This is a genomic window from Streptomyces sp. CB01635, assembly GCF_002803065.1.
Taxonomy (GTDB): domain Bacteria; phylum Actinomycetota; class Actinomycetes; order Streptomycetales; family Streptomycetaceae; genus Streptomyces.
Window position 1 is genome coordinate 1 of record NZ_NNBL01000037.1, and the last position, 55692, is coordinate 55692.

The 55692-nt window shown below is 71.7% G+C and carries 55 protein-coding genes and 1 pseudogene (1 of these 56 only partly in view); 25 read left to right on the top strand and 31 right to left on the bottom strand.

The genetic code is table 11. The annotated features are described in order from the left end of the window. Window positions 1–215: 215 nt before the first annotated feature. Both CG723_RS41775 and CG723_RS41780 read right to left on the bottom strand, forming a co-directional pair. The gene (locus CG723_RS41775) at window positions 216–722 is read right to left on the bottom strand and encodes a flavin reductase family protein (RefSeq protein ID WP_100598780.1); all 507 of its coding nucleotides are present in this window, start codon (window positions 720–722) and stop codon (window positions 216–218) included. Between the two features lie 210 nt (window positions 723–932). Continuing rightward, a complete protein-coding gene (locus CG723_RS41780) occupies window positions 933–1340 on the bottom strand; it encodes a TlpA family protein disulfide reductase (protein ID WP_100598781.1) in 408 nt (135 codons plus the stop codon). A gap of 76 nt (window positions 1341–1416) precedes the next feature. On the opposite strand from CG723_RS41780, the gene CG723_RS41785 reads away from it, so the two are divergent. Both CG723_RS41785 and CG723_RS41790 read left to right on the top strand, forming a co-directional pair. Beyond that, window positions 1417–1833 (top strand): DUF4395 domain-containing protein, encoded by a 417-nt coding sequence (locus CG723_RS41785; protein ID WP_100598782.1) that lies wholly within the window; start codon window positions 1417–1419, stop codon window positions 1831–1833. A gap of 175 nt (window positions 1834–2008) precedes the next feature. Continuing rightward, entirely contained in the window at window positions 2009–2737 is a 729-nt protein-coding gene (locus CG723_RS41790; RefSeq protein WP_100598783.1) for a lysophospholipid acyltransferase family protein, read from the top strand. A 40-nt stretch (window positions 2738–2777) separates the two neighbouring features. On the opposite strand, the gene CG723_RS41795 is transcribed toward CG723_RS41790, so the two are convergent. From CG723_RS41795 to CG723_RS41825, 7 genes are all read right to left on the bottom strand, one after another. Further along, on the bottom strand, window positions 2778–3464 hold the full coding sequence (locus CG723_RS41795) for a B3/B4 domain-containing protein (RefSeq protein ID WP_100598784.1): 687 nt from the start codon (window positions 3462–3464) through the stop codon (window positions 2778–2780). Between the two features lie 34 nt (window positions 3465–3498). Continuing rightward, window positions 3499–4092, bottom strand: a complete 594-nt coding sequence (locus CG723_RS41800; RefSeq protein ID WP_100598785.1) for a transglutaminase-like domain-containing protein — start codon at window positions 4090–4092, stop codon at window positions 3499–3501. 87 nt (window positions 4093–4179) lie between these two features. Then, window positions 4180–5250: a threonine aldolase family protein gene (locus CG723_RS41805; protein ID WP_100598786.1), complete on the bottom strand. Its 1071-nt coding sequence runs from the start codon at window positions 5248–5250 to the stop codon at window positions 4180–4182. Further along, a complete protein-coding gene (locus CG723_RS41810; protein ID WP_100598787.1) occupies window positions 5247–6005 on the bottom strand; it encodes an SDR family NAD(P)-dependent oxidoreductase in 759 nt (252 codons plus the stop codon). The genes CG723_RS41805 and CG723_RS41810 overlap by 4 nt, the downstream gene beginning before the upstream one ends. Window positions 6006–6031: 26 nt before the next feature. Further along, window positions 6032–7450, bottom strand: coding sequence for a DUF6421 family protein (locus tag CG723_RS41815; RefSeq protein WP_100598788.1), 1419 nt, complete (start codon window positions 7448–7450; stop codon window positions 6032–6034). A gap of 82 nt (window positions 7451–7532) precedes the next feature. Further along, on the bottom strand, window positions 7533–8477 hold the full coding sequence (locus tag CG723_RS41820) for an alpha/beta hydrolase (RefSeq protein ID WP_442802643.1): 945 nt from the start codon (window positions 8475–8477) through the stop codon (window positions 7533–7535). Window positions 8478–8566: 89 nt separating this feature from the next. Then, window positions 8567–9706: an LLM class flavin-dependent oxidoreductase gene (locus CG723_RS41825; protein WP_100598790.1), complete on the bottom strand. Its 1140-nt coding sequence runs from the start codon at window positions 9704–9706 to the stop codon at window positions 8567–8569. 153 nt (window positions 9707–9859) lie between these two features. Between CG723_RS41825 and CG723_RS41830 the strand changes: the two genes are divergently transcribed. From CG723_RS41830 to CG723_RS41835, 3 genes are all read left to right on the top strand, one after another. Continuing rightward, on the top strand, window positions 9860–10444 hold the full coding sequence (locus tag CG723_RS41830; RefSeq protein ID WP_100598791.1) for a PadR family transcriptional regulator: 585 nt from the start codon (window positions 9860–9862) through the stop codon (window positions 10442–10444). 85 nt (window positions 10445–10529) lie between these two features. Next, window positions 10530–10655, top strand: coding sequence for a hypothetical protein (locus CG723_RS48815; protein WP_267893774.1), 126 nt, complete (start codon window positions 10530–10532; stop codon window positions 10653–10655). 80 nt (window positions 10656–10735) lie between these two features. Further along, window positions 10736–11419: a glycerophosphodiester phosphodiesterase gene (locus CG723_RS41835; RefSeq protein WP_100598792.1), complete on the top strand. Its 684-nt coding sequence runs from the start codon at window positions 10736–10738 to the stop codon at window positions 11417–11419. A gap of 57 nt (window positions 11420–11476) precedes the next feature. On the opposite strand, the gene CG723_RS41840 is transcribed toward CG723_RS41835, so the two are convergent. Next, a complete protein-coding gene (locus CG723_RS41840) occupies window positions 11477–12028 on the bottom strand; it encodes a GNAT family N-acetyltransferase (RefSeq protein ID WP_100598793.1) in 552 nt (183 codons plus the stop codon). Window positions 12029–12107: 79 nt separating this feature from the next. On the opposite strand from CG723_RS41840, the gene CG723_RS41845 reads away from it, so the two are divergent. Together CG723_RS41845 and CG723_RS41850 are read left to right on the top strand one after the other, a co-directional pair. Then, window positions 12108–12494 carry a VOC family protein gene (locus tag CG723_RS41845; protein WP_100598794.1) on the top strand — a complete coding sequence of 129 codons (387 nt, stop codon included), beginning with the start codon at window positions 12108–12110 and terminating at the stop codon, window positions 12492–12494. 135 nt (window positions 12495–12629) lie between these two features. Then, a complete protein-coding gene (locus CG723_RS41850) occupies window positions 12630–13988 on the top strand; it encodes an NAD(P)/FAD-dependent oxidoreductase (RefSeq protein WP_100598795.1) in 1359 nt (452 codons plus the stop codon). A 29-nt stretch (window positions 13989–14017) separates the two neighbouring features. Here CG723_RS41850 and CG723_RS41855 read toward each other — a convergent pair whose 3' ends face one another. The 7 genes from CG723_RS41855 to CG723_RS41885 are packed head-to-tail and all read right to left on the bottom strand — an operon-like array spanning window position 14018 to window position 21996. After that, complete coding sequence (locus CG723_RS41855) at window positions 14018–16354, bottom strand: penicillin acylase family protein (protein WP_100598796.1); 2337 nt, start codon at window positions 16352–16354, stop codon at window positions 14018–14020. Next, a complete protein-coding gene (locus CG723_RS41860; RefSeq protein WP_100598797.1) occupies window positions 16351–16593 on the bottom strand; it encodes a hypothetical protein in 243 nt (80 codons plus the stop codon). Before CG723_RS41860 ends, CG723_RS41855 begins: the two co-directional genes overlap by 4 nt. Then, window positions 16593–18113 (bottom strand): sodium:solute symporter family protein, encoded by a 1521-nt coding sequence (locus tag CG723_RS41865; protein WP_100598798.1) that lies wholly within the window; start codon window positions 18111–18113, stop codon window positions 16593–16595. Before CG723_RS41865 ends, CG723_RS41860 begins: the two co-directional genes overlap by 1 nt. Beyond that, complete coding sequence (locus tag CG723_RS48385; protein WP_100598799.1) at window positions 18110–18457, bottom strand: DUF3311 domain-containing protein; 348 nt, start codon at window positions 18455–18457, stop codon at window positions 18110–18112. Before CG723_RS48385 ends, CG723_RS41865 begins: the two co-directional genes overlap by 4 nt. A 32-nt stretch (window positions 18458–18489) precedes the next feature. Then, window positions 18490–19278, bottom strand: a complete 789-nt coding sequence (locus tag CG723_RS41875; protein WP_100598800.1) for an SDR family NAD(P)-dependent oxidoreductase — start codon at window positions 19276–19278, stop codon at window positions 18490–18492. 37 nt (window positions 19279–19315) lie between these two features. Continuing rightward, complete coding sequence (locus tag CG723_RS41880; RefSeq protein WP_100598801.1) at window positions 19316–20764, bottom strand: aldehyde dehydrogenase family protein; 1449 nt, start codon at window positions 20762–20764, stop codon at window positions 19316–19318. After that, window positions 20761–21996 carry a M20 family metallopeptidase gene (locus CG723_RS41885; protein ID WP_100598802.1) on the bottom strand — a complete coding sequence of 412 codons (1236 nt, stop codon included), beginning with the start codon at window positions 21994–21996 and terminating at the stop codon, window positions 20761–20763. The genes CG723_RS41880 and CG723_RS41885 overlap by 4 nt, the downstream gene beginning before the upstream one ends. Before the next feature lie 143 nt (window positions 21997–22139). Between CG723_RS41885 and CG723_RS41890 the strand changes: the two genes are divergently transcribed. Then, on the top strand, window positions 22140–22919 hold the full coding sequence (locus CG723_RS41890; protein WP_100598803.1) for a FadR/GntR family transcriptional regulator: 780 nt from the start codon (window positions 22140–22142) through the stop codon (window positions 22917–22919). An 89-nt stretch (window positions 22920–23008) separates the two neighbouring features. Here CG723_RS41890 and CG723_RS41895 read toward each other — a convergent pair whose 3' ends face one another. The 3 genes from CG723_RS41895 to CG723_RS41905 form a co-directional block, all read right to left on the bottom strand. Beyond that, on the bottom strand, window positions 23009–23299 hold the full coding sequence (locus tag CG723_RS41895; protein ID WP_100598804.1) for a DUF305 domain-containing protein: 291 nt from the start codon (window positions 23297–23299) through the stop codon (window positions 23009–23011). Window positions 23300–23410: 111 nt separating this feature from the next. After that, window positions 23411–23938 carry a MarR family winged helix-turn-helix transcriptional regulator gene (locus tag CG723_RS41900; RefSeq protein WP_100598805.1) on the bottom strand — a complete coding sequence of 176 codons (528 nt, stop codon included), beginning with the start codon at window positions 23936–23938 and terminating at the stop codon, window positions 23411–23413. Next, window positions 23935–25674: an FUSC family protein gene (locus CG723_RS41905; RefSeq protein ID WP_100598806.1), complete on the bottom strand. Its 1740-nt coding sequence runs from the start codon at window positions 25672–25674 to the stop codon at window positions 23935–23937. The genes CG723_RS41900 and CG723_RS41905 overlap by 4 nt, the downstream gene beginning before the upstream one ends. Window positions 25675–25879: 205 nt before the next feature. On the opposite strand from CG723_RS41905, the gene CG723_RS41910 reads away from it, so the two are divergent. The 3 genes from CG723_RS41910 (at window position 25880) to CG723_RS41920 (ending at window position 28314) form a co-directional block, all read left to right on the top strand. Then, window positions 25880–26431 (top strand): DUF5134 domain-containing protein, encoded by a 552-nt coding sequence (locus CG723_RS41910; protein ID WP_100598807.1) that lies wholly within the window; start codon window positions 25880–25882, stop codon window positions 26429–26431. Window positions 26432–26630: 199 nt separating this feature from the next. Then, a complete protein-coding gene (locus tag CG723_RS41915; RefSeq protein ID WP_100598808.1) occupies window positions 26631–27566 on the top strand; it encodes a M56 family metallopeptidase in 936 nt (311 codons plus the stop codon). A gap of 73 nt (window positions 27567–27639) precedes the next feature. Continuing rightward, a complete protein-coding gene (locus tag CG723_RS41920; RefSeq protein ID WP_100598809.1) occupies window positions 27640–28314 on the top strand; it encodes a phosphatase PAP2 family protein in 675 nt (224 codons plus the stop codon). 46 nt (window positions 28315–28360) lie between these two features. Here the strand turns inward: CG723_RS41920 and CG723_RS41925 are convergent, their stop codons facing one another. Together CG723_RS41925 and CG723_RS41930 are read right to left on the bottom strand one after the other, a co-directional pair. After that, window positions 28361–28606 carry a DUF2630 family protein gene (locus CG723_RS41925; RefSeq protein WP_100598810.1) on the bottom strand — a complete coding sequence of 82 codons (246 nt, stop codon included), beginning with the start codon at window positions 28604–28606 and terminating at the stop codon, window positions 28361–28363. Window positions 28607–28635: 29 nt separating this feature from the next. Then, on the bottom strand, window positions 28636–29220 hold the full coding sequence (locus CG723_RS41930) for a GNAT family N-acetyltransferase (protein WP_100598811.1): 585 nt from the start codon (window positions 29218–29220) through the stop codon (window positions 28636–28638). Window positions 29221–29511: 291 nt separating this feature from the next. Between CG723_RS41930 and CG723_RS41935 the strand changes: the two genes are divergently transcribed. Further along, window positions 29512–30192 (top strand): TetR/AcrR family transcriptional regulator, encoded by a 681-nt coding sequence (locus tag CG723_RS41935; protein ID WP_100598812.1) that lies wholly within the window; start codon window positions 29512–29514, stop codon window positions 30190–30192. On the opposite strand, the gene CG723_RS41940 is transcribed toward CG723_RS41935, so the two are convergent. After that, entirely contained in the window at window positions 30180–31682 is a 1503-nt protein-coding gene (locus CG723_RS41940; RefSeq protein ID WP_100598813.1) for an LVIVD repeat-containing protein, read from the bottom strand. The genes CG723_RS41935 and CG723_RS41940 overlap by 13 nt on opposite strands. Before the next feature lie 116 nt (window positions 31683–31798). On the opposite strand from CG723_RS41940, the gene CG723_RS41945 reads away from it, so the two are divergent. From CG723_RS41945 to CG723_RS41955, 3 genes are all read left to right on the top strand, one after another. Then, window positions 31799–32443, top strand: a complete 645-nt coding sequence (locus tag CG723_RS41945; protein WP_234374816.1) for a DUF305 domain-containing protein — start codon at window positions 31799–31801, stop codon at window positions 32441–32443. Window positions 32444–32538: 95 nt separating this feature from the next. Next, window positions 32539–33888, top strand: coding sequence for an FAD-dependent oxidoreductase (locus CG723_RS41950; protein ID WP_100598815.1), 1350 nt, complete (start codon window positions 32539–32541; stop codon window positions 33886–33888). Between the two features lie 180 nt (window positions 33889–34068). Beyond that, window positions 34069–35463, top strand: coding sequence for a nucleobase:cation symporter-2 family protein (locus tag CG723_RS41955; RefSeq protein WP_100598816.1), 1395 nt, complete (start codon window positions 34069–34071; stop codon window positions 35461–35463). Here CG723_RS41955 and CG723_RS41960 read toward each other — a convergent pair. Next, complete coding sequence (locus CG723_RS41960) at window positions 35386–35745, bottom strand: ArsR/SmtB family transcription factor (RefSeq protein WP_100598817.1); 360 nt, start codon at window positions 35743–35745, stop codon at window positions 35386–35388. The two genes, CG723_RS41955 and CG723_RS41960, sit on opposite strands and share 78 nt — an antisense overlap. Before the next feature lie 164 nt (window positions 35746–35909). On the opposite strand from CG723_RS41960, the gene CG723_RS41965 reads away from it, so the two are divergent. Beyond that, complete coding sequence (locus CG723_RS41965) at window positions 35910–36989, top strand: NADH:flavin oxidoreductase/NADH oxidase (protein ID WP_100598818.1); 1080 nt, start codon at window positions 35910–35912, stop codon at window positions 36987–36989. A 59-nt stretch (window positions 36990–37048) separates the two neighbouring features. Here CG723_RS41965 and CG723_RS41970 read toward each other — a convergent pair whose 3' ends face one another. The 3 genes from CG723_RS41970 to CG723_RS41980 form a co-directional block, all read right to left on the bottom strand. Next, window positions 37049–37303, bottom strand: coding sequence for a type B 50S ribosomal protein L31 (locus tag CG723_RS41970; protein WP_100598819.1), 255 nt, complete (start codon window positions 37301–37303; stop codon window positions 37049–37051). A gap of 127 nt (window positions 37304–37430) precedes the next feature. After that, window positions 37431–38978 (bottom strand): M81 family metallopeptidase, encoded by a 1548-nt coding sequence (locus CG723_RS41975; RefSeq protein WP_100598820.1) that lies wholly within the window; start codon window positions 38976–38978, stop codon window positions 37431–37433. After that, on the bottom strand, window positions 38975–40156 hold the full coding sequence (locus CG723_RS41980) for an ROK family transcriptional regulator (RefSeq protein WP_100598821.1): 1182 nt from the start codon (window positions 40154–40156) through the stop codon (window positions 38975–38977). Before CG723_RS41980 ends, CG723_RS41975 begins: the two co-directional genes overlap by 4 nt. A 263-nt stretch (window positions 40157–40419) precedes the next feature. Between CG723_RS41980 and CG723_RS41985 the strand changes: the two genes are divergently transcribed. The 8 genes from CG723_RS41985 to CG723_RS42020 all read left to right on the top strand — a co-directional run bounded on the left by CG723_RS41985 (window position 40420) and on the right by CG723_RS42020 (window position 50244). Further along, window positions 40420–42297, top strand: a complete 1878-nt coding sequence (locus tag CG723_RS41985; protein ID WP_100598822.1) for a peptide ABC transporter substrate-binding protein — start codon at window positions 40420–40422, stop codon at window positions 42295–42297. Then, window positions 42294–43244, top strand: a complete 951-nt coding sequence (locus CG723_RS41990) for an ABC transporter permease (protein ID WP_100598823.1) — start codon at window positions 42294–42296, stop codon at window positions 43242–43244. Before CG723_RS41985 ends, CG723_RS41990 begins: the two co-directional genes overlap by 4 nt. Continuing rightward, complete coding sequence (locus CG723_RS41995) at window positions 43241–44146, top strand: ABC transporter permease (RefSeq protein WP_100598824.1); 906 nt, start codon at window positions 43241–43243, stop codon at window positions 44144–44146. The genes CG723_RS41990 and CG723_RS41995 overlap by 4 nt, the downstream gene beginning before the upstream one ends. 27 nt (window positions 44147–44173) lie before the next feature. Then, complete coding sequence (locus tag CG723_RS42000; RefSeq protein WP_100598825.1) at window positions 44174–46225, top strand: ABC transporter ATP-binding protein; 2052 nt, start codon at window positions 44174–44176, stop codon at window positions 46223–46225. 92 nt (window positions 46226–46317) lie between these two features. Beyond that, window positions 46318–47406: a WD40/YVTN/BNR-like repeat-containing protein gene (locus tag CG723_RS42005; RefSeq protein ID WP_100598826.1), complete on the top strand. Its 1089-nt coding sequence runs from the start codon at window positions 46318–46320 to the stop codon at window positions 47404–47406. A 34-nt stretch (window positions 47407–47440) separates the two neighbouring features. After that, a complete protein-coding gene (locus CG723_RS42010; protein WP_100598827.1) occupies window positions 47441–48118 on the top strand; it encodes a uracil-DNA glycosylase in 678 nt (225 codons plus the stop codon). Then, window positions 48115–49161 carry an N-acetylglucosamine kinase gene (locus CG723_RS42015; RefSeq protein WP_100598828.1) on the top strand — a complete coding sequence of 349 codons (1047 nt, stop codon included), beginning with the start codon at window positions 48115–48117 and terminating at the stop codon, window positions 49159–49161. The genes CG723_RS42010 and CG723_RS42015 overlap by 4 nt, the downstream gene beginning before the upstream one ends. 132 nt (window positions 49162–49293) lie before the next feature. Further along, complete coding sequence (locus tag CG723_RS42020) at window positions 49294–50244, top strand: sirohydrochlorin chelatase (protein ID WP_100598829.1); 951 nt, start codon at window positions 49294–49296, stop codon at window positions 50242–50244. 85 nt (window positions 50245–50329) lie between these two features. Here CG723_RS42020 and CG723_RS42025 read toward each other — a convergent pair whose 3' ends face one another. From CG723_RS42025 to CG723_RS48390, 4 genes and pseudogenes are all read right to left on the bottom strand, one after another. Next, window positions 50330–51370 (bottom strand): lactonase family protein, encoded by a 1041-nt coding sequence (locus tag CG723_RS42025; protein WP_442802641.1) that lies wholly within the window; start codon window positions 51368–51370, stop codon window positions 50330–50332. A gap of 195 nt (window positions 51371–51565) precedes the next feature. After that, window positions 51566–52834, bottom strand: a complete 1269-nt coding sequence (locus tag CG723_RS42030; protein ID WP_442802642.1) for a nitric oxide synthase oxygenase — start codon at window positions 52832–52834, stop codon at window positions 51566–51568. A gap of 462 nt (window positions 52835–53296) precedes the next feature. Further along, complete coding sequence (locus CG723_RS42035) at window positions 53297–54808, bottom strand: FUSC family protein (RefSeq protein WP_100598847.1); 1512 nt, start codon at window positions 54806–54808, stop codon at window positions 53297–53299. Window positions 54809–55047: 239 nt separating this feature from the next. Continuing rightward, window positions 55048–55257: pseudogene (locus tag CG723_RS48390) on the bottom strand (hypothetical protein); the annotation flags it as partial. Window positions 55258–55579: 322 nt separating this feature from the next. On the opposite strand from CG723_RS48390, the gene CG723_RS42045 reads away from it, so the two are divergent. Continuing rightward, on the top strand, window positions 55580–55692 hold the start of the coding sequence (locus CG723_RS42045; protein WP_100598832.1) for an aldehyde dehydrogenase family protein. It continues 1357 nt past the right edge of the window; 113 of the gene's 1470 nt are visible here — the first part of the coding sequence; the start codon lies at window positions 55580–55582; its stop codon lies beyond the right edge, outside the window.

Genomic DNA, 55692 nt, shown 5'->3' on the forward strand with positions numbered 1-55692 from the left:
GTCGCATCCGGCACATACTTCACGGTGACAACGATCCTCAAGCTCACGCCGGCTCTCCTACTGCAATCGTCTTTACTGGGCGGCCTTGCTCCCTGCAGGCAGCATAGGCGTCCGAAGCGGACTCTCCCGGTCGGGGCGGCCCGCGCCCCGAACGAAATATTACTCGTCAGTACACCCAGGATTCGCCCGCTAAGCAAGCGCTTTGAACTGTGATCCTAGTCGCGCAGACCGTTGAAGCGGCCCTGGTGGTAGACGAGCGGCCGGCCGGTCCCCGCGGGGTCTCCGGCGACGGCCTCGGCGAGCACGATGCGGTGGTCACCGGCGGGCACGCGTGCGATCACCCGGCACACCAGCCAGGCCAGAACGCCTTCGAGTACGGGCACGCCCTCCGGGCCCTCGTGCCAGCGCGTGGGGCCCCCGAAGCGGTCGGCTCCGCTCTTCGCGAACGTGGCGGCCAGATCCTGCTGGTGCTCGCCGAGTATGTGCACGCCGATGTGTCCGGCCTCGGAGACGACGGGCCAACTGGAGGCGCCCAGGCCGATACCGAACGAGATGACGGGGGGTTCGGCCGACACGGACGTCAGGGAGGTGGCGGTGAAGCCGACGGGGGCGGCGCCACGGGCGGTGATCACGGCGACTCCGGCCGCGTGCCTGCGGAAGACCGAGCGCAGCAGGTCGGGCGATGCGGTCGTGGCGATGCGGAGATCGGGCGTGGCCGTCATGGAGTTGTCCTTCTGCCGGAGGGGTGCGAGCGGGGTCCGTGGCTGCTCAGGAGCCGGGACAGCGCGCACTCGCGCAGCGGGCGAGGTCCACATGGACACGCTCGAAGAGAAGGGGTTCCGTGGGCATACAGTCAGGCTGACGATAGGTGGTGCGTGCAGTCAAGTGCGTCCCGCCATCTGGGAGAAGCGTCACGACGAGGTCACCACCCGTCAGACCGCCTCCCCGAGCGCGGCGATGACGTCGGCCTTGCGCGGCTGACCCGAGGCGCGGCGCACGATGTGTCCGGCCGCGTCGAGGACGAGCACGGTGGGCGTCTTGAGGACGCCGAATTCCCGTACGAGGTCGAGCCGCTCCTCGGCGTCGATCTCCACATGGGCCACGCCGGGAACCATTTCGGCCACTTCGCCGAGCACGCGCCGGGTGGCCCGGCACGGGGCGCAGAAGGCGCTGGAGAACTGCACGAGCGTGGCCCGCTCCCCCAGCGCCTCCCCCAACTGCGCCGCTCCGAGCGCCGCTTCACCCTGCCGCACCTTCATCCTCCCGCTCCGCCGCCGTTGCATCAGCCCGAAGGCGCTCGCCACGGCGAGCACGGCCACACACACCACAAGTCCGGTCATCGTTCCAGTGCAGCATTCACGAGACCGCAAAGATTCCCCGGGTCCGCGCAGCGCACCGTTGCGGAATGCTGGGTTCATGGACATCGATGTGAGAGGGCCGCGGTTCGGTGCCGCGGTCACGACGGTCGTACTGGCCCTGGTGCTCGTCACGGGCAGCGCCTGGCTCCTGGCGTGGCAGACGCTGTGTTTCGCGCTCGGCGCGGCGGGCGGAGTGGGACGTTCTCCCTATGCGTGGCTGTTCCGTACGGCGGTGCGGCCGCGGATAGGGCCGCCCACGGAGTTCGAGGCTCCGCAGCCGCCGCGGTTCGCGCAGTTCGTCGGGCTCGTCTTTGCGGCGGTGGGTCTGGTGGGTCTGGTGTGGGGGCCGGGCTGGCTCGGGCTCGCGGCGACGGCCTGCGCGCTGGCGGCGGCGTTCCTCAACTCGGCGTTCGGTTACTGCCTGGGGTGCGAGATGTACCTGCTCCTGCGGCGTGGCGCGGCACGATTTGGCTGATCAACGGGTTGCACGGACCGCGTGGGAGTGACGAGGATCTCGCGCCCGGCCGGAACCAGGACTGGCTACTCAGCCGTTGATGGGGCACGATCTGCGCAAGCCACAAAACCTACGGCTGCGTAACTTCCCGCCGGGAGCCCCCTCCCCAGGCAGAGATGAAGGGTCCTCCCCCTCCATGGCAGAGCTCGTCTACCGTCCGGTCATCGGCGCGGCCCGCACGATGTTCAAGGCGCTCGATCTGAAGATCGACGTCAAGGGCGCGGAGAACATTCCGCGCTCCGGCGGCGCGGTCCTGGTCAGCAATCACATCAGCTACCTGGACTTCATTTTCGACGGTCTCGCAGCGCTGCCGCAGAAGCGCCTGGTGCGCTTCATGGCGAAGGAGTCGGTGTTCCGGCACAAGATCTCCGGTCCGCTGATGCGCAGCATGAAGCACATCCCCGTGGACCGGAAGCAGGGCGAGGACGCGTATGCGCACGCCCTCGACTCGCTGCGCTCCGGTCAGGTCATCGGGGTGTTCCCCGAGGCGACGATCTCGCAGTCGTTCACGCTGAAGAGCTTCAAGTCGGGCGCCGCGCGCCTGGCCCAGGAGGCCGGTGTGCCGCTCATCCCGATGGCACTGTGGGGCACCCAGCGCCTGTGGACGAAGGGCCACCCGAAGAACTTCAAGCGCCACCACATCCCGATCACGATCCGGGTGGGCGAGCCGATGGAGGCCCCGCGTGACCAGTACGCCGGTGCGATCACCCGGCGGCTGCGCGAACGTGTGCAGGAGCTCCTCGAAGCGGCACAGCGCGCGTACCCCGTACGCCCGAAGGGTCCGGACGACACCTGGTGGATGCCCGCGCACCTCGGCGGCACCGCGCCCACCGCGGCAGAGGTGAAGGCCGCCGAGGCGAGCTGAATCGGTACTGCAGACGTGCCGCGGGCCCACCGCGGTGCGTCTACTCCGGCGCGTGGACGGTGATCCGCGCGCCGGGGCTGAACTTCTCCAGGAGTTCGGCGAGTTCGGTGCCGGCCGCCACCACGTCGCAGTGCGGCCCCATCGCCTCCAGCAGGAAGAGCGCGTTCACCGACTCCTCGGTCAGGCGCGTACGGATGCCCTGGCGCCAGTTCCAGCGGCGGCAGGTCACGCCGTCGTCGTCACACCAGACGACCTCGCCTGCGTCGGGGTGTTCCACGACGTCCTCTCCCCCTGCCACGGTGGCGAAACCCTCTTCGCCGGTGGCCCTGACGAGGCGCATGCCGCCCTTGATGTGGTCCAGGTCCTCGCCGCCGACCGGGATCAGATGGGCCACGCTGATCGCGTTGTAGACGTCGACGAGGGTGTTGATCCGCGGCAGTCCGCCGTCCGCGAGGGCCCTCTTGGCCAGCGCCTCGGCCGAGTTACGGGTGCGGGAGGGCTTGGAGCCGAAGGCCGTGTAGGCGGCGCGCCAGGCCGCCATGTGCGGGTCCTCGTGCGGGGCGCGTCCGTCGAGACGCGCGGCGAGGCGGCGTGCGGCATCGTCGAGAAGGGCCGAAGTCCCTTCACTGCTGGGGCTGTTGACCAGCCCGTACGCCTCGATGGCGACGTGTCGGAACTCGGGCGCGAGGGTCCGTACCGCGTCGGACACAGTGAGGTGGAGGGTCATCGTCCGCCTTGCTCTTCGGGGTGCGCTTGCTGTTTCAGAGTGCGTCGGGGAGGTGTTCCCACAAGTAGGGCCGGTCGGGGGCGTCGCGCAAGGCGCGCAGAACGGCCGGCTCCGGTACATCGAAGAGTACCGGATAGTCCACCTCATTGGACTCCGTATCCACAATGAAGGCCAGCCGCTCACCGTCGAGGGAGAACTGGGCGTCGACCCCGGGCTTGTTACCGCGGCAGTCCTGCCGGTGCCAGGCCCCATGGAAGCGCACGGCGACCATGCCGTGCAGTACATACCCGGTCCCGGCGTCATGCGTGAGCCGCTGGTAGCAGAGCGCCGCGGGGATGTCCTCGGCGCGCAGGAGCGCGGCCAGCGCGTGGGATTTGGCGTGACAGATGCCCGTGCCCTGCTCCAGGACGTCCGAGGCGCGCCAGGTGACGCGGAGGTCCCCGCTGTCGGCGGAGTGCGGGATGGTGTCCCGCACGAACTCGTAGGCCACCTGGGCGTATGAATATGAGTCGGAGGCCTGCGCGGCGAGGCGCTCGGCCGTCTTCCGTACGAGCGGGTGGTGATGGTCGATGACCTCGTCGGCCGCCAAGTAGGCAGACAGGTCAGGGTTCTTCTGGATCAGCTGCATGGACGGGGAGCATAGAAATGCGACCGACCGCCCGTCAATAGCTTTACGGTCGATCGCATATCTATACAGCCAGGTGCGGGGAGAACGCTAGCGGGCCATTTCCTCCTTGAGGGCGGCGACGAAGCCGTCGACGTCCTCCTCACGGGTGTCGAACGCGCACATCCAGCGGACGTCGCCGGCCGCCTCGTCCCAGAAGTAGAACCGGAAGCGCTTCTGGAGGCGCTCGCTGACGTCGTGCGGCAGCCGCGCGAAGACCGCGTTGGCCTGCACCGGGTAGAGGATCTCGACGCCGTGCACGGCGCGGACGCCCTCGGCGAGGCGCTGGGCCATCTCGTTGGCGTGCCGCGCGTTGCGCAGCCACAGGTCCTTGGCGAGCAGGGCCTCCAACTGCACCGACACGAAACGCATCTTGGAGGCGAGCTGCATCGAGAGCTTGCGCAGATGCTTCATGTGGCTGACGGCGTCCTGGTTGAGGACGACGACCGCCTCGCCGAACAGAGCGCCGTTCTTCGTGCCGCCGAGCGACAGGATGTCGACGCCGACCGCGTTCGTGAACGTGCGCATCGGCACGTCGAGCGACGCGGCCGCGTTGGCTATCCGGGAGCCGTCGAGGTGCACCTTCATGCCGCGCTCGTGCGCGTGGTCGCAGATCGCGCGGATCTCGTCGGGCGTGTAGAGCGTGCCCAGCTCCGTGTTCTGCGTGATCGAGACGACCTGCGGCATCGCGCGGTGCTCGTCGTCCCAGCCGAAGGCCTGCCGGTCGATGAGCTCGGGCGTGAGCTTGCCGTCCGGGGTCGGCACGGTGAGCAGCTTGAGCCCGCCCATGCGCTCCGGGGCCCCGCCCTCGTCCACGTTGATGTGCGCGGACTCGGCGCAGATCACCGCGCCCCAGCGGTCGGTGACCGCCTGGAGCGCGACGACGTTGGCACCGGTGCCGTTGAAGACCGGGAACGCCTCGGCCGTGGGGCCGAAGTGGGCGCGGATGATCTGCTGGAGGTTCGCCGTGTAGTCGTCCTCGCCGTACGCGATCTGGTGACCGCCGTTGGCGAGGGCGAGGGCCGCGAGGATCTCCGGGTGCGCGCCCGCGTAGTTGTCGCTCGCGAAGCCGCGGACGTCCGGGTCGTGATGCCGGCGGGCGTCGGTCTTCGGCGGATTCACGGCTTCTCGGTCAGCCACAGACGGGTCCCGTTCAACTCATGGGCGGGCCGCTCCCAGACGCCGGCGATGGCATCGGCCAGGTCCGTGACGTCCGTGAAACCCGCGAACTTCGCGTTGGGTCGCTCGGCGCGCATCGCGTCGTGCACCAGCGCCTTCACCACCAGGATCGCAGCCGCCTGCTGCGGGCCCGCGTCACCCCCCGCCTTGCGGAAGGCGTCGCCGAGGGCCAGCGTCCAGGCCTCGGCGGCGGCCTTGGAGGCCGCGTACGCCGCGTTGCCCGCGGTCGGCTTGCTGGCGCCCGCGGCGCTGATCAGCAGGAAGCGTCCGCGGTCGCTGCGCTGGAGGGCGTCCTGGAACGCGAGGGAGGTGTGCTGGACCGTGCGGATCAGGAGCTTTTCTAGGAGGTCCCAGTCGGCGAGGTCGGTCTCGGCGAAGGTGGCGCTGCCGCGCCAGCCGCCGACGAGGTGGACAAGGCCGTCGACCCGGCCGAAGTCCTTCTCGATGTGATTCGCCCAGTCCCGGGTCGCGTCCAGGTCGAGGAGGTCGACGGTGTCGCCGATGACGGTGGCGCCCCCGTGCGCGTAGCGTGCCGCGTCCACGGCCTCCGCCAGGCGCGTGGCGTCCGCGTCCGCTCCGACGACCGTCGCGCCCGCCTCGGCGAGGCGCAGCAGGGTGGCGCGGCCCGCGGGTCCCGCCGCGCCCGCGACCGCGATGACCGCTCCGTCCAGCGTGCCGTTCCCGTTGCCTTCGGCCATGGCCGTCGCCTCCTCCTCGCGAGCGCTCACGCCGCGGCCTGCTCGGCGCCCGCACCGGTGATCCCCTTGGTGGAGGCGATCACGTTCTTCAGCTTCTTGGACAGTGCCTCATAGAACATGCTGAGCGGAAACTCGTCCGGAAGCACGTCGTCGACGAGCTTGCGCGGCGGCAGGCTCAGGTCGAGGGCGTCGGGGCCCTTGGCCCAGCGCGAACCGGGGTGCGGGGCGAGGTACTGGGACACCAGGTCGTACGCGGCGAACCAGTGCACCAGCTTCGGACGGTCGATGCCGTCGCGGTACAGCTTCTCGATCTCGGCGCACAGCTGGTTGGTGACCTGCGGGGCGCGCTCCCAGTCGATCTGGAGCTTGTTGTCGGTCCAGCGCAGCACGTCGTGCTTGTGCAGGTACGCGAAGAGGAGCTGGCCGCCGAGACCGTCGTAGTTGCGCACGCGCTCGCCGGTGACCGGGAAGCGGAACATGCGGTCGAAGAGGACGGCGTACTGCACGTCGCGGCCCTGCGGGAAGCCGTCGGCCTCCAGCTTCACGGCCTCCTTGAAGGCGGTGAGGTCGCAGCGGAGCTCTTCGAGGCCGTACATCCAGAACGGCTGGCGCTGCTTGATCATGAACGGGTCGAAGGGCAGGTCGCCGTGGCTGTGGGTGCGGTCGTGCACCATGTCCCACAGGACGAACGCCTGCTGGCAGCGGTCCTGGTCCGAGATCATCTCGCGGATGTCGTCGGGCAGTTCGAGCCCGAGGATGCCGACGGACGCCTCGGTGACGGCACGGAAGCGGGCCGCCTCGCGGTCGCAGAAGATGCCACCCCAGGAGAAGCGCTCGGGAGCCTCCCGTACGGCGATGGTCTCCGGGAAGAGCACGGCCGAGTTGGTGTCGTAGCCGGCGGTGAAGTCCTCGAACGTGATCCCGCAGAACAGCGGGTTGTCGTAGCGCGTCGCCTCCAGCTCGGCGAGCCACTCGGGCCACACCATGCGCAGGACGACGGCCTCCAGATTGCGGTCCGGGTTGCCGTTCTGCGTGTACATCGGGAAGACGACCAGGTGCTGCAGTCCGTCCTCGCGGCGCGCGGCGGGGTGGAAGGCCAGCAGCGAGTCGAGGAAGTCGGGCACCTGGAAGCCGTCTTCCGCCCAGCGCCGCAGGTCGGCGGCGAGCGCCGAGTGGTACGCGGCGTCGTGCGGGAGCAGCGGGGAGAGCTGCTCGACGGCGGATATCGCGCGGTCGAGCGTCAGCTCCGCCAAGGCCTTGGACGGGGCGCCGTCGGCGGCGAAGTCGATGGAGCCGTCCTTCTGCTGCCAGGGACGGATCTCCTCCACGGCGGCCTTGAGCACGGGCCACGCCGGGTGTTCGACCACCCTGCTTTCGGGGCTTCCCCCGACCTTCTCCGGAGGAACCTTCCCCTCCACGCCCGACTGCACAAGAATTTCCGTCATTACCCATCCTCCACGGGAGAACCTCGCGTACAGACACCGTAAACGGGCGAGGTTCTCCACCACAAGTGGAGCCGGGAGGAAGTTATCCTGCGCGACCCCCTGGTTCACCGTCGTTTTTCCTGCCTGACACGGTTGAAACGATGGCCTTCGCCACATCCGCCACGGCAGTACGGGCATCGTCGAGCAGCTCGGGGAAACCGAAGAAGCCGTGGAACATCCCCGGGAAGTGGCTCTCGGTGACCTCGACGCCCACCGCGCGCAGGGCCTTCGCGTAGGCGAGGCCCTCGTCGCACAGCGGGTCGCAGCCCGCGGTCACGATATGGGCGGGCGGCAGCGAGGCGAGGTCGGCGAGGAGCGGCGAGACGTGCGGGTGGGACCGGTCGCCGTCCGGGCCGAGGTACTGCTCGGCGAACCAGCGGCAGTGCGCGGCCGTCAGGAAGTAGCGGTCGGCGTTCCGCGCGAACGACTCCGTCGACTGATGCGCGTCGGTGGCCGGATAGACGAGGGCCTGGAGCGCGATGCCCGGGCCGCCCCGGTCCCGGGCCAGGAGGCAGACGACAGCCGCGAGGTTCCCGCCCGCGCTGTCCCCCGCCACGACAAGGGCGCCCGTGCCGCCGCCGAGCGCGGTGTGGTGGTCGGCCGCCCAGCACAGCGCCGCGTACGCGTCGTCGACGGCGGCCGGGAACGGCGACTCGGGGGCAAGCCGGTAGTCGACGGAGACGACCACGGCCCCCGCCTCGCGGCACAGCCCGCGGGCGGTGGAGTCATGGCTGTCCAGACCGCAGATCGCCCACCCTCCCCCGTGGAGGAAGACGACGGTGGGGCGCGGGCCCGGGGCCTCGTCGGGGTCCGGGCGGTAGATCCGTACGGGGATCCGGGGCGCTCCGGCGGGGCCGGGGATGTCGCGGTCCTCGACCGAGCCGACGACCGGTGGCGGGAGCGGTGACGCGGGAGCCGCGGCCAGGATGCGGCGGGCCTCGGCCGCGTCGGTGACGGCGCCGCCGAGGTCGGGGAAGAACGCGGTCATCGCGTCGACCAGGGCGCGGGCGTCGGGTGCGAGGCGGTCCTCGGGGGCAGGGCGTTCCTCGGATGCGAGGCGGTCCTCGGATGCGGGGCTCATGCGGACGCCGCCTGCTCCTGGGCGCGGAAGTGCGGGATGACCTTCTCGCCCCACTGCCGCAGCGTCTCCAGGCAGGCCTCCTGGGGGACGGTGCCCATCTGGACGAGGCACATGATCTCGTCGGCGCCCGCGTCGCGCAGGCGCTCGACGTAGGCGATGGCGTCGTCGGCGGTGCCGTAGGCGTGGTCGGCGTTGAAGGTGGCCGTCGCGGTGGGACGTACCGGGATCTGGTGTTCGTGGAGGCGGGCCACGACCTGTTCGGCGGCCCTGCGCATGTCGGCCGCCTCGTCGGCGCCCTCCACCACGGCCTCGTCGGGGACGCCCGCGCCGCCGTACCAGTGCCCGATGGACTGCGCGAAGAACCGCTGGCCGCGGATGCCGATGTTCCGGGCCGTCTGCTGGTCGTCCAGGACGATGGTCGGGCACAGGACGGAGAAGTGGTCGTTGACGACGCCGGACACGAAGCGGTCGGGGGTACGGGCGGCGATCGCGTCGTCGTAGGCGCGCCGCATGCCGGCGATCGACTCGGGGCCCGCGAAGCCCATCACCAGGGCGCCGATGCCGAGTTCGGCCGCCTGGGTGAGCGTCTCAGTGCGGCTGCACGCGAGGAAGAGGGGCGGGTGGGGCTCCTGTTTCGGGCGCGGCAGGACGGGGTGCGGGTCGATGTCGAGGAGCTCCCCGTGGTGCTCCAGCTCGTCCTTCTCCCAGGCTTTCCCGATGATCCGCAGCGCCTCCTCGACCTCCTGCGTCGTGCGGTCCCTGTCGACACCGCACAGGGAGGTCTCCTGCTTGGTGCCGCCCCGGCCGGCCCCGAGGTCGAGGCGGCCACCGGAGAGCAGGTCGAGCATGGCGGCCCGCTCGGCGACCCGCACCGGATGGTTGAAGTTGAAGGGCATGCAGACGACACCGTGCCCGATCCGGATGGTGCTGGTGCGGGCGGCGACCCAGGTCAGGAAGATCTCGGGGGCCGACATGTGCGCGTACCACTTGAGGGAGTGGTGCTCGACGGCCCAGATGCGGTCGAAGCCCATCTCCTCGGCGAGGACCGCCTGCTCCACGCAGTCGTGGATGACCTGGTGTTCGTGTTCGACGGTGGGATCGGCGAGCTGCGCCTCGAAGATGACGGAGAACTTCACGTTGCCTCCAGGGAGTTGAGCCACACGCACTGTTCCGGTTAGGTATATGACTAACCGTCAGGTCTTCCAGGGGCAAGACCGGCGACGGTATTCGGCAGCGACAAAGGCTCCGGGGTCTTGCGGTGACCGGTTCCGGTCACTTCAATGCGGCGCATGGCTGACGACCTGCCACCGACCGCCTGGGCCGTCCTCGGGCTGCTGTCCTTCCCCGGGGAACGGACCGGATACGAGCTGAAGAAGTGGGCCGACGCGTCCCTGCGGTTCTTCTACTGGTCGCCCGCCATCAGCCAGATCTACGCCGAACTGCGCCGCCTCGAATCACTGGGCTACGTCACCTCGCTGCGCTCCGGGGCCGAGGACCCGCGGGCCAAACGGACGTACGCGATCACCGAGGAGGGGCGCGGGGCACTCGCGGTGTGGGCCGGGAGCGGGCAGGGCCTCGGCGCGCCCGTGCTCAAGCACCCCGTGCTGCTGCGCGTGTGGCTCGGGCACCTCGCCGCGCCGGAGCACCTGCGTGACCTGGTGACGGAACACGTGGCCCGCACGAAGGGCGAGCTGAAGGAGGCCAGGGACGCGCTCGAGCGGGCCGACGGAGTGGAGGCGTGGGCCCATCCGCAGATCGCGCTGCGCTGGAGCGAGCGGCGGCTCGCGGCAGAAGTCGAGCTGGCCGAGGCCATGCTGGACGACCTGGACGCGGTGCCCGGTCAACCGCCGGGGAACTCGCCCACCCACGGGTGACACTTCCCGCGGCAGGCTGCCGAGGCGGTAGGACGGACCGGTCCCCGCCCCTTCCCTGTCCCTCCGCCCGTCTGGAGCCCTGAGCGTGAGCATCCGCGCCGTCCTGGTCGCAGCCGTCATCACCGGACTGGTCCTCGGAATCACCGCAACCAGAGCGGACCACTCCACTCCCTCGCGTCGGACCGGTCCCATCGTGGAGACGGGCCGTTAGGCTTCGGCCGTGCCGCGCGGGCGACCCCGTCCACGACCTCGCGCGGATGCCGAGCCGCCGTCGACGGAAGCGAGACGATCTTGAACTTCCTCACCATCGGGCATCGCGGAGTGATGGGTGTCGAACCCGAGAACACCCTCCGGTCCTTCGTCGCCGCGCAGAACGCGGGCCTCGACCTCATCGAACTCGATCTGCATCTGAGCAAGGACGGCGCCCTCGTCGTCATGCACGACGCCGACGTCGACCGCACGACGGACGGCCGGGGCCCCATCGCCGACAAGACCCTCGCCGAGCTGCGCGCCCTGGACGCGGGGCGCGGCGAACGGGTGCCGGTCTTCGAGGAGGTGCTCGACGCCGTCTCCAAACCGCTCCAGGCCGAGATCAAGGACGTCGCCGCGGCGCGCGCCCTGGCCGAGGTCATGCTGCGCCGTGATCTGGTGAGCCGCGTCGAGGTGATCTCGTTCCACGACGAGGCCGTCGCCGAGATCGCCCGGCTGGTGCCGGGCGTCCGTACGGCGCTGGTGGCAAGCCGGTACGGCACCGATGTGGTGGACCGGGCCACCGCAGTCGGCGCCACGTCCCTGGTCCTCAACATCCGGCGTCTGACACAGGAGATCGTCGAGCGGGCCCGCAAGGCGGACCTGCGGATCATCGGCTGGGTCGTCAACACGCAGGACGATCTGCGCCTGGTGCGGGCGCTCGGCCTGGACGCCGCGACGACGGACTACCCGGAGATCAAACGGACCGGCCGCTTCACGGCCTGAGCCGGGCGAGCGGCCCGAGTCAGCCGCGGGACCCGGGTGCCGGCCGTGAGGCCCACGTCAGCCGAGGGGCTTGACCAGGAGCTCGAACTGGAGGTCGTCCCGCTGCGGGATGCCGAAGCGCTCGTCGCCGTACGGGAAGGGGGTCATCTCTCCCGTACGGCGGTAGCCCCGGCGCTCGTACCAGGCGATGAGGTCCTCGCGTACGGAGATCACCGTCATGTGCATCTCGCGCACGCCCCAGGCCTCGCGGGCGGTGCGCTCCGCCTCCGCGATGATCACCTTGCCGAGCCCCGCGCCCTGGAGGGCCGGGCTCACGGCGAACATGCCGAAGTAGGCGTGCTCCCCGCGGTGCTCCAGCTGGCAGCAGGCGACGACCGCGCCGTCGCGCTCGACGGTCAGCAGCCGGCTGTCCGGCGACTTGATGACGTCGACGACGCCCTGCGGGTCGGTGCGCTGCCCCTCCAGGATGTCCGCCTCGGTCGTCCAGCCGGTGCGGCTGGAGTCCCCGCGGTACGCCGACTCGATCAGCGCGACGAGCACGTCGACATCGGCGTCGGTGGCGTCCCGGAAGGTGAGGTCGCCGGTCGTGGGGCGGGGAGCGATGGACATGGGACGGTCTCCGATCTCGTGCACGGCTGTCGGCGCGGGCGCCGTCGAGCCTAACGCCGAGCCTCTACGCTGCGTTCGCATGGTTCACGTACTGAGCAGCAGGACGCTTCTTCGCCCCACCGATCCCGAGCGGTCGCGGGCTTTCTACGGTGGGGCGCTCGGTCTCGCCGTGTACCGGGAGTTCGGGACGGGGCCCGAGCGCGGGACCGTCTACTTCCTCGGGGGCGGCTTCCTGGAGGTGTCCGGCCGGTCGGAGGCGCCGCCGTCGCCCGGGCTCCAGCTGTGGCTCCAGGTCTCGGACGCGGCGGCCGCGCACGAGGAGCTGGCGGCGCGCGGCGTCGAGGTGCTCCGGCCGCCGGTCAAGGAGCCGTGGGGGCTCATCGAGATGTGGATCTCGGACCCGGACGGCGTGCGCATCGTGATCACCGAGGTACCCGAGGACCATCCGTTGCGCTACCGGCCTTGAGGAGCGGGTTCCGGGGTACGGGAGCGGAAGGACCCGTTCAGCGTGCGCGGCACCCGCGCGCGGAAGAGTATGGGCGGGATGGCCGCAGACCGGCCCCTTCGCGTCCGGATGAGCCCGACCCTGGAGAGACATCACATGGCAGCTCCTCGGATCCTGATCGTCGGCGGCGGATTCGCCGGCATGGAGTGCGCGCACAAGCTGGAGAAGATCCTCAAGCCGGGCGAGGCGCAGCTGAGGCTGGTCAGTCCGTTCGACCATCAGCTGTACCTGCCGCTGCTCCCCCAAGTCGCCTCGGGCGTGCTCACTCCGCAGTCGGTCGCGGTGCCGCTGCGCCGCATGCTGCGGCACACCGGCATCGTGCCGGGCGGCGCGGTGGGCGTGGACCCGGAGGCGAAGGCCGTCGTCGTACGGAAGATCAACGGCGAGACGGTGGTGGAGCGCTACGACTACCTGGTCCTGACGCCGGGCAGCGTCACGCGGCAGTTCGACATCCCCGGTGTGGACCAGTACGCGGTCGGTGTGAAGACGCTGGCGGAGGCGGCCTGGATCCGCGACCACGTCATCTCGCAGCTCGACCTGGCCGCGGCCAGCACCGACCCCGCCGAGCGGGAGGCGCGGCTGCAGTTCGTGGTGGTGGGCGGCGGGTACGCCGGTACGGAGACGGCCGCCTATCTGCAGCGCCTGACCACCGCCGCCGCCAAGCGCCTCCGGGGGCTCGACCCGGCGCAGATCAAGTGGCATCTCGTCGACATCGCCCCCAAGTTGATGCCCGAGCTCGGCGACCGGCTCGGCGAGAAGGCCCTGTCGATCGTGGAGCGGCGCGGGCTGCATGTGTCGCTCGGAGTGTCCGTGGCGAAGGCGACCGAGGACACGGTGACGCTCACGGACGGCCGTGTACTGCCGTGCCGCACGCTGATCTGGACGGCGGGTGTCGCCCCGAGCCCGCTGATCGCGACGCTCAGCGCGGAGACGAACCGGGGCCGGCTCGTCGTGGAGCCGGATCTGACGGTTCCGGGGCTCGACGGTGTGTTTGCGCTCGGTGACGCGGCCGCCGTGCCGGACCTGGAGAAGGGCGCCGACGCGACCTGCCCGCCGACCGCCCAGCACGCCATGCGGCAGGGCTGGGCGGCCGCGAAGAACGTGGCGGCCGCGCTGCACGGACAGCCGCTGAAGCCGTACCGGCACAAGGACCTGGGGCTCGTGGTGGACCTGGGCGGCGTTCAGGCCGTGTCCAAGCCGTTGGGTGTGCAGCTGACCGGGCTGCCCGCCCAGGTCGTCGCCCGGGCCTACCACCTGGGCGCGCTGCGCACCGGGACGGCCCGCTTCCGCACGGCGGCGAACTGGGGGCTCAACGCCGTCGCCGGCGACGACTTCGTGCGGACGGGGTTCCAGGCGGAGCGGCCCGCGACGCTGAAGGACTTCGAGAAGACGGACGCGTATCTGACGCCGGAGGAAGTGCACGCGATGGTGACGGCGCATGTCGAGCGCCAGTGACAGGGCTGGGCCAGGGCCAGTGACGTGGACTACCTCCCGTTCGGGTCCTGAGTGGTGGCCGGCGCGGGCGGTCGCAGGGTGATCGTCCGCGTCGTGTGCTTCTCCACCTGCCCGCGGGTGTAGAGGAGCGGGAAGGAGCTGTCGGCGGCCCAGGTGGCGAAGAGGTCGCTGTAGTGCTCGCTGTCCGGATTCCCGGACTGGCCCGGTGAGTTCATGGCCACCGAGTCGTCCCAGGAGCCGACGTCGACGACCAGGCGGAACGTGGCGCCCGTCGTCTGGCGGAAGTCGGGTCCGTACGGCGCGACGCCCACCGTGTCACCGCTGCCGCCGCGCGGGGCGGGACCGACCGACGCCCACGGCGGCTGCGGTCCCTCGTGGAGGGCGGTCACCGGGTGGAACACGCGGGCGTGGTGGAGCGCGCCCCAGGTCCATGCGGCCGGGTCGGGTCCGAGGAGGGCGGAGAGGTCGGCGACGGCGGCGGTCAGAGTGGCGAGCAGGGTGCCCGGGTCGAGGGTGGTCTCCGCGCCGGTGAGCAGGTCCAGATCGACGCGGGGGTCGGAGGTCGGGTCGTCGGGCGGCAGGATCCGGGCGAGGGCCGCAGCGCGTTCGGCGTCGGGGGCGACTTGTTGCAGTGCCTTGCCGAAGACGGCGGGGCGCAGATGGCGGCGGTACCAGATCTCGAAGAGCGCGGCGGCCGCCGAATCCGCCGTGACGTCGGCGTCCCAGTGCCGCAGCAGGCCGATGGCCCACGCCGTCAGTTCGTCGTCGCCGGCCAGGTCGGCGAGCAGCGGCAGGATGCGGCGCGCGGGCAGGCTGACCGCGTCTGTCTGGAGCCGTACACAGTCCTCGACGGTCCAGTCCGTGCGCGCGTCGAGCTCTTCGGCGATGCGGTGGTGGCGGGTGGGGGCGTACCAGTCGTACGTGACCGTGTCGCGGTCGTTCGGGTAGCCGGGCGGCAGGTTCATCTGGTTGGCGGTGGCGAACCAGCCCTGGTCCGGGTCGCGTTCGGCGGGCAGCGCGTCGGCGTCGAGGAAGCCGTCCCATTCGTAGCGGCCGTCGCCGGGCACGGGCAGGGTGCCGTCCCAGTTCGGGCGGACCGGGACGCGGCCCGCGGGGCGCCAGCCGACGGTGCCGTCGGGCGCGGCGTACACCTGGTTCTCGCCGGGCGCGCCCCAGCGGCGCAGGGCGGCGAGGAACGCGTCGGGGCCTTCGGCCCGCATGTAGCCGGTGCTGCCGAGGTAGGGCGCCATGCCGGGGCCGAGCCAGGCGGCTCGCACGGCGAACGCGGCGTCGCGCGTGGGGTGTTCGTGGATGACGGGGCCGTGCCGGGTGAACCACAGCTCGGCCTCGACCGGCTCCCCGTCCTTGACCGGGATGGTCTCGGTGACGCGGGTCATGGTTTCCCAGCGGCCTTTATAGCGGTAGGCGCGGGGGTTGTCGGGGTCGGTCTCGTAGACGTACAGGTCCTCCTGGTCGATCGGGAAGATCGTGAAGCCGAAGGCAATGTTCCCGTTGTGGCCGATGGAGAGGCCGGGCAGGGCGGGTTCGCCCGCGCCGATGACGTCGATGCCGGGTGCGGCCAGGTGCGCGATGTAGCGCAGGGCGGGCAGGGTGACCGCGCGGTGCGGGTCGTTGGCGAGGATGGGGCGGCCGGTGACGGTCCGGGACGGCGCGAGCACCCAGTTGTTGGAGCCGTCGATGCCCTGGAGGGCGGCGGCGTCGGGCCAGGGCGGGACCGTCGCGAGGTCGTACACGCGCAGCACGTCGTCCGGGATGGCGCTCAGATCGAGGCCCTCGGGGACGGTGAGGTGGTGCGGGGCGGGTTCGCGGCGGCGGCGCAAGTCTTCGACGCCGGTGCCGTGGTCGCGCAGGGTGAAGGCGCGGTCGACCTCGTCGCGGAGGTTGTACTGGAGGCCGTGACTGCGGATCCGGGCGACGTCCGAGGGCTCCCAGAATGCCGGCTCGTAGCCCAACGTTGCGAATTCCGGCGGGAGTTGGGCGGGGTCGCGGCGGCACAGGGACACGTAGGCGTTGATGCCGTTCACGAACGCCGTGGTGATCTGTTCAGTGTCCTCGCCGTACGCGCTCCACTCCTCGGCCATGTCGCCGCGATACAGGAACAGGCGGGCGGCGCGGTCGTGTTCGACGTACCGCAGGCCGAACACCTCGGACAGGAGGCCGAGTCCGCGGCGGCGCCACAGGTCCAGCTGGAAGAGGCGGTCGCGGGCCGCGTTGAAGCCCTGCGCCAGGAACAGGTCGTCCTGGGAGCCGGCGTAGAGATGGGGGACGCCCCACTGGTCGACGAGGATCTCCACGGGTCCGGCGAGGCCGGGTATCTCGAAGTCGTTCACTGCTCGCGAGTTCACCGGTACGTCTCCCCCGTCGCCGCGGACACCTGGGCGCCGCTCTCCGCTTCCGCCGTGCCCGGCGTGAGGATCCGCAGCGCCTCGGGCGCGCCGGGGAATCGGTCCTGCAGGGCGGCGACGGTGCCGGTGGCGCGGATCCGGTCATCGGCTGTGGCGATCGTCTCGGGCTCGGGGCCGGCGCCGTTCCGGCTGCCGGTGTGGGCGGCGCGGTGGAGGACGGGTGCGGTCTCGTCGATCATCAGGACTCCTTCGCCGCGGCCGCCGAGGCGGCCGGGACAGTGGGCCGTCGCGGGGCGGGGGCGCTCGGGGCCGGTGTCACGCGGGTGACCGCGAACGTCACCACCAGGTTCGCGGCCAGCGCGATGATGCCGCCGTTGACCCCGTGCCACGGGTCGTTGTCAGTGGCCCACAGCCCCGTCATCACGGCGAGCCCGACGAGCATGCCGGAGATCCCGGCGCGGGCGGTCATTCGCCGCCAGAACAGGGAGAGCAGTACGACGGGCACGAGCTGGGCCAGGCCCTCGTAGGACAGGACGGACAGCTGGACGAGCGTGTTGGGGTAGAAGAGGCTGCCGCCGAGCGCGACCAGGCCCGCGAGGACGCAGACCGCCTGCGAGCGGCGCTTGGTGCGCAGGTCGTGGTCGTCGGTGACGGCCGGCCGCGGGCGGCGCGGGTCGGCGCCGTTGCCGCCGCCGAGGACGGTCTTTCCCCACAGGGTGCCGATGGACAGCATGAAGACGCTCATCGGCACGATCGCCGACAGGGCGCCCGCGACGCCGATGACCGCCACGACGGGCGACGGCAGCGAGTCGGTGACCAGCTTGAACAGGGCGAGGTCGGGGTTGCCCAGGCCCGGCAGCACGAACAGCGCGGTGGCGCCGACCATCATCGGTACGAACAGGAGCAGCTGGTACCACGGCAGCAGCAGGGCGTTGCGCCGCAGCGTGTTGGGGCTCTTCGCGCTGAGGTAGCCGGCCACGGTGGTCGGGAAGATGGTGATGGTGACGGCGTTGAGGACGACGGTGCTCAGGAACCAGGCGGCGTTGCGCCCGCCGGACACGTGTCCGGGGAAGGTGAGCCACTCGGGCTTCTCGGTGACCATGCGCTGCATGAAGTCGGAGACTCCGCCGAGGTAGTGCATGGGGATGTAGACCGCGAGGAAGACGACCGCGAGGATCACGAGTACGTCCTTGAGGGCGCTCACCCAGGCGGAGCCGCGCAGCCCCGACACGAGGATGAACACCTCGGCGACGACGAACGAGATGACGGCGGCGACGTGCAGGTCGACGCTCCCGTACGTCATCGCGTTGACGACGACGCCCATGCCCTGGATCTGCACCTGGATGTACGGCACGAGGAACACGGTCCCGACGACGGCGACGAGAATCCCCAACGGCCGTGAGCGGAAGCGGAATTCGGCGATATCGGCGATCGAGATGAGACTGTGCCGGGAGGCGTACGTCCACAGGGCGGGGCCCACTATGTAGGCGACGGCGAAGCCTACTGTGAGATAGGCGACGAGGTAGAGGATCGGGGCGCCGAAGGAGTACGACCAGCCGGCGGTCCCCAGGAACGAGAAGCTGGTGTACGTCTCGCCGGCCATCAGGAGCCAGATGAACATCACGCCGAGGCCGCGGCTGGACACCGACCACTCGGCGAGGCCCTTGGACCGGCCGCGCGCGCTGAGCAGGCCGATCAGGATGGTGGCGACCATGGCCAGGCCGAACACGGTCGTCGCGACGGCTGCGGAGCCGCTCATCGGGTGCCTCCCTCGTCGACGGGGACGGGTTCGACGGCGCCGGTGCGGTACGCCGGGTCGAAGCGGGCGACCAGCCAGATGGCGACGGGGCTGACGACCGTGGCGGCGATGACCCAGGCCAGCAGGAACGGGACACCCAGGATGCGGGGTTCGATGCGGTTGGCGACGAAGGGCGCGGCGCCGTAGAGGACGACGGGCACGAGCAGCATCCAGAGGGAGCGGCGGGACTGGCCGCCGAGGGTGGGGAGTCCTTCGAGGGGGTCGGGCTCCGGGGAGTCGAGGAGGTCGGCCTCGCGCGGGTCCGGCTCCGGGGAGCGGCTGGCGGCCTCGTCTGTGGGGGACATGAACTTCCTTGAGGGGGAAGGGTGGCGGATGTTCAGAGCGCGGGGTCGTAGCGGCCGTCGACCGCGGTCCAGCCGCCGTCGACGGTCAGGACGCTGCCGGTGACGTACGTCGACGCGTCGGAGACCAAGTACGCGACGGCACCGGCGAGTTCGTCGGCGCGAGCCCAGCGCCTGAGCGCGGAGGCCTGGGCGTAGGCGTCGTACCAGGCGGGGTCCGCGGCGATCTGGTCGGTGAGCGGGGTGCGGACGACGCCGGGGGCGACGGCGTTGAACCGCACGCCCCGTGGGCCCCATTCGGCGGCGGCGGTGCGCAGGAACTGGATGAGGCCGGCCTTCGACGCGGCGTACACGCTCTGGCCCGCCTCCACCTGGAATGCCCGCATGGAGGCGAAGCCGACGACGCTGCCGCGGCCGCGCTCCGCCATGCCGGGGGCGAAGGTCTGGACGAGGCTGACATAGGCCCGCAGGTTCAGGGCGATGACGCGGTCGAACTCGTCGAGCGTGTAGTCGGCGATACGTTTGCGGACGTTGGCGCCGACGGTGACGACGAGCGCGTCGAGGGGGCCCCACACGTCGGCGGCGGCGCGGATCGCCTCGGGGTCGAGGACATCGAGGGCGTAGGCGGACGCGGTGCCGGACCGGACCGCGTCCGCGCCGGCCAGGGCGACGGTCTGCTCGGCGCCCTTCTCGTCCCGGTCGGCGACCAGGACGTCGGCGCCCTGGGCGACGAGCGCGCGGACGGCCTCACGGCCGATGCCGCCCGCACCGCCGACGACCGCGACGCGCCTGCCGTCGAGCCGGAACAGATTCGCGTAGTCCATGAAGTTCTGCTGCCTTTCTGTCTGCTGAGGTGATCCGTCAGGGGCGGATGACGGCCATCCGCGTGACCGTCAGCTCCTCGATGGCGAACCGTGGCCCCTCGCGTCCGGTGCCGGAGTCCTTGACGCCTCCGTACGGGGCGATGTCGCTGCGGTAGCCGGGGACTTCGTTGATGACGACGCCGCCGACGTCGAGCGCGTCGACCGCGCGGAAGGCGGCGCCGAGGTCGCGGGTGTAGACCGCGGCGTGCAGCCCGTACCGGCTCGCGTTGACCAGGTCGTACGCGGCATCGAGGTCGGGGACGGCGCGCAGGCACACGACGGGGCCGAACACCTCCTCGTCCCAGGCGGGTTCGCCGTCGGGGACGTCCGCGAGCAGGGTCGGGGCGAGGCACCTCGTGCCGGTGCGCACCCCGCCCGCGACGACCCGGGCACCGGCCGCCCTGGCCCGGCCGATCCAGTCCAGGACGCGCTCGGTGGCCGCTTCGTCGATGAGCGCGGAGACCCGGGTGCCGGCGTCGCGCGGGTCGCCGACCACGACGTCGGGCAGCCGTTCGGCGATCTTCTTCTCCAGGGCGCCGGCGATCTCCTCGACGGCGATGACCCGCTGGACCGAGATGCACGCCTGCCCGGACGCGTAGTAGCCGCCGCGGGCCACGGCGTCGGCGGCCGCGTCGAGGTCGGCGTCCGCCGCGACGACGAGCGCCGCGTTGGAGCCGAGTTCGAGGACGACCTTGCGGGGCGCCGCGTCGCGCGCGATGCGGTGCCCGACCGTGGCGGAGCCGGTGAAAGAGACCGCCGCGACGTCGGGATGCGTGGTGAGGGTGCGGCCCACCTCGGTGTCGCCGGTCACGAGCTGGACCGCTCCGGGCGGCGCGCCGGCCGCGGCGAGGCGCTCGCGGACGAGGTGGGTGAGCCAGAGGGTGGCGAGCGGGGTCGCCGGTGCGGGCTTCACGATCACTGGACAGCCTGCGGCGAGTGCCGGTGCGATCTTGTGGGAGGCGAGGAGTACGGGGTAGTTGAAGCCGGCGATGCCGACGACGACCCCGATGGGCCTGCGCATCCAGAACCCGAACATGCCGTCGCCGGAGGCCTGGAGGTCCAGCGGAACGGTCTCGCCGTGCAGGTGGGCCACCTCGTCGGCGGCGGCCCGCCAGGTCGCGGCGGCGCGCTGCATCTCGATGTCGCAGTCGACTCGCGGCTTCCCGGTCTCCAGGACGAGCAGCTCCGCCATCCGGGACGCGACGCCTTCCAGGTCGGCCGCGACACCGGCGAGCACGTCCCGCCGCACCCGCGCAGAGAGGGCCGCGACCTCCTTGCGGCGCCCGGCGGCGTGCTCGACGGCGCGCCGCGCGACGTCCACGTCGCCGACGGGCGCCGAAGCGAACTCGCTCCCGTCGTAAGGGAAGACGACGGGCTGTTGCGAAGGCGCGGGAACCCAGGTGTCCCCGACCGGCAGGCCCGTGGGCGCTTCTCGCTGATACGTCATCGCTCCGCACCCCCGTCCGTACGGGCGGTGAGGAAGGCTTGCGCGGCGGCCGCGTACACGCGCGTGTACTCGGCGATCTCGCGCACCTCGACGTACTCGTCGGCCTGGTGCGCGATCCATTTGCCGCCGGGGCCGTAGACGACGGTGGCGAGACCGGCGTCGCGGGTCAGGATCGTGCCGTCGGTGGTGCCGGGCACGGCTCCGAACGGTGGTGCCTCGCCGTGCACCTGGCGGTGTGCGTCCACGAGCGCGGTGACCACGGGGTGGTCCTCGGGGATCTCGATGGCGGGCCGGTCGTCGACGACGGTGACCTCGACGGACACCCCCACTCCGGAGGCCGCCCGCTGCGCGAACTCCTTGACACGCTCGATGAGTTCGGCATGGTCGGTGCCCGGGACGGTCCGTACGTCGATGCCGACGACGCCGTGCGCGGGGATCACGTTGAGCTGGTCGGGGTCGCCGCCGAGCAGCACGGTCGGGGTGACGGTGACGCGGCCCGCGTGCGGATGCTCGCCGTAGCGCTCCTCGGCCCACTCCTGCACGGCGGCGAGCGCCTCGACGATGCGGGCGCCGGCGACGATCGGGCTTCTGCCCTCCTGCGGCATGGCACCGTGGGCCATCACGCCGTGCAGGTCGAGACGGAGGCGGATCCCGCCGCGCGCCGAGGTGCACACCTCGTAGCCCTCGGGCTCGCAGACGATGACGCCGTCCACCTCGCGGGCGAGCGGTGACGCGGCGAACGCCTTCGCGCCGAGCATCAGCCCCTCCTCGTCGCAGAGCACGCCGACGACGATCCGGCCGGGGAAGGGCCCGGCCAGCTGAAGGGCTCGGACCCCGTAGATCATGGCGGCGACACCGGACTTCATGTCGGCCGAGCCGCGGCCCCAGAGCTTTCCGTCGCGGATCTCGGCGCCGTACGGATCGACGGTCCAGTCGGCCGTGTCGCCCTCGGTGACGACATCGATGTGCCCCTCGAACATCAGCGTGGGGCCGTCCCCGCCGCCGCCCTCGACCACCGCGACGGTGTTGGGCCGCCCGGGGACGACCTCCACCACCTCGTACTTCCACCCGAACTCCGTGAAGAGCCGCTGGAGGAGGTCGGCCGCGGGGCGCTCCACCTCGGTGGCTCCCGCGGCGTTGACGGTGCGCAGCCGGACGAGTTCCTGGGTGAGGGCGACCGCGGCCGCGGCGTCGGTCACGGGCACGGGCAGGGCTGTTGGGCGGGAACGCATCGCACCTCCAAGTCGGGGCGGCCACGAGGCCAGTCGACTGGTCAGACCAGTTGATTTCCCGTACTCTGCCCCCACGTTCACGCCCGGGTCAATGGCCGGATCATGGATTCACTCCGGCGCAACGGCCCGACACGGAGAGGCACATGGCGCCCGACGACGATCTCTTCCAGCCGGTGAAGCCGGTCCGCGCCTATCAGCGGGTGGCCCAGCAGATCGAGGAGCGCATCCTCAGCGGCGACCTGCCGCCCGGCTCCCGGCTCCCGGCGGAGCGCGAACTCGTCGTGCGCTTCGACGTCGGCCGCTCGACGGTTCGCGAGGCGCTGCGCGTGCTCCAGTCGGCGGGCCTGATCCGCTCACGCCCGGGCGACCCGCTGGGCGCCGAGGTCCTCGGTGTCTCCCCGGACAACCTCAGCCAGGCCCTGAGCCGCCTGACCCGTTCCCGTATCGCCTCGCTCGGCGAACTGGTGCAGTTCCGCATGGTGCTCGACGCGGAGAGCAACCGCCTCGCCGCGCGCCTGCACACCCCCGACGACCTGGCCCGCATGCGGGAGCAGATCGACCGGATGGAGCGCCTCGGCGAGTCGTCGACGGGAAACCTGCACGCCTTCAGCGAGGCGGACGCCCTCTTCCACCGGGCCATCGCCGAGGCGAGCGGCAACTCGCTGCTCGGCCTGTGCGCCCGCGCGGTGCACGAGGCGGTGGTCGGGGTCATCGAGGAGAAGATCGCGGGCGCCACGGACGCCGCCGCCTGGATGGAGCGCTCGATCACCCACCACCGGCAGGTGCTCGACGCGATCAGCTCGGGCGACGCGCCGCGCGCGGCCCGGCTCGGCCGCGAGGCGCTGTACGAGTACTACGCCGACCATGTGGAGCCGGAGACGCGGCGGTTGCTCGCGGCGGCCGTGGAGGATCCTTCGGAGTAGCGACTGACGCGGGCCGCCGCTGGAGACCTTCAGCCCGGAGCAATGACTACCACGGGCCACCGCTCGAGACCTTCAGCCCGGAGCAACGACTACCACGGGCCACCGCCGGAGGCCTTCAGGAGGGACTCCATCAGCGCGATCTCGGCCTGCTGGCCCGCGACCATGGTGCGGGCCAGGCGTTCGACGGCTACCGGGGCCCCGTGTCCCGCGACGGCCCTCGCCATGTGCACTCCCCCGCGGTGATGCGCGATCATCAGCCACAGGAAGACCTCGTCGGCCCGCTTCCCGCGCGCGCCGCGCAGGGTGTCCAGCTCAGCGCGGCTCGCCGTGCCGGGCATCAGGACGCCCTCCCTGCGGTTCTCCGCGCTGGGTGGTGGCATGCCTGTCTCGTCGCCGCACGTGAGGAGGAGCGGAGCCGGCTCAACGCGAGTCAGGGAGGTCGTATCAAGACGTTCGAGTGAAATCCCAAGCCATTGTGAAAAGGGCCGGGATCAGGCGCGCGGACCACCCGGACGGCCTTCGAGCTGACCGAGCAACTCGCCCAGCAGCACACTGAGTTGACCCTGCCCGGCGCCGCCGAGGCCGGAAAGGACCGTTTTCTCGTACGCGAGCTGGTCGGGCAGCAGCGCGTCGACGAGGTCGCGGCCGGCGTCGGTCAGGCTGAGGTGGGAGACGCGCCGGTCGCGGGTGTCGCCGCGCCGGCCGACCAGACCGCGCTCCTGGAGCTGTTTGAGCCGCTTGGTGACGGCGGCGCCCGAGGAGAACGTCTCCCGGGAGAGGTCACCCGGGGTGAGTTCGTGGCCGGTACGGCGCAGCGCGCCGAGCAGGTCGAACTCGGCGCGGGTCAGCCCGGCGCGGCGCAGCGGGGCGTCCTCGGCCTGCTGGAGGAGGGCGGCGCAGCGGTTGATCCGCCCGATGACCTCCATGGGCCCGGTGTCGATGTCGGGGTGGACGGTCTGCCACTGCTGCACCACTGCTGCGACGGTGTCGTCCGCCGCCCTGCCGTTCCGTGTCGTCATGCTCGCGTGTTCTCCCGGGCGTCGGTGCCGCCCCTGTGCTCGTCTGCGTTCTCGGGGTTCCGGACGGTCCACGGCGTCGCGCGTCGGACCGTCGCCGCGAGCGTACGGTGTCCGGCCTGCTCAGCGGTGACCACACGCTCCTCGGGCAGGGCGCGCTGCCACCATTCGCCCGCCGCGGTGTCGTCGGCGGCGCGCAGCTCGACGAGGGCTGCGGCGAGCCTGCGGCGCGCGGTCTCCAGGGCACCGGGCTCAGGACGCGGGGAGGCGAGGGTGCGCTCCGCGGCCTCCCGGGCACGGCCGGTCGCTTCGAGGGCCAGCTCGATGTGGTCGGCGGCGCGCCGGTTGGTGACGATCACGGCGGCGACGATGCCGAGCAGCGCCCCGACAAGGGTGTCCACGACCCGGTCCGTGATGAGCTCGCCGGCCTCCTGCGTCCTGGCGAACTCGGTGATCAGCAGCGCCATGGGGGTCACGCAGACGCTGCCGAGCCAGTAGTTGCGGGAGATGAACGCCTCGGCGCCGAAGCTGAAGAGGAGGCAGAACAGGACGACGAAGATCTGGCCGGCGTGGGCGAGGGGCACCACGGCGGCGAAGACGAGCACTCCGGCGAGATTACCGGCCACGCGCTGCACGGTGCGGTTCCAGGTGAGGGTGACGTTGGCCTGGTAGAGCGAGGCCGCGGTGACCAGGGCCCAGTACGGGCGGCCGATACCGAGTGCGAGGGACCCGTATCCGGCGAGGGCGCAGCCGACGGCGGTGCGCAGGGCGACCGGCAGGAGAGGCGAGCCGGGGGCGAGCCTGCGCCACAACGACGGCTTGCCGAAGGCGAGTTCGGCCTCGACGCCGAGGACTTCGTCGTCGACTTCATGGGCGTGCGCGTGGCTGATGCGCGGGACGGGGCCCGTGCCGCTCAGGCCTGCGGCCCAGTCGCGCAGGAGTGCGGGGTCGGTGTCGGCGGGGGCGGCGAGAGCGACCTCGGCGCGCACGACCAGGCGCTCCAGAGCGCGGCGGGCGGCGCCGCGGTCGCCGGTGGCGAGGAGGGACTGCCAGGCGGCGTGGACGGCCGCGGCAGCACCGGCCCTGGCCCGCTCGCGCGCACCGCCCTCGGCGCTCACGTACGCGGCGGCGGCGTTCAGGGCGCGAGCGGTGGCGCGCCGCTCCGGGCCGTGCGGCCGCACGAGGGCGGGGGCCATGCCGACGAGCCAGGCCACGGCGCCCGCACCGGCGGTCAGGGCGAGGTGGCCGGGTATCTGCCCCAGGTACTGCGGTGCGAAGAGGCTGGCGGAGCTGATGAACGTAAGGATCAGATGGCCGGGCGGGCCGATGCGGGTCGCGTCGCACAGGGTCTTCTGGGCGGCTGCGAGAAGAGCGCCGACCGCCACGAGCACGGCCGCCGAAGAGGTGAGCGAGGCGGTGAACAGGGCCACGGCGAGGCTCGCGAGCATGCCGAGGACGACCCAGGCGAGGGCCCGGGCACGCGCCGCGTACGGCAGGTTGTGCGCGTAGAGCGCGCACAGCGACCCGGCCATCGTGTACATCGCGAGGTCGAGGCGGCCGAGGGCGAGCAGCGTCAGATTCGGCACCGCCGCGGACACGACGACGCTCGTCGCGGGCTTGAACCAGATGTCGGACGGCTTGTTGAGGCGCAGCACCCCCGCGAGCGGGAGCCGACGGATCTGCCGGGGCCTGGACGGGGGTGGTGTGGGGGTCGGTGTGGGGGTTTCTGCGCTGCTCATACAGAGAAGTTTAGCAAGTGTTTTACCTGAAAACTTTTCCATGAGCCCGCGCCCGGGCACCGACAGGCCCAGGAGGCCGACCGCGCAACCCGCGCACGGTGGCATCGCCGAACGCGCCCAGTGCTCCCCTGCGCTCGATTGCGCCCCGCCGTGCACGGGCATCTCGTCCCCGACGCGGTACGGCGTCCGACTGGGGGAGGTTCGCGTGCACGGACCGGGCTCGGCCGCCTGGCTGCTCGTCGCGGTGTGCGCGGCGACGGGGGCGTACTGCCTGCTGCGGATGCGCAGCAGGGTCGAGGAGCAGCGCCGCACGGCGGGCGGCGAGGCCCTCATGGGGTTCGGCATGGCGCTCATGGCGATACCCGCCGCGGTGGTCACGCCGCTGCCCGCCGCCTGGACGGTGTACGCGGCCGTGTTCGGGGCCGCGGCACTGCGCGCGCTGTGGGCGGCGCGTTCGAGCGCGCACCATCTGCACCACCTGGTGGGCGCGTTCGCCATGGCGTACATGGCGGTGGCGATGGACGCGGCACCGGGCGGGCACGCAGGTCACGCAGCGGCGGGCGCACCGCTGGTGACCGGTCTCCTCCTGCTCTATTTCGCGGGGTACGTGCTGTGGTCGGGGGCTCGGCTGGTGCCGGTGGCGACGGCCACGGGGGGCGGCCCGCCGGTGTCCGGGTGGGGCGACCGCCCGGAGCTGGCACGGGCCTGCCGGCTATCGATGGGCATCGGAATGGTCGCGATGCTGCTGACCATGTAGACGCGCACGACATGTCGACCCTGCAGATGACCCTGCAGACGCGCAGGCCGGGGCCGTTGAGGTGCCGCAGCGAGCCCGTACGGACAGGGATCCCGGGAAACTGCTCCATTGCGGACAACTGCCCGCTCAAAACCGTGGCGTACGTCACTTGACGCGACAGCCCGTACCCTCCGGTAGCCCCGGCTCATAGGCTGAGGCCATGACGGTCCCCGTAGCACTGCTGCTGCTCGGCACCCTCGCCGCTGTCCTCGCCCCACGCCTTCTCGCGCGGGCCGAGTGGCCGGAGCGCGAGCCGGTGGTTGCCCTGTGGGTGTGGCAGTGCGTGGTGGCCGGCGTCCTCCTGTGCTGCGCGCTCTCGATGACGCTGAGCGCGGCCGCCGCCTGGCAGGCCGTCCGCGGCCATGTGTTCGCGTCCGCCCCGCATGCCGTCGTCGACGCGTACGCGCTCCGGGCGGCCGGCGGATGGGCGGCGACGCTGGCCGTGACGCTCGCACTCGGCGGGCTGTGGACCGCGGCGATGCTCGCCCGGGAGATCTTCCGCTCGGGGGCCGGGCGCAGGCAGCGGCGCGCCGAACTCCTGGTGCGTTCCCCGCTGTTGCCGGGCGAGGAGCCGGGCAGCGACCGACTCGTGGTCCTCGAAGGTGAGCGCCCCGACGCCTGGTGGCTGCCGGGCGCCGCGCCCCAACTGGTCGTCACGACGGCCGCCTTGCGCCGCCTCAAGGGCCGTCAGCTGGACGCGGTCCTCGCGCACGAGATGGGCCACGCGCAGTGGCGGCACGACTGGCTGCTGCACTGCTCGGGTGCGCTGGCCACGGGCTTCCCGCAGGTTCCGGTCTTCGCCGCGTTCCGCGACGAGATGCACCGGCTCGTCGAACTGGCTGCCGACGACATGGCGTCGCGCCGCTTCGGACGGCTGACCATCGCCCTCGCCCTGGTCGAACTCAACGAGGACCGCGGGGTGTTCGGCCCCTGCCCCACACCGCAGGCCCATGTGCCGCAGCGCGTGCACCGGTTGCTGACCCCGCCGCGGCGGCTCACCCCGGCCCGGCGTCTGCGCCTGACCGCCGCGGCAGCCCTCGTACCGGTGGTGCCGCTCCTGGTGACGTTCGTGCCGGGCCTGCGCGCGCTGGGCTGACCGACGACCCGAGCCGGACGCGCCCGCTCCGCATGATGGCCACCGGCCCCGTCCATGGGTGAGGATCTTCCCCATGCACCCGGCATCGGTCGACTCCCCGTCCCGCCCCCGGCATCCGCGGCCCGCACGCGCGACGGCGGTGCTCGCCGCCCTCAGCGCGCTGCTGCTGATCGCGGTGGCGATGCGCTGGGAACCGCTGATGACGCTGGACGGCGATCTGGCGCGCACCGTCCACCCCTGGGCCGTCGACAATCCGGGACTGACGCAGGTGAACCGGGTTCTGACGGACTGGTTCTGGGACCCGTGGACGATGCGCGCCCTGTGCGCCGTGGTCGTCGTCTGGCTTGTATGGCGCCGTAACGCCTGGTGGCTCGCGCTATGGGTGGTGGCTACATGTGCGGTGGGCACACTGATCCAGCAGGGTCTGAAGGCGGCCGTCGGCCGTGACCGCCCGGTGTGGACCGACCCCGTGGACTCCGCGCACTACGCGGCCTTCCCCTCCGGGCACGCGATGACGGCGACGGTGGTGTGGGGGCTGGTCCTCTGGCTCCTGCGCCGCTACGGCGCGGGCCGCGTCCTGTGGCGCACGGCCTGCGCGCTCGCGGTGGTGTCAGTTGTCGGCGTGGGCCTCACGCGGGTGTGGCTCGGCGTGCACTGGCCCTCGGACGTACTCGGCGGCTGGCTGCTCGGGGCACTGACGGTGACCGTGTCGGTGACGGCGTACGAGCGGCTCGCAGCGAGCAGGTGACCCGCCAGGGCAAGACCGTCACGACTGAGCCGTCACGACTGAGCCGTCACGACTGATAGCCCTCGACCTGCGACTCGGGCCTGGCCCTCGCCTCGTCGGGGTTCTCGCCGAACTCCGTCTTGGCCCGGCGCTGGCGCAGCAGGTCCCAGCACTGGTCGAGTTCGCGTTCCACGGCGGCAAGGCGCTCGTGCTCGGTCGCCCCGTCGATCTCACCGGAGGCGAGCGACGCGCGGAGCCGCTTCTCGTCGTCGACCATCGCCGTGATCCGGGCCAGGATCTGCTCTTGATCCATGTCGGTACGCCTCCTAGGTGGCCTGTCCGTCACCCCTGGCCCACTGTAGGGAGGGTTCGCGCGGTGTGCGATCCGGCTCCGGTGGGCGCCCAGTACCGCAGCACCCCGTCGTCGTCGCCCGAGTCGTCCCGTACGCCACCGCAGGCCTCGATGACGCGGCGGGAGGCGGCGTTGTCCGTGTCGCACGTGATCAGCGCCGGATCGACGCCCAGGCGCGCGGCGAGCGGGAGGGCGGCGCGGAGCATCGCCGTGGCGTGTCCGCGGCCGCGGGCGCCGGGCCGTACGTCGTAGCCGATGTGCCCGTCGCGCAGCCAGGCCTCGGTGAGGCGGTGGCGGATCGCGAGGCGGCCGAGGTAGGCGTTCCCGTCGACGTACCAGAGGGTCGTGCACTCGACGTCGTACTGCAGGATGCTGCGCGGTCCGTGGGTGAGCCGCATGCGGGCGACGTATTGCGCGAAGACCGCCGGGTCCTGCCAGGTGTCTCCGTACGCGCGCAGGCTGAGCCCCGCGGTGGAGTCGTCGTCGGGCCCGCCAGCGCCATCGGCGCGGGCCTCGTCCATGGCGGCGAGGAAGGAGGCGTGGACGCGGACGTCGGGAGCGATCAGCTGCGGCATCGGGCCAGTGTGCCCGGGAGGCGTCCGCCGCGGTGGGGATTTCCGGCGCCGGCGGCCGTACCGGAAACCCCTGCCGGAATCCCGTATCCCGCACCGGAAACCCGTACCGGGCCGGTGTCCGGACGGCGCCGACGCCGTCCGGACACCGGCCCGGCAGGTCCAGGTGTATCCGACGATCCCCCGCGTCGCCGGATACACCCGGGAGCCCTGGCCAAAGGTTCCGGAAAGGGCCCTCTGGCAGGGACGTGCTGAGTATACTGGCTGTGAGCCAGTCAACGCAGGAGTTACAGGATGTCCCCGCGCAGCGCATCGGTCAACGAGGAGTTGCGACGGCGATCCCGCGAGCGGCTTTTGCAGGCGACGGTCGAGCTCGTCGGGGAGCGCGGGTACGACGCGACGACCCTCGGCGACATCGCGGACCGCGCCGGTTCGGCGCGAGGCCTGGTGTCGTACTACTTCCCCGGCAAGCGGCAGCTGCTCCAGTCCGCGGTGCACCGCCTCATGCACCGGACGCTGGAGGCGGCCCTGGAGCGCGAGCCGCACACCGAGGACGGGCCGGAGCGCCTCGCGCGGGCCGTCGACGCGATCCTCGGCCTGGCCGTCGACCACCCCGTCCTGATGCGGACGCACATGGCGGGGATCCTCCAGGCCGAGGGCTTCGTGCAGTGCCCCGAGCAGCAACGGCTCGCCGAGCTGCTGCGCGACACGGTCCTGCGGACCGGCTCGCTCAGCGTCGACCGCGACTATCCGCTGCTGCGCTCCCAGCTGATGGGTGCCGTGTTCGCGGCGCTGGTCCCGGGGGCGCCGATGCCGCTGCCGACCCTGCGGGCGGAGCTGTTCGCCCGGTACGGGCTCGCGTGGGAGCTCGGAACCCCGCCGGACGACGCGGCGCCCGGCGGGAGAAGCCCGGAGAGCGCTCCGAACTTCTCCCAGTACTTCGAGCCGGGGCGTCCCGGGTCTCAGTCGAAGTAGTCCGGCTGCGTCTGGACGTTCAGCTCGCCCATTCGGACCCGCTCGGCCGGGTCCGTGCGCCGGTCACTGAGCTTCAGGACGTCGAAGCCCTTGGCGATGTCGTTCGAGTAGATGTAGCCGTTGTAGTAGTACGCGGACCAGGCACCGCCCACCTGAAGGGTGTCCGTGGTGAGCGGACCGCGCTCGAAGTACCCGATCTCCTTCGGCTTCGAGGAGTCGGTGAAGTCCCAGACCGAGACGCCGCCCTGGTACCAGGCCTGGACCATGATGTCCTTGCCCTTGACGGGGATCAGCGAGCCGTTGTGGGCCACGCAGTTCTCGGTGTCCGCCTGGTGGCGGGGGATCTTGAAGTAGCTCTTGAAGACCAGCTTGCGGTGGTCGCCCTTGCCGACGACGGCGTAGATGCCGTCAGCACCGCGGTCCGGCCCGACGGCCTCGTTGCAGGTGGCCGCCCCGCCGCCGCCGAGCTCGTCCGTGAAGATGACCTTGTCGGCCTTCTGGTTGAACGTCGCCGAGTGCCAGAACGCGAAGTTGGTGTTGTCCTCTACCTGGTCGATGACCTTCGGGTTCTCGGGGTCCTTGATGGAGAACAGGATGCCGTCACCCATGCAGGCGCCGGCGGCCAGGTCCTTCGAGGGCAGGACCGTGATGTCGTGGCAGCCGGTGGTCTTGGAGACGCCCGGGTTGGTGGGTCCGCCCGGGTTGCCGCCGCCGTCCGGCCCCTCACCGGGGAACAGCACGGGGAAGTTCACCGTCGCGGCCTTCTCGGGTGCCTTGCGGGGCACCTTGATGACGGAGATCCCGTCGTGCGGCGGCTGGCAGTCCGGGAACGTCGCGCTCGGTGAGTACGAGGAGACGTACACGTAGACGTTCTTCTTCTCCGGGACCAGCGTGTGCGTGTGCGAGCCGCAGGCGGTCTCGACGGCGGCGACGTACTTCGGGTTCCTCTTGTCGCTGATGTCGAAGACCTTCATGCCCTCCCAGGAGGACTTCTCCGTGGCGGGCTGGGTGGTGCTGGCACAGGAGTTGTCGCTGCGCGAGGAGTCCGTCGACAGGAAGAGCAGGTCGCCGGAGACGGAGACGTCGTTCTGCGATCCGGGGCACAGGACCTGCGCGACGGTCTTCGGGGCCTTCGGGTTGCTGATGTCGAAGATGCGGAAGCCGTCGTAGTTGCCCGCGAAGGCGTACCTGCCCTGGAACGCGAGGTCCGAGTTGAAGCCGGGCAGCACGTCCTTGGGGATGTTGGTGAGATGTTCGATGTTGTCGGAGTGGACGACCTCGTCCTGGGCGGGTATGTCGCCGTTCGCGATCGCCGCCCGGGTGTCGGCCGCCGCGCTCTTCGAGAGCCGCTCGGACCTGGCCGGGGTGTCGCCCGGATCCGGGGTCGCTGCCGCCGGGCTCCCCATGAGCAGCGCGGCCAGCAGCCCGGCCGCGGTCGTGGCAACTCCCAGGCGTCTGCGTCGCGTTCGGGACGTGTCCAACAGGGTCACTGCTGTCTCCCTCGTCGAGGACTTCCCCGCATCCCCCGTTCACGCGGGAGCGGAGCACGGACCCCACGAGTATCGTCTTCATCATGCACAGATCAACAGATGGCAACGTACTCGTCATGAAAGTTGTTCTGCCGTTGACGGTCGCGGTGGCCGCGCTCGTGCTCGGCGGCTGTGACACCGCGCCGGACGACGGGGGCGCTGACACCAACTCCCGTGCGCGGCCCGGGCCTTCGGTGATAGCGCCGGGCAAGCCGGGCGAGGGCGCCGAGACGCTGTCGGCCGAGGACGCGCAGAAGCGCAGGCCGGACGACAGCCCCAACTCGGCCGACTTCAGTTACGCGCAGATGATGATCGCGCATCACACGCAGGCCCTGCAGATGACCGAACTTGCCCCGAAGCGGGCCGAGTCGGGCCAGGTCAAGCGCCTCGCGGAGCGCATCGCCGCGGCGCAGGGGCCCGAGGTCGGGGCCATGGAGGGCTGGCTCAACTCCCACGGCAGAGAGCGCGAGAGCGGCGGGCACCACGAGCACGGGGCGATGCCTGGGATGGCGACCGAGGCGCAGCTGAAGACCTTGCGCGCGGCGCACGGCGCGGCCTTCGACGAGCTCTTCCTGAAGCTGATGATCACGCACCATACCGGGGCGGTCACCATGGCGACGGACGTGCTGTCCGAGGGGAACAACGTCCAGGTCGAGGAGATGGCGAACGACGTGATCGCGCAGCAGACGGCCGAGATCGGGCGCATGCGGAAGATGTCCTGACGCCCGGCCGGTGAGCTCCGCGCGTTCCACACCCTCCCGGCCCGGCCCCCGTGGTGTCATGCTGGAAGTCCGTCGGCCTGCGGAAGGAGTCCGCCGTGCTGCGCGTCGCCGTTGTGGGGTCGGGGCCGAGCGGGGTGTACACCGCGCAGAGCCTGGTCCAGCAGGAGCGGGTACCGGACGTCCATGTGGACGTCCTCGACCGGCTCCCCTGCCCGTACGGCCTGGTGCGCTACGGCGTGGCACCGGACCACGAGAAGATCAAGTCGCTGCAGAACAATCTGCGCACGGTTCTGGAGCACGAGCGCGTCCGCTTCGTCGGCGGGGTCGAGATCGGCCCCGGCCTGCCGCCCGGCCGGCTCCTGGAGATGTACCACGCGGTCGTGTACTGCGTGGGCGCCGCCACCGACCGCCATCTGGGCGTACCGGGCGAGGACCTGCCGGGCAGCTGGTCGGCGACCGATTTCGTCTCCTGGTACAGCGCGCATCCGGACGCGGTGGCCGAGGGGTTCGTACGGGGTGTGGAGTCGGCCGTCGTCATCGGCGTGGGCAACGTCGCCGTGGACGTCACGCGGATCCTGGCCCGCGGCGCGGCCGAGCTGGCGCCCACCGACATGCCGCAGGCGGCGCTCGGCGCACTGGCCGACAGCCGCGTGCGGGACGTGTACATGGTGGGACGGCGCGGCCCTTCGCAGGCCCGGTTCACCACCAAGGAGCTGCGTGAGCTCGGCACGCTGCCCGGGGTCGAAGTGGTCGTGGATCCGGCCGAGTTGGCGCTCGATCCCGCCTACCTCGACCCGTCGGGGCTCCCGGCGGCGAACCGGCGGAACGTCGAGGTCCTGCGCGGCTGGGCCGAGCGCCCGTCGCCGGGTCTGCCCCGCCGCATCCATCTGCGCTTCTTCCAGCGGCCGTCGGCACTCCTGGAAGGGGCGGCGGGCCGGGTGTCGGGCGTACGGTTCGAGCACACCGCGCCGGACGGCTCGGGCGGCGTGAGCGGCACCGGCCGGTTCGACGACATCGACGCGCAGCTCGTCCTGCGCTCGGTCGGATACCGCGGAGTGCCCTTGGACGGGCTGCCGTTCGACGCGGCCACCGGGACCGTGCCGCATCGCGAGGGGCGCATCCTGCGGGCCGGTGAGGTCTCGCCCGGCGAGTATGTCGCGGGCTGGATCAAGCGCGGCCCGACGGGCGTGATCGGCACCAACCGCCCGTGCGCCAAGGAGACCGCGCAGTCACTGCTCGACGACGCCGCAGCGCTTGCCGCCGGGGACGTTCCGGATGACGCGCTCCCCGGCCTTCGCGCGGCGGGCTGTGCGGCCGTCGAGTGGCCCGGGTGGCTCGCGATCGAGCGCGCGGAGGCGGAGCTGGGCCGGTCCCTGGGGCGCGGCCCGGTGAAGATCCCGGACTGGGCGGGCCTGCTGGCGGCTGCCCGCGACGGGACGACGTAGCGTCTGAGCAGCGATATGCACTGTCGCGTGGCGCCCGGGAACGGCGACACATCCCGGCAACAGTCGTGAAATCAACAAAACGTTTAAGCCCCATACGGTCTCGTGCTGTCCGCCTCGTCCCTCGCACCCGCACCCGCATTCGCCTGCGCGTTCGCGTTCCGACAGCCCCCTGGAGTGCCCATGGCAGCCCCGGCCGCCCCACCGTCCGTACACCCCGTCGACGAGGTGCCGCCCGTGCGGCAGCTGGCCGTGTTCGGTTTGCAGCACGTGCTCGCCATGTACGCGGGCGCGGTGGCCGTGCCGCTGATCGTGGGCGGCGCGATGAAGCTGTCGCCCGCCGACCTCGCGTATCTCATCACCGCGGATCTGCTGGTGTGCGGCATCGCGACGCTGATCCAGTGCGTCGGGGTGTGGCGGTTCGGCGTCCGGCTGCCGATCGTGCAGGGCTGTACGTTCGCCGCGGTCTCGCCGATGGTGATCATCGGCACGACGGGCGGCGGGCTTCCCGCGATCTACGGGGCGGTGATCGTCGCCGGGCTCGCGATGATGCTGCTCGCGCCGGTCTTCGGCAGGCTGCTGCGCTTCTTCCCGCCGCTGGTCACCGGCACGGTCATCCTGATCATCGGTGTCTCGCTGCTGCCGGTGGCGGGCAACTGGGTCGCGGGCGGGGCGGGTTCGGAGAACTTCGGCGCCCCGAAGAACGTCGCGCTGGCCGCGTTCGTCCTCGTGGTGGTCCTGGCCGTGCAGCGGTTCGCGCCGCCGTCCCTGAGCCGCGTCGCGGTACTTGTCGGCATGGTCGTCGGGACGGCCGTCGCGGTGCCGACCGGTTTCACGGACTTCGGCGGTGTCGGTGACGCGCACTGGGTGGGTATCAGCACGCCGTTCCACTTCGGCACGCCGACGTTCCACGGCGCGGCGATCGTGTCGATGCTGATCGTGGCGCTGGTGACGATGACCGAGACGACGGGCGACTTCATCGCGGTGGGCGAGATGACGGGGCGGCCCGTCCAGCCGCGCTCGCTGGCGGACGGCCTGCGGGCGGACGGCTTCTCCACGGTCCTCGGCGGCGTGTTCAACACGTTCCCGTACACCGCGTTCGCGCAGAACGTCGGTCTTGTGGGCATGACGCGGGTGCGCAGCCGCTGGGTCGTCGCCACGGCCGGCGGGATCCTGGTGCTGCTCGGCCTGCTGCCCAAGCTGGGCGCGGTCGTCGCCGCCATCCCGGCGCCGGTGCTCGGCGGCGCGGGCCTGGTCATGTTCGGCACGGTCGCGGCGAGCGGTGTGCGGACGCTGGCCCGGGTCGACTTCGCCGGCAACCACAACCTGACGGTCGTCGCCGTGTCGGTCGCGGTGGGCGTGCTTCCTGTGGGTGTGCCCGGGATCTACGCGAAGTTCCCCGACTGGTTCCAGACGGTCATGACCAGCGGGATCAGCGCGGGCTGCATCACGGCGATCGTGCTCAACCTGCTGTTCAACCACCTTCCGGGAAGCGGGAGTTCAGCCTCCGAGCCGGCCGTCCTGCCGGGCGGCGGCCGCGAGAACGCTGTCGAGCAGCCCGGGGAAGAGCACCTCTAGATCGGCGCGGCGCAGCACGCTCATCTTGGCGGTGCCCCGGTACATCTGCCGGATCACGCCGCTCTCGCGCAGGACGCGGAAGTGGTGCGTGGTGGTCGACTTCGTGACAGGCAGGACGAAGTGCGAACAGGAGAGCTCCGCGTCCTCGCCCTCCTCGGCCGCCAGCTCCCGCACCACCCGCAGGCGCATCGGGTCGGCGAGCGCGTGCAGCACCGACTCCAGGCGGATCTCGTCACGCGTGGGGTGAGCAAGCGCCCTGCTGCTCGGTGCGGCGGTCGTCACGGCGGCTCCACTTCGTTCGGCCCGGTGTGCGGATGGGGGTGGCGGGTGCGTTCGGTTGCGTCAGGTCCATTGTACGAGACCTGTCGTAGTTTGACAGGTGCCGTACTACGATGCCTATCGTACGAGGACCCGCCACGCCCGTCGTGAACGTATAGGAGTCTGCCGTGAGCGCGCTGTTCGAGCCCTACACCCTTCGGTCGCTGACCATCCCCAACCGGGTCTGGATGCCGCCGATGTGCCAGTACAGCGCCGCTCCCGAGGGCCCGCTGACCGGCGCCCCGAACGACTGGCACTTCGCGCACTACGCGGCCCGCGCCGCCGGCGGCACCGGGCTCATCATCGTCGAGGCCACCGCGGTCAGCCCCGAGGGCCGCATCAGCCCGTACGACCTCGGTATCTGGAACGACACACAGGTCGAGGCGCTCCGCCGGATCACCGACTTCCTCAAGGCGCACGGCACCGTCCCGGGCATCCAGCTCGGGCACGCCGGCCGCAAGGCGTCGACCGACCGGCCCTGGAAGGGCGGCGCCCCGGTCGGCGCCGACGCGCACGGCTGGGACTCGGTCGCGCCGAGCCCCCTCGCCTTCGACGACCGGCACCCCGCCCCGGCCGAGCTCACCGTGGAGCGGATCCGCGAGATCGTCGGCCAGTTCGCCGACGGCGCCCGCCGCGCCCTGGACGCGGGCTTCGACGTCGCCGAGATCCACGGCGCGCACGGCTATCTGATCGGCCAGTTCCTCTCGCCGCACTCCAACGTCCGCACGGACGAGTACGGCGGCTCCTTCGACAACCGGGTGCGTTTCGCCCTCGAGGTCGTCGACGCGGTCCGCGACGTGTGGCCGCAGGACAAGCCGCTCTTCTTCCGTATCTCCGCCACCGACTGGCTGGAGGAGAACGGCTGGACGCCCGACGAGACCGTGCGCCTGGCCACCCTCCTCAAGGAGCACGGCGTCGATCTGCTCGACGTCTCGACCGGCGGCAACGCGTCCGGCGTCCGCATCCCGGTCGGACCCGGCTACCAGGTCCCCTTCGCCGCGCGCGTGAAGGCCGAGACGGAGCTGGCCGTGGCCGCCGTCGGCCTCATCACCGACGTGGAGCAGGCCGAGAAGATCCTCGCCAACGGCGAGGCCGACGCCGTCCTGCTCGGCCGTGAACTGCTGCGCAGCCCGTCGTGGGCGCGCTCGGCGGCGCGCGAGCTGGGCGGGGACGTGCACGTGCCGGACCAGTACCACCGCTCGGTCTGAGCCCCAGCGGTGCGGTCCGATCCCCCGGCGGTACGGCGGTCAGTCAGGCGCCCGGGCGGTCAGCCCTTGTCCTGCTCGCCGTACCGCTTCTCGAACTTGGCGACCTGCCCCTCGGCGTCGACCACCCGCGCCTTGCCCGTGTAGAAGGGGTGTGACTCGGAGGAAATCTCCACGTCGACGACGGGGTAGGTCTCGCCGTCGTCCCACTCGATCGTCTCGTCGCTGGAGGCCGTCGAGCGGGTCAGAAAGGCATAGCCCGCCGACCGGTCGCGGAACACCACGGGGCCGTAGCCGGGCTGTTTGTCCTGCTGCATCGTGTCTCCTTCAGCGCGCGGTTTCAGCGCACCGGCTCGTCGACAGCCGGTACGGGCCTCTCCAGCCTCACCCGGAAGCGGCCGCTCCGCGACTCCGTCCGCCACCCGTCCGCAAGAGCGCGCCCGCCTACAGGAGCACGGCCGTGAGGTCGGGGCCCGGCCCGTCCGCGTACGCGTCGTCATCGAACGGGTACAGCGGCCGCTCGACCCGGTGGTGCCCCAGGCGCAGGAGGTCCTGGTCGACGCCGCCCGGGGTGAGGGCGAGCAGCCAGTCGGCGGCCATGTCGTGGAGTTCGGGCTCCAGATAGCCGATCTTCACGACGACCAGGTCGTACGTGCGCGGATCGACACCGAGGCCGCCCTCGGCGGGGCCCATGAAGTCTGCGAGCGTGTGGAACGGCTTGCGGCGCTCCACGAGGACGACGGTGAGTCCGCCGACGCGCACCGCCGCCATGTCGACGCCGCGGTCGTAGGCGCCGCCCTCGGACCGGTCCTTCTGATCGGTGGCGCGCTGCAACGCCGTGACACTGCCGGTGAGTTCGTACGGTCCGCCGTGGCCGGCGTCGACCTTGCCACCGACGCTCAGCGTCACCTCGGAGCCCACTCCCGCCTCGAAGCAGCGGGCCACGGCGACCGGGTCGGTGATGCCCGGGTGCACGGCCGTGACCTCGCCCGTGCGGATGGCGTCGTTGGCGAGGAGCTTGCCCAGCATGTACGCGAGGTCGCCGGCGCCGCCCGCGGTCGGGTTGTCGCCGGAGTCGCTGATGAGGAAGGGGCGCTTGTCGGAGGCCACCGCCTTCTCGATGCACTCCTCGGCGCTGCCGGTCGGGCCGACGAAGACGAAGTCCCTGCGGGCGTCCCAGTAGCGCCGGGCGAGCTTCTCCGCCTCCGCGGCGGCGAGTTCGGCGTCGTCGCCGGTGACGACGATGGCGGCCTTGCAGCGCGGCTCGTCCGCCCAGGCGTAGCCGACCCACATCGCCGCGTCGAGGATGCCTGGAAGCTTCTCCATCTCGGCGAGCGAGGCGTACAGGGACCTGGCGGGTTCGAGGCGGGTGCTGGTCTTCTCGCCGGGCAGCAGGACGGGCACCTGGACCCAGGCGCGGTGCGGGCGCGTGCCGTCGCGCAGGCAGCGTACGAGATTGCGGGCGGCGCGCTCGCGGGTGTCCCACGCGTCCTCGTGCGGGGCGAGGCGGTGGGCCGTGAGCAGGTCGCAGGGGTCGGCGAAGCGGCGCGACACATTGCCGTGCAGATCCATCGCGGCGGACAGCAGGGGGCGTGTGCCGTGCGCGTCGAGCGCGGCGCGGACCGCGTCCGTGAGGTCGCCCTCGGCGTCGGTGAGGCCGATGACGCTCATGGCGCCGTGGATGTCGTAGACCATGCCGTCGAGGGGGCCCGCCTCGCGTACGCGGGTGACGAGTTCGTCCTTGAGGACCAGGTACGACTCCGCCTCGACCGGGCCGCCGGGCAGCGAGGTCGCGTGCAGCAGCGGCACCCACTCGACCACGTCGGCGAGGTCGGAGTCGGGCCTGGTCCAGGTGTAGCGGTCGAGGAGTTCCTGGCCTCGGGTCTGCCGGAAGTCGTCCGTGGTGGAGCGGTGCGGGCAGAACGTGGAGGACTCGATGCCGATGCCGCCGATGCCGATGCGCAGGCGGCGTGCGGGGGCCGTGCTGGTCATGCTGAGGCGCTCTCTTCCTGGGGGACGGGTGCGGTGGGGAGGTTGTGGCGCAGGGCGGTGAGGCCCGCGCCGAGCAGTCCTGCGTCGCGGCCCGTGACCGTCGTGGTGATCTCCAGGTCCGACGTCGCGAGCGGCAGGCAGCGCTCGTACAGGACTCCGCGCACGGCGGCGACCAGGGGCTCGGCGGCGGCGAGCGCGCCGCCGAGGGCCACGGCCTGCGGGTTGAAGAAGTTCACGACGACGGACAGGACCGTGCCGATGTGCCGGCCCGCGGTGCGGACCAGCGTGGTGGCCTGCGGGTCGCCGTCGGCGACGAGCTGGAGGAGCTCGGTGGTGGAGGCCACCTCGACGCCCTGCCCGGCGAGTTCACGGATGAGCGCGGCGCCGCTGGCGACCGTCTCCAGGCAGCCGATGTTGCCGCAGCTGCACGGGCGGTCCTGCGCGGCCTCCACGCGTACGTGGCTGATGTCGCCGGCGCAGCCGTTGGCTCCGTCGTGCGGGCGGCCCGCCGAGATGATGCCGCTGCCGATGCCGCGGCCCGCCTTCACCACCACCATGTGGTCGAGGTCGGGGCGGGCGGCGCGGTGCTCGCCGACGGCCATCATCGTGGCGTCGTTCTCCACGGTGACGGGCAGGCCGAGGCGTTCGGCGAGGACGTCGCGCAGCGGGTAGCGGTGCCAGCCGGGCATGCGGGACGGGCTCAGGACGCGGCCCTCGCCCGGCTTGACCGGGCCGGGGAAGCCGACGCCGAGCGCGCGCACGGTGCGGCCCGCCTCACGCTGGCGCGCGGCGAGTTCGGCGACCTGGCCGCAGAGCCAGTCGACGGCCGACTCCGGCCCCACGGTGATGTCGTGCGGAAGGTCGACGGCGTCGAGGACGGTCCCGTCGAGGCCGACCACGCCGAGCCGCGCGTGATGGCTGCCGAGGTCGGCGGCGAGCGCGACGCCGCCCTGGGCCCGCACGCGCAGCAGGCGGGGGCGCCTCCCGCCGCGGGAGGCGCCCTCGCCGGACTCGGTGAGCACGCCCGCCGCTACGAGTTCCTGCACGCGCAGCGAGACGGTGGAGGGGGCGAGGCCCAGCTCCCGTACGAGATCGGCCCGGGAGGTGGCGGTGCCGGAGGAGACCAGGTGCAGGATGTGCTGCGCCGACCCCGGTTCGCCTTGCGATGTGTCGGACATACGCCCTCTTCGTTGCTTGGTTGCTTGCTTCAGCGCGCTGGTTCGTTCGGCGGGCTCGTTTGCCTGGTTCGTTCGATGGGTTCCTTCGATTGCAACTCGAACTCTAGGCGAAACCGAACCAAGTTCGCCATACCTCCAGGACGAAGAACTATTTGCCGAATGAAGCTATTGACTTGGTTTTGCCCACCGGCCTAGCGTTCGGGCGCCGCCCCGTCGCACTCCGGTACGGGGCCGTCCCCCCGTCCCCTTGGAGGCCCTCCGGCATGCGCTCATTCAGGTCAACGGCCGCCGCCGTCCTCGTCCTCGCGGCGGCGCTCACCGGCTGCACGCACGAGGGCGGCAGCATCGCCATGGGGCCGACCGGCGGCACCCCCGTGGAGGGCGGCACGGCCACGATGGCCCTGCCTCCCGCGGCCACGCCGAACTGGATCTTCCCGATCGGCGCGCCCGGCTACGGGGCCTCGTACAACTACGCCATCCAGACCCTGCTGTTCATGCCGGTCTACGACGCCGTGCAGCTCAAGGGCGGGCTGACCACGCACGGCCCGAGCACGCTCGGCCTCGAACCGAAGTACAGCGACGGCAACAAGACGGTGACCGTGCCGCTGCGCGAGGGCGTGAAGTGGTCCGACGGGAAGCCCGTCACCTCCCGCGACCTCGAGTTCTGGTTCAACCTCGTCAAGGCCGACAAGGCGGACTGGGGCAGCTATTCGGTCGGCACGATGCCGGACAACGTGAAGCGGTTCGAGGTCGTCGACGACCACACGGTGCGACTGCACCTCGACCGGGCGTACAACCCTGACTGGTTCACGGCCAACCAGCTCACGCTGATGCGGGCCTTGCCCCAGCACGCCTGGGACGCCACGACCGACGGCGGCAGGGTCGGCGACCACGACCGCACCACCAAGGGCGCCAAAGCCGTCTTCGCCCGGCTCACGCGGCACGCCAAGAGCCTCGGCTCGTACGGCAGCGACCCGCTCTGGACGACGGTCAACGGCCCCTGGAAGCTGGCAGGTTGGCGGGACAGCGGCCAGGTGACCATCGTCCCGAACGAGAAGTTCACCGGCCCCGACTCCGAGCGGCCGCACCTGGACAAGGTCGTCTTCAAGCCCTTCACCACCGCCGACTCGGAGTACAACGTGCTGCGCTCCGGCGGCGTCGACTACGGATACATACCGCCGTCCGTCATGGCGCAGAAGGCGAAGTTCGAGGACAAGGGGTACCGCGTCGATCCGTGGGAGGGCTGGGCGGCGACGTACATCGTCTACAACTTCAACTCCACCCACGCCGGGCCCCTGATGAGCCAGCTGTACATCCGGCAGGCGATGCAGCACCTCGTCGACCAGAAGGCGATGAGCGACGTCATCTGGCAAGGCAGCGCCACACCGACGCTCGGCCCGGTGCCGGTGACACCGAAGAGCCAGTATTTGTCCCCCGCCATGGCGAAGAACCGGTACCCGTTCTCCGTACGCACGGCGCGTGAGCTGCTCTCCGCGCACGGCTGGAAGACGCGCGACGGCATCGCACGCTGCGCACGCCCCGGCACCGGCGACGACGAGTGCGGCGCCGGCGTCAAGGAGAACGCTCCGCTGGAGATGACCCTGCTCTCGCAGTCGGGCTCCACCGAGACGACGAACATGATGCAGGAGCTGAAGTCGTCGCTCAGCCGGGCGGGCATCGACCTGACCGTACGTCAGCAGCCCCTGAACTCCGTGCTCGGCAACTCCGTGCCGTGCACCGCCAAGGCACCGGGCTGCGACTGGGACATGTCGTTCTTCGGTACGGCCGGCAGCTGGTACTACCCGCTCAACCCGAGCGGCGAGCAGCTCTTCTCCACGGGCGCCTCGGCCAACTTCGGCAACTACAGCGACAGGAAGGCCGACCGGATCATCCGGGCCGTGCAGTACTCGCCGGACATGAAGGCCGTGCACGAGTACGGCGAGTACCTCGCCGGGCAGCTGCCGGTGATGTGGATGCCGAACCCCGCGTACCAGGTGTCGGTGATCCGCAACGACCTGCGGGGCATCGAGCAGAACCCGACCGTCACGTTCGCGCCGCAGCACTGGTACTTCGTCAAGAACGACAAGCAGCACACGAACGACACGAACAACCAGCACGCCAAGAAGGGAGCCGCGAAGTGACCGGCTTTCTGGTCAAGCGCTTCCTGCAGGCCCTCGTCGTCCTGTTCCTGGTCTCGGTGATCGTCTTCACCCTCCTGCACCTGCTGCCGGGCGGCCCGGCCCGCGCCATCCTCGGCCCGAAGGGCACCCCGCAGCAGATCGAGTACTTCAACCACCAGCAGGGCTACGACCGTTCGCTGCCGATGCAGTACGTGATGTATCTGAAGCGGCTGTTCACCGGCGACCTCGGCGACTCGTACAAGCTCAACTCGCCGGTCTTCGACCTGCTCAAGCAGCGCCTGCCGAAGACGCTGCTCCTGACGGTCCTGTCCACGGCCCTCGCCGTCGTCATCGCCGTCCCGCTGGGCCTGCTCCAGGCCGTGCGGCGCGGCAAGGCCTCGGACTACGCGCTCACCGGGCTCGCCTTCCTGCTGTACGCGACGCCCGTCTTCTTCCTCGGCCTCATCATGATCATCCTGTTCGCGCAGGTCATGCCGATCTTTCCGGCGGAGGCACCGCAGGGTGAGACGATCGGTCAACTCCTCGGCGATTTCACAGGGTTGATCCTGCCGGTCGTGACGATGGCCTTCGGCATCGTGGCGATGTTCAGCCGCTACATGCGCTCCGCCGTGCTCGACAACCTCACCGAGGAATACGTCCGCACAGCCATGGCGAAGGGCCAGTCCAGCCGGCGGATCATGATCAGGCACGTCCTGCGCAACGCCCTGATCCCGCTCGCGACCCTGCTCGGGCTCTACCTCCCGACCTTGTTCAGCGGCGCTCTCGTCGTCGAGTCGATGTTCAACTACCCGGGCATGGGGCTGCTGTTCTGGAACGCGGCCCAGGGCTCCGACTTCCCGGTCCTCCTCGGCGTGACCCTCGTCGTCGGCATCGCCACGGTCCTCGGCTCGCTGCTCACCGACATCCTGTACGCCGTCCTCGACCCCCGGATCCGGAGCGTGGCATGAGTACGTCCGCCGTCCTTCCCGTCCAGCCGGGCCAGGAGGAAGCCGCGCAGGCCACCCCCTCCCTCGCCCGCCGCACCCTGCGCGTCTTCACCGGCAACAAGCTGGCCCTGACGGGCGTCGTGGTCCTGGTCCTGCTGCTGGCCTTCTGCTACCTGGGCCCACTCGTCCATCCGACCGAGCAGATCCACACGGATCTCGCGCAGGCGAACCTGTCCCCCGGCACCGCCGGACACCTTCTCGGCACCACCGACCTCGGGTACGACCTGCTCGGCCGGCTCATGGTCGCCGGGCGGACCTCGCTCGAAATCGGCCTGGCGGCAGGCCTGTTGGCGACACTGTTCGGCACCGTGTACGGGGCGGTCGCCGGGTACTTCGGCGGCTGGGTCGACGCCGCGATGATGCGGGTCACCGACGCGGCGCTCGCCATCCCCGCGATGTTCCTGCTCGTCGTGGTCGCCGCGATCATCACACCCAGCAAGGGCGTCCTCATCCTGATCATCGCCGGGGTCGCCTGGCTCTCCCCCGCCCGCCTGGTGCGCGGCGAGGCGCTGTCGCTGCGCAACCGGGAGTACGTCCAGGCCATGCGGATGATGGGCGGCGGCGGCATGCGGGCCGTGTTCAGGCACATCGTGCCGAACACGATCGGCACGGTCATCGTGAACTGCACGTTCCAGATCGCCGACGCCATCCTCTACGTCAGTTATCTCGCGTTCCTCGGGCTCAGCATCCCGCCGCCGTCGGCCGACTGGGGCTCGATGCTGTCCGCCGGCATCACCTATACGCAGAACGGCTACTGGTGGCTGATCTTCCCGCCGGGCATCGCGATCGTGCTGGTCGTCGCCGCGTTCAACTTCATCGGTGACGGGCTGCGTGACGCGTTCGAAGTACGGCTGCGGAAGTAAGGGACCGAGGCATTGAGGAAGACAGACATGACCGAGCCCCTGCTCAGGATCGACGACCTGCGCGTCGACATCGCCACCCGCGACCGCACCGTCCACGCCCTCGACGGTATCTCCCTCGACCTGGCCGCCGGTGAGGCGCTCGGCGTCGTCGGCGAGTCCGGCTGCGGCAAGACGATGACGGCGCTCAGCGTCCTCGGACTGCTGCCGCCCGGCGGTCGGATCACCGCCGGGCGCGTCCTGTTCGACGGAGCGGACCTGGCCGCCGCGCCCGCCCCCGTCCTCCAGGACGTACGCGGCAACACCGTCGGCATGGTCTTCCAGGACCCGCTGACCTCGCTCAACCCGACCATGACGATCGGCCGGCAGGTCGCCGAGCCGCTCCTCCTGCACCGCGGCGTCTCCCGCAAGGAGGCCTGGGCGCGGGCCGAGGAGACCCTCCGGCTCGTCGGCATGCCGCAGCCCGCCGAGCGCATGAAGGCGTATCCGCACCAGCTGTCGGGCGGCATGCGCCAGCGCGTCGCCATCGCGATGGCGCTGGTCTGCGAGCCGAAGCTGCTCATCGCCGACGAGCCGACGACCGCGCTCGACGTGACGACCCAGCACCAGATCCTGGAGCTGATCGACGACCTGCGCGAGCGGCTCGGCATGGCCATGATCCTTGTCACGCACGACCTCGGCGTCATCGCGAACCGCGTGGACCGCGTCGCCGTCATGTACGCCGGCAAAGTGGCCGAACAGGGCGACGTGCGCGACCTGTTCGCCCGCCCGCGCCACCGCTACACGGAGGCCCTGTTCGCGGCGCTTCCGGAGCGGGCGGGCGACGGCGGTACCGAACTGCACACGATCCCCGGGCTGCCGCCGAACCTGACGGTGCGGCCGGAGGGCTGCCGGTTCGCGCCGCGCTGCCTGTTCGCCACGGACGAGTGCCGCGCCCAGGAGCCGCCGCTCGCCGACGACGAACTACGGGGAGCGGAGCACCGGTTCGCCTGCTTCCATCCCGTGCCCGACGTGTCCGGGGACGGCGAGACGGCCGGCGTCATCGCCCCCGCCGCCATCCCCGCACAGTCGGCCCCCGGCGCGACGCTTCTCGAACTCGACGGTCTCGTCAAGGAGTTCCCGCTCAAGGGCGGCCCGTTCTCGCGCAGCCGTGGCACGGTCAGTGCGGTGGGCGGGGTGTCGCTGACCATCCGCAAGGGCGAGACGTTCGGCATGGTCGGCGAGTCCGGGTGCGGCAAGACGACGCTCGGCCGGATCGTCGCGGGCCTGGAGGACCCGACGGCCGGTTCGGTGCGCTTCGGCGGCAAGGACCTCGCGGGCCTCACGCGGGCGGGGCGCCGGGCGCACCGCCGCCGGATCCAGCTCATGTTCCAGGACTCGACCGCGGCCATGGACCCGCGGATGCGGGTCGGCGAGATCCTGCGCGAACCCCTCGTCATCCAGGGCGTCGGCAGTCGCGCCGAGCAGGAGGCGCAGATCGACGGGCTCCTCGACGCCGTGGGGCTGCCGCGGGGCGCCGTCCACCGCTATCCGCACGAGTTCTCCGGAGGTCAGCGCCAACGCCTGGGGCTGGCACGGGCGTTGACGCTGTCGCCCGATCTGGTGGTCGCCGACGAGCCGGTGTCCGCGCTCGACGTGTCCGTGCAGGCGCAGATCCTCAACCTGATGCGGGAGCTCCAGCGCGAGCGCGGCCTGACGTATCTGTTCATCTCGCACGACCTCGCGGTGGTGCGCTATCTCGCCGACACCGTGGGCGTGATGTACCTCGGCAAGCTCGTCGAGACCGGTCCCGCGGAGGAGGTGTACGCGCGGCCGCTGCATCCGTACACGCGGGGTCTGCTCGACACCGTCAACGTGCCCGATCCGTCGGCCGCCGCCGGTTCCGGGGCTCCTCTTACAGGTGAGACGCCGTCCGCTGCGAAGCCTCCGTCGGGGTGCCGGTTCCGCACCCGCTGCCCGCTCGCGCGGGACGTCTGCGCCGAGGTCGAGCCGCCGGTCGCGGCGCCGCGCGGAGCCGGCCACCAGGTGGCCTGTCACTTCCCGCTGCCGGTGCCGGAGGAAGCGGCCGCCCAGCCGGTGTGACCTGCGGCGACGCCAGCTCTGGGGGTGACTGTCAGTGGTCGGGTGCAGACTGGGCCGTACCTGAGACAACGGCGTCCTCGGAGGTGTCCGGCATGACCGAAGTGCTGCTGACGGTTGGCACGCGCAAGGGGCTTTTCATCGGCCGCAGGCGGGGCGGCGGCGCGTGGGAGTTCGACGAAGGCCCGTACTTCAACTCGCAGGCCGTGTACTCGGTGGCGATCGACACGCGGGGCGACGTCCCACGGCTCCTTGCGGGCGGGGACAGTGCGCACTTCGGCCCGTCGGTCTTCCACTCCGACGACCTGGGCCGTACGTGGACCGAGCCGTCGCACCCCGCCGTCAAGTTCCCGAAGGACACGGGGGCCTCGCTGGAGCGCGTGTGGCAACTGCATCCGGCCGCCGCCGAGCGGGACGTGGTGTACGCGGGCACCGAGCCGGCAGCGCTCTACCGCTCCGAGGACCGGGGCGAGACGTTCGATCTCGTGCGTCCGCTGTGGGAGCACCCGACGCGGTCGAAGTGGGTGCCCGGCGGCGGCGGTGAGGGCCTGCACACGGTGATCACCGATCCCCGTGACGCGAGCGCGGTGACGGTCGCGGTGTCCACGGCCGGGGTGTTCCGCACGCGGGACGGCGGACAGAGCTGGCAGCCCGCCAACTCCGGGGTCTCCGCGGTCTTCCTGCCGGATCCGAACCCCGAGTTCGGCCAGTGCGTCCACAAGGTCACGCAGGACGCGGCCGACCCGGACCGCCTCTACCTCCAGAACCACTGGGGGGTCTACCGCAGCGACGACGGCGGCTCCCGGTGGAACGACATCGGAGCGGGCCTCCCCTCGACGTTCGGCTTCGCCGCCGCCGCGCATCCGCACCGCGGGGACACGGCGTACGTGTTCCCGATCAACGCCGACTCGGACCGCGTGCCCGCCGAGAGGCACTGCCGCGTCTTCCGTACCGAGGACGCGGGCAGGTCCTGGGAGCCGCTGACGGCGGGGCTCCCGCAGGGCGATCACTACGGGACGGTGCTGCGCGACGCGATGTGCACGGACGACTCCGACCCGGCGGGCGTGTACTTCGGCAATCGCAACGGCGAGGTGTACGCGTCGGCCGACGACGGGGACAGCTGGCGGCAGTTGGCCTCCCATCTGCCGGACGTGCTGTGTGTGCGAGCGGCCGTGGTCGGTTGATCGGCCCGTCCGTCACGGCAGTAGGGTGACGCCCGTGGCACCACGACCCTTGCACGAAATCGTAGAAGCCGGCTGGGCCAAGGCCCTCGAACCCGTCGCGGGACAGATCACCGCCATGGGCGAGTTCCTGCGCGCAGAGATCGCCGCGGGACGCACCTACCTCCCGGCCGGGGCGAACGTGCTGCGCGCGTTCCAGCAGCCGTTCGACGAGGTGCGGGTCCTGATCGTCGGCCAGGACCCCTATCCGACGCCGGGACATGCCGTCGGGCTCTCGTTCTCGGTCGCGCCCGAGGTGCGGCCGCTGCCCGGCAGCCTCATCAACATCTATCGCGAGCTGAACACGGACCTGGGCCTGCCCCAGCCGTCGAACGGCGACCTGACGCCCTGGACGCAGCAGGGCGTGCTCCTGTTGAACAGGGCGCTCACCACGGCCCCGCGCCGGCCCGCCGCACACCGCGGCAAGGGCTGGGAAGAGGTGACGGAGCAGGCGATCAGGGCGCTGGCCGCGCGCGGCCGCCCGCTCGTGTCCGTCCTGTGGGGCCGCGACGCCCGCAATCTGCGCCCGCTCCTCGGCGACCTGCCGTCCGTGGAGTCCGCGCATCCCTCCCCCATGTCGGCGGACCGCGGCTTCTTCGGCTCGCGACCGTTCAGCCGGGCCAACGACCTGCTGGCGCGGCAGGGCGGACAGCCGGTGGACTGGCGGCTGCCGTGACGCGGGGGCCCGCCGCTACCGGGCCGGGCGGCGGAGGGAACCCTCCCGCGGGCCCCGGGTGGGTCCTCGGCGTCGACTCCGGTGGCTCCGGTCTGCGCGTGGCGCTCGCCGCCGCCGGGGACCTCACACGTCCCGAGACGACGGTGTCCCGCGAGCCCGTGCGGACCGGTGCGGCAGGCATCGACGCCGGGCATCTGCTCGCACAGATCCTTCCGATGGCACGGGAGCTCCTCGCCCGGGTCGGCGACCGCGGCCCGGGCGTCCCGCGGCTGAGCGCGGTCGCCGTCGGCGCGGCCGGCATGGCCACGCTCGGCGACGGACTGCGGGCCGAGCTCCCGGACGCGCTCGCGGCCGAACTGGGCGTACGGCGGCTCGCGTTGGCCGCGGACGGTGTCACCGCGTACGCGGGCGCGCTCGGCCAGCGGCCCGGCGCGGTCGTCGCCGCGGGCACCGGCATGATCGCGCTCGGCACGGACCTCGGCACCTGGCGCAGGGCCGACGGCTGGGGGCATCTCCTCGGCGACTGCGGGGGCGGCGCGTGGATCGGCCGTGCGGGCCTGGACGCGGCGATGCGGGCGTACGACGGACGACGCGGGGGCTCCGCCGCGCTTCTCGCCCTGGCGGAGGAGCGGTTCGGCCCGGTGGCCGGGCTGCCCGCACGCATCTATCCGCGTACGGACCGTCCCGCCGTCCTTGCCTCCTTCGCGCCGGACGTGGCCCGCGCCGCACTCGACGACTCCGTCGCCGCCGGAATCCTGCGTGCGGCGGCGGGCCATGTCGCCGAGGCGGCGGCCGCGGTGTGCCCTGCGGGCGACGGCAGTGAAGTGGCGCTCACGGGCGGCCTGTTCAAGATGGGCGAGCCGCTACTCGCCCCGCTCCGTGCCGAGCTCGCGGAGCAACTCCCGTACGCCGAAGCCGTGTCGGCGACCGGCGACCCCCTGCACGGTGCGCTGGTGATCGCCGCCGCGCTCGCGCTCGACGGCCTGCTCCTGCCGCGCGACGGCCGCCTCCTCCACGTCCCCGGGGAGGAGGCCGGCCACTGAGGGCGGCCCGTGCGCCCTCTCTGACCTGGACAGTTGAGCCATTCGTCACCGAAAGGATAAATCCGGACGGATACCGCTCAGCTGCCCCCTCCCCGAGCAAGGGCGACCCGCGAGCCAGTAGCATGCGGCGGCATGAGCTCCCCCACTGGGCCTGCATCCGGCCTGCCTGTACGAATGCCGCGACCCCGTCAGCCCGGTCGGCACCGCCGCCCGGAACCCGTGGCCGCCCCCGAGGGCGCACCCGCACTCGTCCTCGCGGTGCCTGGCACGCCCAGCAGCACCTCGCGCAGCCTCGCCGAAGAGGTCGTGAGCATCGCCCGCTCCGAGCTGCCGGGCCTCGACGCCCGCATCGGATACCTCGACGGTGACGACTCGGAGGCCGCCGAGGCCTCGGCCTTCGCCGAGTTCCCCTCCCTGCGGGCCGTGCTGTCGCGCGCCGCGAAGGAGCGCACCGCCCGTTTCGAGCAGGCCCGTGCCGCGGGCGCCGACGTCGCGGAGCCCGACGGACCGGTCGCCGTGGTCGTGCCCCTGCTCGCGGGCCCGGACAGCGCGCTCACGCGCCGTATCCGGCAGGCCGTGATCGACAGCCGTACGGCCGCCGAGCTGACGGATGTCCTCGGCCCGCACCCGCTGCTCGCGGAGGGCCTGCACGTGCGTCTGTCGGAGGCGGGCCTGGCCCGTGCCGACCGCGCCCGGCTGTTCACGGTGGCGACCGCCGCCGACGGCATCATCCTCGCCTCGGTCGGCGGCGACGAGGCCGTCCAGGCGGCCGGGATCACCGGCATGCTCCTGGCCGCGCGCCTCGCGGTGCCGGTCATGGCGGCCGCGCTCGACGAGGAGGGCGCCATCGCGGCGACCGCCGAGCAGCTGCGCGGCTCCGGCTCGCAGCAGCTGGCGCTCGCGCCGTACCTGATCGGTCCGGAGATAGACGCCAGCCTCCTCCAGGCGGCGGCGAACGAGGCGGGCTGCGCGTCCGCCGAGTCGCTGGGCGCCTACCCGGCGATCGGCAAGCTGGCCCTGTCGAAGTACGCGACGGCGTTGGGCATCGCCCCGCAGCAGCCGCAGGGCGCGCCGGTCCGCTAGCGGACCAGGCACGTACACAGGCACCGGAGACGGGCCCGAACCCCCATGGGGCCGGGCCCGTCTCCGTATCCGCTCGGGAACGGTCTCAGCCGAAGATCACGCAGGACGCGGCGGGCGCCTCGATGGAGCCGCCGCGGCGCGGGAGGCCGGTCTCGCGGTCCACGGAGAACCAGGTCACGTCGCCGGACCGCTCGTTCGCCGCGTACAGGAAGCGGCCCGAGGGGTGCAGGGCCAGGTCGCGCGGCCAGTCGCCGCCGCAGGACACGGTGGCGCGCAGCGTGGGGCGGTCGCCGGTGGCGTCGAGGGCGAGGACGGAGATGACGTTCGCGCCGCGCGTGGCGGTCCACAGGAAGCGCCCGTCGGGCGCCACGACGACCTCGGACGGGAAGGCGTCGCCGTGTGGCGCGTCCGGCAGCACGGAGATCTCGCCGAGCGGCTGCAGGGCGCCCTCGGCGGCGTCCCACTGGCAGACGGTGACGGTCGGCGTGAGCTCGTTCAGGATGTACGCGCGGTCGCCGCGCGGGTGGAACGCGAGGTGCCGAGGCCCTGAGCCGGGCCGCAGCGCGACCTCGCGGTGGACGTCCAGGCTTCCGCCCTTCATCGAGCAGACGCGTACGGAGTCGGTGCCGAGGTCCACACTGACGGCCCAGCGGCCGCTGGGGTCCGGCGCCACCTGGTGGGCGTGCGGGCCCTGCTGCCGCTTGGGGTGGGTGCCCGAACCCTCGTGGCGCAGCACGTCGGCGGAGTCGCCGTCGAGGGTGCCGTCGGCGCGCAGCCGTACCGAAGTGACGCTTCCCGAGCCGTAGTTGGCAGTGAGTACATGGCCGTCGTACAGGGCGAGATGGGTGGGGCCCGAACCGCGAACGGGGACGCCGCGCCCGGCGAGTTCCGGCTTGCCGTCCCCCGTACGGAACGCCGCCACGGCCCCCTCGGCGGTCTCGCTCACCGCGTAGAGGAAGTCGCGCGCGGGCGAGAGCGCGAGGTACGAGGGGTCGGGGAGCGTGTCGACGGCGCTGAGCACGGTGAGTGAGCCGCTGTCCATGTGGACGGACGCGGTGACGATCCCGGAGCCTCCCGCGGCGGTGAAGGATCCGATGTACGCCCGTCCGCCCTGCCTGTCGCCCACGCTAATCCCCTTGCGCCGGATGCACGGTGAGCCCGGTGCTCCCCGTCCGTGCGGCCGACGGTAGCAGCGGGTCCAGGGCCTTTCGTTTGGATCAGGCCGGATCAGGGAGCGGGGTCATGGGGTTCCGCCTCATCGAGCGCAGCCGAGAGCTTGGGGAGTCGGCCACCGACGACAACGCCGCAGATGGGCGTGGCCCTAGACCAGGAACTCGCCGGACGCTCTGGCGAGCGCCTCGGGATGCTGCACGTACGCCGGCGTGCGCTCCGTGGTGTCGTACGTGCGGTGGAAGACGGGGGTCGCCGAGCCGGAGATCGGCGGCACGATCCAGGACCAGTCGGCGCCCACGGTGCGGCCCTTGCGCTCTTCGCGGTCGAGGTGGGTGAGGAAGCGCCGGGACTCGGTGTGATGGTCCGTGACGGTGACGCCGGCGCGGTCGAAGGAGAACAGGACGGCGCGGTTCAGCTCGACGAGGGCGCGGTCCTTCCACAGGGACCGGTCGCTGGTGGTGTCGAGGCCGAGGCGTTCCGCGATGCGCGGCAGGAGGTCGTAGCGGTCGGTGTCGGCGAGGTTGCGGGCGCCTATCTCGGTACCCATGTACCAGCCGTTGAAGGGGGCGGCCTGGTAGCAGATCCCGCCGATCTCCAGGCACATCGTGGACAGGGCGGGCACGGCGTGCCAGCGCAGGCGCAGCCCGGCCCACCAGTCGTGGTCCTCGTGCTCGATGGGCACTTCGAGGACCGCGTCGGGCGGCAGGTCGAAGCAGCGCGGCTTGTCGTCGGTGCCCTGGACGATCAGGGGCAGTACGTCGAAGGGGGTGCCGTCGCCGCCGCGCCAGCCGAGGCGCCGGGCGAGCGCGGTGAGGCCTTCATTGCGCGGGTCGCCGACGACGCGGCCGTCACGCTGGACGTACCCCGCGTACCGGATGAGCTGTTCGTTCCAGATGCGCGGCCCGGGCCGGTCGGGCGCGTCGGGTGCGAAGACGGTGATCAGAGGACGGATGCGGCCGCCTTGCGATGCCTCGCGCAGATGGTCGGTGCAGGCGGCTGCGATGTCCTCGGCGGCGGTGAGGTGGCGGCGGTCGCGGACGTGCAGGGAGTTCCAGTAGAGGCGGCCGATGCAGCGGTTGGCGTTCCGCCAGGCGACACGGGCCCCGAAGGTGAGCTCGCGCTCGGTGTGGCGATACGTTCCTGTGTCCGCGATCTCGGCGTATGCCTCCGCGAGGCGGGCGGCCGGGTCACCGAGCCGCTCCTCGTCGTGGTGGGCCCGGATGAAGCCGGAGGCGGCGGGCCAGAGCTCTGGGGTGCGGGGGGGCCGGGTTACGGGGATCGGGGCCGCGGGAGTCGAAGCTGCGGGGGTGGCCGATGCCGGCGGGGGTGGGGGCGTGTCGGCGGGCGGCGGCGCCCTTCGGGCAGCGATCGTGCCGCTCCTGGAAGCCTCCGCCCCAGGTGACGGCTCCGTCTCCACTCGCGACTCCGTTCCGCGCCGCGCCGACATCCCTCGCCTCGCGATCCCGGGCCTCGGCTCCGTCCCAGACCGCGCGTCCGTCTCTCGCCTCGGCTCGGTCCAGCCATCCGGCGGGCCCGTCGGTTCGCTGCGGTGTATCGGGCATGGCGCACTCCCAGGGGGTCCCCGGCCGCGGGCCCTCCCGCGGGGCCGCGCACTCCGTGCGTCCACATGATGCCGCTGTGTCACCCATCCGGGGGCCGATCCGTCGTCTACGTGACAGGCGAATCCGCCCCGGAACGTGCCGGACCGTCCACCTCACCGGGCGTTGCCGCAGGTGGGACGAGTGGATCAGGGCCTCGGCCGTACGTGCGATCGGGCTCCGAGGAGAGGGGGGCGCACAGGGCAGCACAGGGGCGCGAATTGCGCGACGCGCGCCCCTCGGGAGGGCCCCGCCTCTCGGGAGACCCGCGCCGCGAGGGCTCAGGCGCTGACCGGCACGCGGTTGGATCCGCGCAGGGGAACGGCGAGTTCGAGCAGTGCCTGCTCCAGGGCGTGGAGATGCGCCAGCACGGGTTCGCCCTCGACGAGCTGCGGCAGCGTCGCGGATTCGGTCCGGCGACGCGCTCCGCCCGCCGGCGTGTCCGTGAGCGCCTCGACGGCTGCCTCCACGCGCCAGCAGGCCGCGGCGAGCCGCGCGTCGTGCGAGGCCTCCGGGTCGGCGACGACGGAGGCGAGCCCGCGCACCTCGCGCGCACAGTCGTCGAGCAGCGCGAGTACGTGCCGGGCCCGGCCCATCCGCGCCCGCATCGGGCTGAACGGATGCACCAGCGGCGCGAGCGAGAGCCGCACCCTGCCGAGGATCGACTCCAGCTCGGCCACACGCCGGGCCGGGTCGGCCGTCGGCGAACCGGCCAGCCGGGCGGCGGCCTCGGCGGTGCAGGCGTGCACGCAGCGCAAGGCGCGTTCGACCCACGCGTCGGTGACGGAGTGCGTGGTCACCGGCAGCACGAGCAGTACCGCGAGCACGGCGCCGAGCGCCCCGACGGCGGTCTCGCCGACCCGCAGGGCCAGCAGCGCCGGGTCGAGCACACCGAGCAGCCCGTACAGCATGCTCGCCATGACGGTGACGGCGAGCATCATCCACGTGTACGAGACAGCGGCGGTGTAGAAGATCCCGAACACGCTGAGGGCGACGATCACGGCGGCCGCGACGGGCTGATCGTGCAGCGGCACGGCCACGGCGAAACCGAGGACGATGCCCAGCACCGTGCCCAGAAACCGCCGGAACCCGCGCACCACGGTCTCCCCGCGGGACGTGGTGTTCACGAACACCCACCACGTGGCGCCCACGGCCCAGTACCACCGCTGGTCGGACAGCACCTGACCGGCGGCGAGCGCGAAGCCGGCGCCCACGGTCGCCTGCACGGCCTGCCGCGTCGTGATGCGCGCGAGCCGGCTCCCGCAGGTGGGCGCCGCCACCGCCGCGGGCGCCGGCAGCCGGCGCTCGTAGCACCACAGCCCGAACCGCACGACGGACGCGGCGGCGAGCGAGAGGAGTACGGCGGCGTACAGCTCGGGGAGCTGCTCCGGCACGGTGTGCAGGAACTGCGCGGCGAAGAAGGTCATGAACGCGAACACGCCGAGGGAGTGCCCGCGCGGCCCCCACCTCCGCGCGTACACCCCGGCGCCCACGACCGCGAGGAACGCCAGGTCACGGGCGACGGGCACGTCGTGCAGCGTGGCCGCGAGCCCGAGCACCGGGAGTCCGACGGCCGGGAGCAGCGCGGTCGTCACGGCCTGTCCGCGCACCGTCGCGTCGGTCACCGTGAACAGGGCGAGCAGCGCGGCCAGACCACCGGTGATGGCCGCGACGAGCGAGTGTCCGGCGAGCCCGCACAGGGCCACCGCAAGGCTGATACCGAGGACGCCACGGGCCGCGAAGCGCAGCCGCAGCCGCCCCGGATCCGGAGCCACGAACACCCTCTTCAGCACAGCCACCCACCTTTTCCGCGTCACCGCGAAACTCCGCATGAAAAAGGCGCCGCGGAGATCCCGCAGCGCCATCGACGGGAACATCACAGCATCTCAAGGGCCTATGGAACAACAGCGGGCGAAGGCCTTGGGCCAATGGCCCAGTCAAAGGCTCCGTGCGTCAGCCGGGAGGGGACCAACGGACCACGCCGAGGGAGACGGCGCACTGCCGGCCTTCGAACCGTCAGGCGAACACGGCCGACGACCCGTCCGCCGTGCGTGAAGCCGGTGGCGACCGCCTCGGCGGGGCGGGCCCCATGGACGTACGGCGCTCCCATCCGCGTCACGAGGAACACCTCGCAGTCATCGCCAGGCCGAACACCACGCCGATCATGAAGATCGGCGTCATCGACCCGCCCGGGGCACGGCTGGTCGACGCCGACGACGTGCGCGAGCCGGCCCCACTGGAACCTGTCGGCTTCCCTGACGTGGCACGCGCACCGTCGGGTGGTCGCGCCTGCCACCACCCGACGGAGCCTCTCTTGCCGTGTCCACCTTTCCGAGCGGCTCTCGTCCCGCGATCTCGCCTTCCGACGTCGCCGCACTCCGGCATCGGCGGGTGCCGGCAACGTGATGACCCTTCGCCTCACCGCTGGCCCCCGCGGTGCTGCGCAGACGACGCCGCGTACTTACTGTCGGTTGACGGAGCACCACACCGCGTGCTCGGGAGCAGGGTCGGAGGACCGATCGTGCTCGGGAGCTGGATCGAACGTCCGACCCGGAGGAGTCTGCATGCCTGAGCTGTTCATCGGTGGCAGGTGGATCGCTGCCGTCGACGGGCGGGTGCGCGAGATCCGCTGCCCGGCCGATGGCACGCTGGTCGCCACGGTCGACGAGGCGGGTCC

What these genes read in the sequence shown, in the direction of transcription:
- CG723_RS41775 (WP_100598780.1), bottom strand. Translation starts at nt 722, where the DNA reads ATGACGGCCACGCCCGATCTCCGCATCGCCACGACCGCATCGCCCGAC.
- CG723_RS41780 (WP_100598781.1), bottom strand. Translation starts at nt 1,340, where the DNA reads ATGACCGGACTTGTGGTGTGTGTGGCCGTGCTCGCCGTGGCGAGCGCC.
- CG723_RS41785 (WP_100598782.1), top strand. Translation starts at nt 1,417, where the DNA reads ATGGACATCGATGTGAGAGGGCCGCGGTTCGGTGCCGCGGTCACGACG.
- CG723_RS41790 (WP_100598783.1), top strand. Translation starts at nt 2,009, where the DNA reads ATGGCAGAGCTCGTCTACCGTCCGGTCATCGGCGCGGCCCGCACGATG.
- CG723_RS41795 (WP_100598784.1), bottom strand. Translation starts at nt 3,464, where the DNA reads ATGACCCTCCACCTCACTGTGTCCGACGCGGTACGGACCCTCGCGCCC.
- CG723_RS41800 (WP_100598785.1), bottom strand. Translation starts at nt 4,092, where the DNA reads ATGCAGCTGATCCAGAAGAACCCTGACCTGTCTGCCTACTTGGCGGCC.
- CG723_RS41810 (WP_100598787.1), bottom strand. Translation starts at nt 6,005, where the DNA reads ATGGCCGAAGGCAACGGGAACGGCACGCTGGACGGAGCGGTCATCGCG.
- CG723_RS41815 (WP_100598788.1), bottom strand. Translation starts at nt 7,450, where the DNA reads ATGACGGAAATTCTTGTGCAGTCGGGCGTGGAGGGGAAGGTTCCTCCG.
- CG723_RS41820 (WP_442802643.1), bottom strand. Translation starts at nt 8,477, where the DNA reads ATGACCGCGTTCTTCCCCGACCTCGGCGGCGCCGTCACCGACGCGGCC.
- CG723_RS41830 (WP_100598791.1), top strand. Translation starts at nt 9,860, where the DNA reads ATGGCTGACGACCTGCCACCGACCGCCTGGGCCGTCCTCGGGCTGCTG.
- CG723_RS41840 (WP_100598793.1), bottom strand. Translation starts at nt 12,028, where the DNA reads ATGTCCATCGCTCCCCGCCCCACGACCGGCGACCTCACCTTCCGGGAC.
- CG723_RS41845 (WP_100598794.1), top strand. Translation starts at nt 12,108, where the DNA reads ATGGTTCACGTACTGAGCAGCAGGACGCTTCTTCGCCCCACCGATCCC.
- CG723_RS41850 (WP_100598795.1), top strand. Translation starts at nt 12,630, where the DNA reads ATGGCAGCTCCTCGGATCCTGATCGTCGGCGGCGGATTCGCCGGCATG.
- CG723_RS41860 (WP_100598797.1), bottom strand. Translation starts at nt 16,593, where the DNA reads ATGATCGACGAGACCGCACCCGTCCTCCACCGCGCCGCCCACACCGGC.
- CG723_RS41865 (WP_100598798.1), bottom strand. Translation starts at nt 18,113, where the DNA reads ATGAGCGGCTCCGCAGCCGTCGCGACGACCGTGTTCGGCCTGGCCATG.
- CG723_RS48385 (WP_100598799.1), bottom strand. Translation starts at nt 18,457, where the DNA reads ATGTCCCCCACAGACGAGGCCGCCAGCCGCTCCCCGGAGCCGGACCCG.
- CG723_RS41875 (WP_100598800.1), bottom strand. Translation starts at nt 19,278, where the DNA reads ATGGACTACGCGAATCTGTTCCGGCTCGACGGCAGGCGCGTCGCGGTC.
- CG723_RS41880 (WP_100598801.1), bottom strand. Translation starts at nt 20,764, where the DNA reads ATGACGTATCAGCGAGAAGCGCCCACGGGCCTGCCGGTCGGGGACACC.
- CG723_RS41885 (WP_100598802.1), bottom strand. Translation starts at nt 21,996, where the DNA reads ATGCGTTCCCGCCCAACAGCCCTGCCCGTGCCCGTGACCGACGCCGCG.
- CG723_RS41890 (WP_100598803.1), top strand. Translation starts at nt 22,140, where the DNA reads ATGGCGCCCGACGACGATCTCTTCCAGCCGGTGAAGCCGGTCCGCGCC.
- CG723_RS41895 (WP_100598804.1), bottom strand. Translation starts at nt 23,299, where the DNA reads ATGCCACCACCCAGCGCGGAGAACCGCAGGGAGGGCGTCCTGATGCCC.
- CG723_RS41900 (WP_100598805.1), bottom strand. Translation starts at nt 23,938, where the DNA reads ATGACGACACGGAACGGCAGGGCGGCGGACGACACCGTCGCAGCAGTG.
- CG723_RS41905 (WP_100598806.1), bottom strand. Translation starts at nt 25,674, where the DNA reads ATGAGCAGCGCAGAAACCCCCACACCGACCCCCACACCACCCCCGTCC.
- CG723_RS41915 (WP_100598808.1), top strand. Translation starts at nt 26,631, where the DNA reads ATGACGGTCCCCGTAGCACTGCTGCTGCTCGGCACCCTCGCCGCTGTC.
- CG723_RS41920 (WP_100598809.1), top strand. Translation starts at nt 27,640, where the DNA reads ATGCACCCGGCATCGGTCGACTCCCCGTCCCGCCCCCGGCATCCGCGG.
- CG723_RS41925 (WP_100598810.1), bottom strand. Translation starts at nt 28,606, where the DNA reads ATGGATCAAGAGCAGATCCTGGCCCGGATCACGGCGATGGTCGACGAC.
- CG723_RS41930 (WP_100598811.1), bottom strand. Translation starts at nt 29,220, where the DNA reads ATGCCGCAGCTGATCGCTCCCGACGTCCGCGTCCACGCCTCCTTCCTC.
- CG723_RS41935 (WP_100598812.1), top strand. Translation starts at nt 29,512, where the DNA reads ATGTCCCCGCGCAGCGCATCGGTCAACGAGGAGTTGCGACGGCGATCC.
- CG723_RS41945 (WP_234374816.1), top strand. Translation starts at nt 31,799, where the DNA reads ATGAAAGTTGTTCTGCCGTTGACGGTCGCGGTGGCCGCGCTCGTGCTC.
- CG723_RS41955 (WP_100598816.1), top strand. Translation starts at nt 34,069, where the DNA reads ATGGCAGCCCCGGCCGCCCCACCGTCCGTACACCCCGTCGACGAGGTG.
- CG723_RS41970 (WP_100598819.1), bottom strand. Translation starts at nt 37,303, where the DNA reads ATGCAGCAGGACAAACAGCCCGGCTACGGCCCCGTGGTGTTCCGCGAC.
- CG723_RS41975 (WP_100598820.1), bottom strand. Translation starts at nt 38,978, where the DNA reads ATGACCAGCACGGCCCCCGCACGCCGCCTGCGCATCGGCATCGGCGGC.
- CG723_RS41980 (WP_100598821.1), bottom strand. Translation starts at nt 40,156, where the DNA reads ATGTCCGACACATCGCAAGGCGAACCGGGGTCGGCGCAGCACATCCTG.
- CG723_RS41985 (WP_100598822.1), top strand. Translation starts at nt 40,420, where the DNA reads ATGCGCTCATTCAGGTCAACGGCCGCCGCCGTCCTCGTCCTCGCGGCG.
- CG723_RS41995 (WP_100598824.1), top strand. Translation starts at nt 43,241, where the DNA reads ATGAGTACGTCCGCCGTCCTTCCCGTCCAGCCGGGCCAGGAGGAAGCC.
- CG723_RS42000 (WP_100598825.1), top strand. Translation starts at nt 44,174, where the DNA reads ATGACCGAGCCCCTGCTCAGGATCGACGACCTGCGCGTCGACATCGCC.
- CG723_RS42005 (WP_100598826.1), top strand. Translation starts at nt 46,318, where the DNA reads ATGACCGAAGTGCTGCTGACGGTTGGCACGCGCAAGGGGCTTTTCATC.
- CG723_RS42020 (WP_100598829.1), top strand. Translation starts at nt 49,294, where the DNA reads ATGAGCTCCCCCACTGGGCCTGCATCCGGCCTGCCTGTACGAATGCCG.